Source organism: Stenotrophomonas geniculata ATCC 19374 = JCM 13324 (genome assembly GCF_001431625.1).
GTDB classification, from domain to species: Bacteria; Pseudomonadota; Gammaproteobacteria; order Xanthomonadales; family Xanthomonadaceae; genus Stenotrophomonas; species Stenotrophomonas geniculata.
Map to the genome: position 1 here is coordinate 1 of NZ_LLXT01000085.1, position 57,671 is coordinate 57,671.

44 protein-coding genes and 2 pseudogenes (1 of these 46 running past the window's edge) are annotated in these 57,671 nt (G+C 67.6%); 36 read left to right on the plus strand and 10 right to left on the minus strand.

The window, feature by feature from the left end:
- The first annotated feature begins 465 nt into the window (after positions 1-465).
- The 15 genes from ARC63_RS05540 (at position 466) to ARC63_RS05610 (ending at position 27,772) form a co-directional block, all read left to right on the plus strand.
- Positions 466-1,146 carry an STN domain-containing protein gene (locus tag ARC63_RS05540; RefSeq protein WP_043396252.1) on the plus strand — a complete coding sequence of 227 codons (681 nt, stop codon included), beginning with the start codon at positions 466-468 and terminating at the stop codon, positions 1,144-1,146.
- A 16-nt stretch (positions 1,147-1,162) separates the two neighbouring features.
- Complete coding sequence (locus tag ARC63_RS05545; RefSeq protein WP_019337777.1) at positions 1,163-1,693, plus strand: RNA polymerase sigma factor; 531 nt, start codon at positions 1,163-1,165, stop codon at positions 1,691-1,693.
- A 69-nt stretch (positions 1,694-1,762) separates the two neighbouring features.
- Positions 1,763-2,743, plus strand: a complete 981-nt coding sequence (locus ARC63_RS05550) for a FecR family protein (RefSeq protein WP_057502753.1) — start codon at positions 1,763-1,765, stop codon at positions 2,741-2,743.
- Positions 2,744-2,801: 58 nt separating this feature from the next.
- On the plus strand, positions 2,802-3,353 hold the full coding sequence (locus ARC63_RS05555) for a hypothetical protein (RefSeq protein WP_049409471.1): 552 nt from the start codon (positions 2,802-2,804) through the stop codon (positions 3,351-3,353).
- 120 nt (positions 3,354-3,473) lie between these two features.
- A complete protein-coding gene (locus ARC63_RS05560) occupies positions 3,474-4,058 on the plus strand; it encodes a hypothetical protein (protein WP_057502754.1) in 585 nt (194 codons plus the stop codon).
- 57 nt (positions 4,059-4,115) lie between these two features.
- Entirely contained in the window at positions 4,116-4,553 is a 438-nt protein-coding gene (gene gspG, locus ARC63_RS05565) for a type II secretion system major pseudopilin GspG (protein ID WP_057502755.1), read from the plus strand.
- A 9-nt stretch (positions 4,554-4,562) separates the two neighbouring features.
- The gene (gene gspK, locus ARC63_RS05570; RefSeq protein ID WP_057502806.1) at positions 4,563-5,468 is read left to right on the plus strand and encodes a type II secretion system minor pseudopilin GspK; all 906 of its coding nucleotides are present in this window, start codon (positions 4,563-4,565) and stop codon (positions 5,466-5,468) included.
- Positions 5,465-6,628, plus strand: a complete 1,164-nt coding sequence (gene gspL, locus ARC63_RS05575; protein WP_057502756.1) for a type II secretion system protein GspL — start codon at positions 5,465-5,467, stop codon at positions 6,626-6,628. Before gspK ends, gspL begins: the two co-directional genes overlap by 4 nt.
- Positions 6,625-7,152 carry a type II secretion system protein GspM gene (gene gspM / locus ARC63_RS05580; protein ID WP_057502757.1) on the plus strand — a complete coding sequence of 176 codons (528 nt, stop codon included), beginning with the start codon at positions 6,625-6,627 and terminating at the stop codon, positions 7,150-7,152. The genes gspL and gspM overlap by 4 nt, the downstream gene beginning before the upstream one ends.
- Positions 7,149-9,530, plus strand: a complete 2,382-nt coding sequence (gene gspD, locus ARC63_RS05585; RefSeq protein WP_057502758.1) for a type II secretion system secretin GspD — start codon at positions 7,149-7,151, stop codon at positions 9,528-9,530. Before gspM ends, gspD begins: the two co-directional genes overlap by 4 nt.
- A complete protein-coding gene (gspE, locus tag ARC63_RS05590; protein WP_057502759.1) occupies positions 9,527-10,960 on the plus strand; it encodes a type II secretion system ATPase GspE in 1,434 nt (477 codons plus the stop codon). Before gspD ends, gspE begins: the two co-directional genes overlap by 4 nt.
- 7 nt (positions 10,961-10,967) lie before the next feature.
- Positions 10,968-12,167: a type II secretion system inner membrane protein GspF gene (gene gspF, locus ARC63_RS05595; protein ID WP_057502760.1), complete on the plus strand. Its 1,200-nt coding sequence runs from the start codon at positions 10,968-10,970 to the stop codon at positions 12,165-12,167.
- A gap of 271 nt (positions 12,168-12,438) precedes the next feature.
- A complete protein-coding gene (locus tag ARC63_RS05600; RefSeq protein ID WP_057502761.1) occupies positions 12,439-13,614 on the plus strand; it encodes a substrate-binding domain-containing protein in 1,176 nt (391 codons plus the stop codon).
- A 400-nt stretch (positions 13,615-14,014) separates the two neighbouring features.
- Entirely contained in the window at positions 14,015-15,190 is a 1,176-nt protein-coding gene (locus ARC63_RS05605; protein WP_057502762.1) for a substrate-binding domain-containing protein, read from the plus strand.
- Positions 15,191-15,388: 198 nt separating this feature from the next.
- Positions 15,389-27,772, plus strand: a complete 12,384-nt coding sequence (locus tag ARC63_RS05610; protein ID WP_057502763.1) for a filamentous haemagglutinin family protein — start codon at positions 15,389-15,391, stop codon at positions 27,770-27,772.
- A 344-nt stretch (positions 27,773-28,116) separates the two neighbouring features.
- Here the strand turns inward: ARC63_RS05610 and ARC63_RS05615 are convergent, their stop codons facing one another.
- From ARC63_RS05615 to gspH, 3 genes are read right to left on the minus strand one after another with little or no spacing between them, the layout of a single operon-like run.
- Positions 28,117-28,731 carry a prepilin-type N-terminal cleavage/methylation domain-containing protein gene (locus tag ARC63_RS05615; RefSeq protein WP_057502807.1) on the minus strand — a complete coding sequence of 205 codons (615 nt, stop codon included), beginning with the start codon at positions 28,729-28,731 and terminating at the stop codon, positions 28,117-28,119.
- Positions 28,728-29,090 carry a type II secretion system minor pseudopilin GspI gene (gspI, locus tag ARC63_RS05620; protein WP_057502764.1) on the minus strand — a complete coding sequence of 121 codons (363 nt, stop codon included), beginning with the start codon at positions 29,088-29,090 and terminating at the stop codon, positions 28,728-28,730. The genes ARC63_RS05615 and gspI overlap by 4 nt, the downstream gene beginning before the upstream one ends.
- Positions 29,087-29,533, minus strand: a complete 447-nt coding sequence (gspH, locus tag ARC63_RS05625; RefSeq protein ID WP_049409494.1) for a type II secretion system minor pseudopilin GspH — start codon at positions 29,531-29,533, stop codon at positions 29,087-29,089. Before gspH ends, gspI begins: the two co-directional genes overlap by 4 nt.
- A gap of 115 nt (positions 29,534-29,648) precedes the next feature.
- On the opposite strand from gspH, the gene ARC63_RS05630 reads away from it, so the two are divergent.
- Positions 29,649-30,098, plus strand: coding sequence for a hypothetical protein (locus ARC63_RS05630; RefSeq protein WP_057502765.1), 450 nt, complete (start codon positions 29,649-29,651; stop codon positions 30,096-30,098).
- 100 nt (positions 30,099-30,198) lie between these two features.
- Here ARC63_RS05630 and ARC63_RS05635 read toward each other — a convergent pair whose 3' ends face one another.
- Complete coding sequence (locus tag ARC63_RS05635; RefSeq protein WP_057502766.1) at positions 30,199-30,534, minus strand: hypothetical protein; 336 nt, start codon at positions 30,532-30,534, stop codon at positions 30,199-30,201.
- A gap of 201 nt (positions 30,535-30,735) precedes the next feature.
- Here ARC63_RS05635 and ARC63_RS05640 point away from each other — a divergent pair, with 201 nt between their 5' ends.
- From ARC63_RS05640 to ARC63_RS05665, 6 genes and pseudogenes are all read left to right on the plus strand, one after another.
- The gene (locus tag ARC63_RS05640; RefSeq protein WP_057502767.1) at positions 30,736-32,352 is read left to right on the plus strand and encodes a ShlB/FhaC/HecB family hemolysin secretion/activation protein; all 1,617 of its coding nucleotides are present in this window, start codon (positions 30,736-30,738) and stop codon (positions 32,350-32,352) included.
- A gap of 38 nt (positions 32,353-32,390) precedes the next feature.
- Positions 32,391-34,175, plus strand: coding sequence for a DUF2341 domain-containing protein (locus ARC63_RS05645; RefSeq protein ID WP_057502768.1), 1,785 nt, complete (start codon positions 32,391-32,393; stop codon positions 34,173-34,175).
- 10 nt (positions 34,176-34,185) lie between these two features.
- The gene (locus ARC63_RS05650) at positions 34,186-34,599 is read left to right on the plus strand and encodes an ExbD/TolR family protein (RefSeq protein ID WP_005409874.1); all 414 of its coding nucleotides are present in this window, start codon (positions 34,186-34,188) and stop codon (positions 34,597-34,599) included.
- A gap of 39 nt (positions 34,600-34,638) precedes the next feature.
- Positions 34,639-35,303, plus strand: a pseudogene (gene tolA / locus ARC63_RS05655) (cell envelope integrity protein TolA).
- Positions 35,304-35,345: 42 nt separating this feature from the next.
- On the plus strand, positions 35,346-37,091 hold the full coding sequence (locus ARC63_RS05660; RefSeq protein ID WP_057502769.1) for a putative porin: 1,746 nt from the start codon (positions 35,346-35,348) through the stop codon (positions 37,089-37,091).
- Positions 37,092-37,189: 98 nt separating this feature from the next.
- Positions 37,190-37,519 carry a hypothetical protein gene (locus ARC63_RS05665; RefSeq protein ID WP_057502770.1) on the plus strand — a complete coding sequence of 110 codons (330 nt, stop codon included), beginning with the start codon at positions 37,190-37,192 and terminating at the stop codon, positions 37,517-37,519.
- A 110-nt stretch (positions 37,520-37,629) separates the two neighbouring features.
- On the opposite strand, the gene ARC63_RS05670 is transcribed toward ARC63_RS05665, so the two are convergent.
- The 4 genes from ARC63_RS05670 to ARC63_RS05685 form a co-directional block, all read right to left on the minus strand.
- Positions 37,630-38,028: an OsmC family protein gene (locus ARC63_RS05670; protein ID WP_057502771.1), complete on the minus strand. Its 399-nt coding sequence runs from the start codon at positions 38,026-38,028 to the stop codon at positions 37,630-37,632.
- 84 nt (positions 38,029-38,112) lie between these two features.
- Positions 38,113-38,754, minus strand: a complete 642-nt coding sequence (locus ARC63_RS05675; protein WP_005409869.1) for a hydrolase — start codon at positions 38,752-38,754, stop codon at positions 38,113-38,115.
- A 56-nt stretch (positions 38,755-38,810) separates the two neighbouring features.
- Positions 38,811-39,491: a hydrolase gene (locus tag ARC63_RS05680; protein WP_049448034.1), complete on the minus strand. Its 681-nt coding sequence runs from the start codon at positions 39,489-39,491 to the stop codon at positions 38,811-38,813.
- 72 nt (positions 39,492-39,563) lie between these two features.
- Entirely contained in the window at positions 39,564-40,430 is an 867-nt protein-coding gene (locus ARC63_RS05685) for a pirin family protein (protein ID WP_057502772.1), read from the minus strand.
- Positions 40,431-40,580: 150 nt separating this feature from the next.
- Here ARC63_RS05685 and ARC63_RS05690 point away from each other — a divergent pair, with 150 nt between their 5' ends.
- The 11 genes from ARC63_RS05690 (at position 40,581) to ARC63_RS05740 (ending at position 52,850) form a co-directional block, all read left to right on the plus strand.
- Positions 40,581-41,507 carry a LysR family transcriptional regulator gene (locus tag ARC63_RS05690; protein ID WP_057502773.1) on the plus strand — a complete coding sequence of 309 codons (927 nt, stop codon included), beginning with the start codon at positions 40,581-40,583 and terminating at the stop codon, positions 41,505-41,507.
- A 153-nt stretch (positions 41,508-41,660) separates the two neighbouring features.
- Positions 41,661-42,164, plus strand: coding sequence for an RNA polymerase sigma factor (locus ARC63_RS05695; protein ID WP_057502774.1), 504 nt, complete (start codon positions 41,661-41,663; stop codon positions 42,162-42,164).
- Positions 42,165-42,246: 82 nt separating this feature from the next.
- On the plus strand, positions 42,247-43,203 hold the full coding sequence (locus tag ARC63_RS05700; protein ID WP_057502775.1) for a FecR family protein: 957 nt from the start codon (positions 42,247-42,249) through the stop codon (positions 43,201-43,203).
- Positions 43,204-43,387: 184 nt separating this feature from the next.
- Complete coding sequence (locus tag ARC63_RS05705; protein WP_057502776.1) at positions 43,388-46,507, plus strand: TonB-dependent receptor; 3,120 nt, start codon at positions 43,388-43,390, stop codon at positions 46,505-46,507.
- A 27-nt stretch (positions 46,508-46,534) separates the two neighbouring features.
- Complete coding sequence (locus tag ARC63_RS05710) at positions 46,535-47,290, plus strand: Slam-dependent surface lipoprotein (protein WP_057502777.1); 756 nt, start codon at positions 46,535-46,537, stop codon at positions 47,288-47,290.
- 59 nt (positions 47,291-47,349) lie between these two features.
- The gene (locus ARC63_RS05715) at positions 47,350-48,114 is read left to right on the plus strand and encodes a Slam-dependent surface lipoprotein (RefSeq protein WP_057502778.1); all 765 of its coding nucleotides are present in this window, start codon (positions 47,350-47,352) and stop codon (positions 48,112-48,114) included.
- Positions 48,115-48,204: 90 nt separating this feature from the next.
- Positions 48,205-49,659, plus strand: a complete 1,455-nt coding sequence (locus tag ARC63_RS05720; protein WP_057502779.1) for a surface lipoprotein assembly modifier — start codon at positions 48,205-48,207, stop codon at positions 49,657-49,659.
- A gap of 136 nt (positions 49,660-49,795) precedes the next feature.
- Positions 49,796-50,200, plus strand: coding sequence for a response regulator (locus tag ARC63_RS05725; RefSeq protein ID WP_019337750.1), 405 nt, complete (start codon positions 49,796-49,798; stop codon positions 50,198-50,200).
- 9 nt (positions 50,201-50,209) lie between these two features.
- Positions 50,210-51,805 (plus strand): PAS domain-containing sensor histidine kinase, encoded by a 1,596-nt coding sequence (locus ARC63_RS05730; RefSeq protein ID WP_053443137.1) that lies wholly within the window; start codon positions 50,210-50,212, stop codon positions 51,803-51,805.
- Between the two features lie 70 nt (positions 51,806-51,875).
- Entirely contained in the window at positions 51,876-52,217 is a 342-nt protein-coding gene (locus tag ARC63_RS05735) for a type II toxin-antitoxin system prevent-host-death family antitoxin (RefSeq protein WP_010485378.1), read from the plus strand.
- A 3-nt stretch (positions 52,218-52,220) separates the two neighbouring features.
- Positions 52,221-52,850, plus strand: a complete 630-nt coding sequence (locus ARC63_RS05740; protein ID WP_057502780.1) for an ATPase — start codon at positions 52,221-52,223, stop codon at positions 52,848-52,850.
- Between the two features lie 99 nt (positions 52,851-52,949).
- On the opposite strand, the pseudogene ARC63_RS05745 reads toward ARC63_RS05740, so the two are convergent.
- Positions 52,950-54,221 (minus strand): annotated as a pseudogene (locus tag ARC63_RS05745) (MFS transporter); the annotation flags it as partial.
- Between the two features lie 86 nt (positions 54,222-54,307).
- On the opposite strand from ARC63_RS05745, the gene ARC63_RS05750 reads away from it, so the two are divergent.
- The 3 genes from ARC63_RS05750 (at position 54,308) to ARC63_RS05760 (ending at position 57,501) form a co-directional block, all read left to right on the plus strand.
- The gene (locus ARC63_RS05750) at positions 54,308-54,724 is read left to right on the plus strand and encodes a baeRF12 domain-containing protein (protein ID WP_019337746.1); all 417 of its coding nucleotides are present in this window, start codon (positions 54,308-54,310) and stop codon (positions 54,722-54,724) included.
- A gap of 5 nt (positions 54,725-54,729) precedes the next feature.
- On the plus strand, positions 54,730-55,053 hold the full coding sequence (locus ARC63_RS05755) for a thioredoxin family protein (RefSeq protein ID WP_019337745.1): 324 nt from the start codon (positions 54,730-54,732) through the stop codon (positions 55,051-55,053).
- 96 nt (positions 55,054-55,149) lie between these two features.
- On the plus strand, positions 55,150-57,501 hold the full coding sequence (locus ARC63_RS05760; protein WP_057502781.1) for a GH92 family glycosyl hydrolase: 2,352 nt from the start codon (positions 55,150-55,152) through the stop codon (positions 57,499-57,501).
- A 127-nt stretch (positions 57,502-57,628) separates the two neighbouring features.
- On the opposite strand, the gene ARC63_RS05765 is transcribed toward ARC63_RS05760, so the two are convergent.
- Positions 57,629-57,671, minus strand: partial view of a sensor histidine kinase gene (locus ARC63_RS05765; protein ID WP_057502782.1) — the 3' end only. It continues 1,337 nt past the right edge of the window; the window shows 43 of its 1,380 coding nt (coding positions 1,338-1,380); its start codon lies beyond the right edge, outside the window — the gene reads right to left on this strand; its stop codon occupies positions 57,629-57,631.

Here is a 57,671-nt window from a genome sequence, read left to right on the forward strand (position 1 = left end):
CGGCCGGGGTGCCCCCCGCCCCCGCGGGTAGTCCCGCCCGCGGCCCGGCAACCTCAGGCGCAACAGAAACAGAAACAGCAACAGAAACAGCAACAGCAACAGCGATTCCCCGGGGGGGGGGGGGGCGGCATGGCCAGGCAGGACACGCCGTAAACCCTTCCTTGGGGGCTCGATGGCGCCATCCATGGCGCCAACGGTCCTGCCTGGCCATACCGCCCCGCCGCCTGACAGCTTCCGCGATCTGTCGGGGTCGGATCCCGTGCGCAGATGAACCTGTCTGCTCGGTTCATTGATTCCTGATGCATGACTGGCTCCACGGAGTCTGCCTCGGCGTCAGCCGTGGCGGCGGTCATCGCAATGACATCTGGCACCGGTACGTTTTGAGCCCGCTTGCGGGTCGCGCGCGGGCCGGGGTTCCGGTCGTGGTGCGCGTCCACTGCAGCTGCTGTCGCTGCCGAGGGTCATGTGTTCTACGTCAGGGGGCTGAATGGACACCATGCGGTCAGAACTTGGAAGGTGGCCATCGCCGCATGGCTGCTGCTGTCCTTTGCCGCCGCCGCGCAGGACGGTGTTCATGCCTACGACATCCCTGCGCAGCCGCTGGAACAGGCGGTCGAGCGCTTCAGCGTCATCAGCGGGTGGTCGGTGATGTACCCGGGCGATCTTGCCGCGGGTCGCAGCAGCCATGCGCTGCGCGCCAGCCTGCCGCCGCTGCCCGCCCTGCAGGCGCTGCTGCAGGACTCCGGCGTCGAGGCCGAGGTGATCGGCGAGCAGCGCGTGGTGCTGCGTCGGGGCATGCCCTCGGCCGCCGAACCCGGTGTTGGTGCCGAACTTCCCGAGGCCGAACGTCGGCGTCGTTATGGCGGCCTGCAACAGAGGCTGCGCGCGGCGTTCTGCGACGACCCCGAGATCGCACCCGGCCGCTATGCCGCGACGCTGCGCTTCCGCATCGACGGCGCGGGCAAGGTGAGCGAGCCCGAGCTGCTGTCCGGCAGTGGCAGCGATCGCCGCGATGCTCACCTGCTGCAGGCAATGCAGGGCCTGGTGCTGGCGACCGAGACCGCCGCGCTGCCACAGCCGGTGACGCTGCAGATCCGTCCTTCCGGCACCGACCACGACTGCGGCGGGCGCGCGCCCCTTCCATGACTTCAAGGATTCGAACATGAGCAACGGTACGGCTGGGGCAGTTGACCTGATGGACCACCTTCTGGGTGCCTACGACGAGCTGAAACGGCGGTTGGTGCGCAAGCTGGGATCGGAGGAGCTGGCCGGCGACGCGCTGCAGGACACCTGGATGCGCCTGAGTGCGCGGCGTGACCGCCTGGATGCCGTGCAGAACCCCGCGGCCTACCTGCTGCGCATGGCGATGAACACCGTGATCGACCGCCAACGTGCTGACCACCGCCTGCTGAGCCTGGAGGAGGTGGATACGCTGATGGACATGGCCGACCCTGCACCTGGTCCAGCGCAGGCGGCCGAGCTGGACTTCGCGCTGGAAGACATGGTCGGCCTGCTGCAGCGCATGCCCGAGCGCCGTCGCCGCATCCTGCTGGCAATCCGCGTCGATGGCCTGCAGCAGCGCGACGTGGCCGATCACCTCGGTGTGTCGCTGCGGCTGGTGCAGCGTGAGCTGAAGGCGGCCCAGGACTACCTGGCCGAGCGCAGCGGGCAGGGGCGCCAGGTGCGGTTCTGAGCGACGGCATCCGTCTACACTTTGACGCCGAGCAGAACCCCGCAGCGTGCGGGTCCGGCATGAGCCCCCATGGATCCTGACGATCGCCCGCAACGCCCGTTGGATGCCGTTGAGCGTCAGGCCCACGCGTGGGTGGTGCGGCTGACCTCGGGCGAGGCGACCGCCGCCGACGGGCGCCGGTTCCGCGCGTGGTGCGAGTCCGACCCGCGTCATCGTGAAGCGTTCGGACGTGCGCGCCGGCAGTGGGAGCAGGTGCGGCTGGCCGGCGAGCAGCTGCCCGCCGCCGCGCGCCAACCGGTCGCGCCGTCGCCGGCCCAGCGCTGGAGCCGGCGTGCCTTCCTGGGCGCGGCGATTGCCGCGCCGGCCAGTCTGGTGGTGGTGGCGGCGATCCGTCCGCCGCTGGGATTATGGCCCTCGGTGACGGCGATGGCGGCCGATTTCCACACCGGCACCGGTGAACGGCTGCAGATTGCACCCTTGCCGCAGCTGAAGATCGAACTGGATACGCAGAGCAGCCTGCGCCGCCGCGCGGACGCGCAGGGCGAAGGCTTCGAGCTGGTGCAGGGCCAGGCCGCGATCGAGACCCAGGCCGGCCTGCGCCTGGCGTTGTTCGCGGGCCCGGGCTGCGTGATTGCCGATGAAGGCGCAGTGCGCCTGGATGTGCGCAACACTCACGGCCAGGTACGGGTGACCTGCCTGCAGGGCAGCGCCCGCATCGAGCATCCGCAGGGGCGGCTGCGGCTGCAGCCGGGCCAGCAGACCCAGTACGACGAGCGCCTCAGTGGTGTGGTGGCCGAGGCTGTGGCCTCGGAAGTGAGTGCGTGGACCGATGGCATGCTGGTCTTCCGTCGCGCACCGCTGCGCGAGGTGGTGGACGAGATCAACCGTTATCGTCGTGGCAAGGTGCTGTTGGGTGAATCGGCATTGGCGCGCGCGCCGGTCAGCGGTCGCTTCCGCATCGATGACCCGGATGCGGCGCTGGAGCAACTGCGACTGACGATGTCGCTGGATCTGCGTCGCTTTCCGGGTGGCATCGCCGTCCTTGGATAGATGAAGACGCTGGCCGTGCGCACCGCGCAGGGCTGTTGCAAGCAAGGAGAAGCCAAGGATGCGCAACGAGACCATCGGTGTGCTGGATCTGCGTCGCAATCTGTCGGCGTTGCTGGAAACAACCCAGCGGCGGCCGTTGATGGTGCACCGCTACGGATCGCCATGGGTGTGCGTGGTGTCCGACGCGCAGTGGCAGGAAAAGGCTGTGCTGCTGGACTTCGATCCGCAGTCGCACCCGCTGGCGATGCTGTTGCGCCTGCAGCAGCGGGTGTTGCCACTGGCTGAAACCGGTGCGTTGCCGCCTGCGGCGCTTGCTCGTGCGCTGTTGCTGATGGACATGCATGGCATCGGGGATCTGGCGCAGCTGCATGAGCAGGTGCTGCACCATCGGCTGTGGCACTGGTTCGTGGCCGGTACCCACGGTGTGATGGACAGCTGGCAATTGCCGGCGCTGCGCGTTGCGATGGGGTCATGGTGCGATGACGCGGAGATGACCGATGCGCTGGCCGCGTTCGCCGCGCGCAGCGATGTGGCGATACTGGCGCGCCGTTGCGGGGGCGACGCACCGCGACTGGAGCGCGAAGCCTGCAGGCAGATGACGCTGCGATGACGTTGGCGATGAAGCGCCACGCAGCGCACAGAGCTGCATGTGCGCTGTCGCTTCACCTGCCTTGCTGACGTCTTCTCCAGAGTACGGCGCACCACGCGTCGCGGAGCACGGGCGGCGCCGATGGCAGACAGTCGCAGGATCAGCATGCTGGAGCTGGATCGTCACCTGAGCCAGTCACTGGAGCAGGCGCGGCATACGCCATTGAACGTGCAGCGCTATGGGCACTCCTGGGTCTGGGTGCTGTCCAGTGATGCCTGGGCAGATGCGGCGCGCTGGGCGGCACTGGATGGTAGTGCGCACCCACTGGTGGCGCTGCGAAAAGCCATCGATCTGCAGCTGCGGCCCTGGCCCGAAGCGGCCATGAGCCCGCTGCCGCTTGATGCAGGCGATGCGCGGCTGCTGCAACGCGCGGCCCTGCTGGTGGTCATGCGCGATCTGAATAGTGCCCAGCGCGTGTACGACGACCTGCGCTATCACCAGGCCTATCGGATGTTCATCGGCCTCGATCATGGAACAGCGTGGTCGCCGATGCAGTGCGTGCGGCTGCTGCAGGCCTGCGCGCATCCGATGCTGCGCGGCTGCATCGACGATGCGCTGGCCAGCGTACCGCGGCATCTGTTCGAGTCTGCATGTGCACCGGCTGCGCGTGGTGCGCCCGTACAGGCACACGCGCAGCGAATTGCCGGCGGATGTTTATCGTACTGACACATGCACCGCTGACCATGGCGCAGCGGTCTCTTCCAGGATGACGAGGGCGGAACAATGGCAAGGCAGGTTCGTGGTCGCAAAGCTCGGCAGAAGGGTTTCAGCCTGATCGAGATCATGGTGGTGGTGGTGATCATCGGCATCCTCGCCGCGCTGATCGTGCCGCGGTTGATGGACCGTCCCGACCAGGCACGCGTGGTGGCGGCGCGCCAGGACATCGCCGCATTGATGCAGGCCTTGAAGCTGTTCAAGCTGGACAACGGTCGCTATCCCAGTGCCGAGCAGGGCCTGCAGGCACTGGTGAAGCCCCCGCAGGGCGGTGGCACGATGCCGTTCACGCCCTATCTGGATCGCCTGCCCAATGACCCGTGGGGCCATCCGTACCAGTACCAGATTCCCGGAACCCATGGCGACATCGATGTGTTTTCGCTGGGGGCGGACAGCCAGCCCGGTGGCGACGCCGGAAACGCGGACATCGGCTCCTGGCAGCTGTGAGGCGTGCTGATGACAGCCCGGACGCGTTCGGTCTCGTGCACCCGCCAGCGTGGCGTGGCGGTGATCGTCGCCCTGCTTGTGGTGGCACTGGTGGCGGTGATTGCCACGGCACTGCTGACCCGGCAGTCGGCGCAGCTGCGTGCGCTGCGTGGTGACCAGCTACGCGCGCAGGTGCGCATGGCGGTGGACGCCACGCTGGAGCGTGCGGCGCAGCAGCTGCGTGAGGATGTAAAGGAACAGCTGACCACGGTGCGCAGCGGGCGCTGGGCGCGCCCGTTGGAACTGCAGGCGCCGTTGCCGGTGCAGCTGCAACTGGTCGATGCGCAGTCGATGTTCAACCTGCGCAACCTGCTGGCACATGGCAGGCCTGACCCCGAGGCGCGGCGCGCGTTCATCGCGTTGTGTGCCGGGCAGGGGCTGGGCCAGGGCGCCTGCGCATCCGCGGCGGACCACATCCAGGCGCGCCTGCGCGATGGCGACATGCAGGCGCAGGCGCCGCTGCCGCGTGAATCACTGATCGAACAGGCGCTGGCCGGCGCTGACCCGGTAGCGCTGCAGGCGCTGGCGCGGCGCACCGTGGTGCTGCCGGCGCAGACCCTGGTCAACGCCAATACCAGCGACCTGAGCGTTCTGCAGGCGCTGACGCCTGCGGTCGAACCGGCACGGCTGCAGGCGCTGCTCGGTGAGCGCGACGCTGGTCATTGGCTGCTCAATCGCGGCGACATCGCCAATCGACTTCAACTGAGCAACGAACAGATGGCCGTGCTTCCCCTGGGTATCCATAGCGAGTGGTTCCTGGCCGTCGGCCAGGTGCAGGCTGACGGCAGCGCGGTTGATTTTCGCGCGTTGCTCTGGCGCGAGTACCGCGACGATGGCGTGCGTGTGCAACGCGTGTGGACGAGGATCGGCGCATGACCGTGCAGCTTCGGGTGCGCTTGCCGGCGCTTGAGTGTCTGCGCGCCGACAGCGCGGTGGACTGGGCGCAGCTGCACAAGGGCGAGGTGCTGGCTCACGGCCGCGACACGCTGGCGGCGCTGGGCCTGCGCCATCCGCAGGCTGCGGTGCATGCCTGCCTCGATCCGAACGACCTGATCCTGCTGGAACTGCAGTTGCCACCGTTGTCCGGGCGCCGTCTGCAGTCGGCGCTGCAGGGTGAGGTGGAGGCGATGCTGCTGGATGACCTGCAGGAGGTCGCGTTGGCCCACGGTGTGCAGGCGACGGACGGCACGGTTCCTGTGGCCTGGCTGGGCCAGCAGGCGCTCCTGCAGGCGCAGCAGCTGCTGGCTTCGTGTGCACTGCGGTTGCAGGCGCTGTATCCGACGCCGCTGCTGCTGCCCTGGCAGGACGGTCATGCCACGCTGCAGGTCAGGGGCGAGCACCTGCTGGTACGCAGCGGGCGCGACCGGGGTTTCGTTCAATGGTATGGCGGACGTGATGCCTGTGCGGTGATGCAGGCGTTGGCAGTGCGCCTGCAACAGGCCGGGGTGCGGGCCGTGCAATGGATCGACAGCGTACCGCCGGCGTGGCCGGACAGCCTGCCGGCCAGCGCCGTTGCGCATGAACAGCAGGCCTGTGGTCCGTTGCCGGGTTGGTCATTGCCGCTGCCCGGCGCAGGCCGTCAAGCGCCGCGACTGGCGATCGGCCTGGCACTGGCGGCGGTGCTGCTGGCTGCACTTGGCCTGCAGTGGCAGGTCTCGCGTTGGCGGATCGAGGGTGAGGCGCTGCAGCAGGGCATGGCACGGCAGTTCAGCGCACGCTTTCCGGAGGTCACCGATGTGGTGGACCCGGTGTTGCAGGCAAGGCGAGCGCTTGCGGTTCCACCGCCGACGCCGCCGTTGCCGGCGCTGCAACGTCAGATCGCCAGCACGCTGCACGCGGTTCCGGAGCTGGCGGGGCAGGTGCACAGCCTGCACTACCAAGCCGGGCAGGTGTACCTGGAGCTGGATGCCGATGCCCAGGCATTGGCCGATGATCCGCAGCGGCTTGAGCATTGGCAGCAAGCGGTCCAGGCGCAGGGCCTGCAGTTGACGCGCGAAGCCGGTGGACGCCTGCGGGTGAACGGGGCTGGACAGTGACCACCCGAACCTTGCGACTGGGCGAGGGACTGGCAGGCCTGCAGCAACGCTGGCAACGCCTGCCACCGCGCGAGCGGCTGATGCTGTGGGTGATGGTGCTGGCGCTGCTGGTGGCGGGTCTGTGGTCGTTGTGGCTGGAGCCGCTGCTGAAGCAGCGCACGCACTGGCAGGCCGAGCTACCGCGGCTGCAGGCACAGGCGCGTGTACTGGCACCACTGCTGCAGGCACGCGAGCGCCAGCAGCAGACGCAGGGGCAGCGCCCGACGATGGCCGGGTTGCGTGATGGAATCAAGTCAGCCGGCCTCGCCGACGGACTGCATATCGAAGCGCGCGACGGGCGTTGGCACCTGCAGGTGCACGCGGTGCCCGCTGACGCGCTGTGGAACTGGCTGCTGCCCGTGCTGGCCGATCCGGCCATCGAACTGCAGCAGCTGCAACTGACACGCACAGGGGATGCGAACATGCCGGCGGCACGGATTTCCGGAAACATCGTGATGGCGCTCAACGTGGGTGCCCATCCATGAGGGCGATGCGCAGCCTTGCCTGCAGTACCGCACTGGCCTTGATCGTGTGCATGGCCCACGCACCGGCGTCGGTGCTGGCGCAGGACGCCCGCGATGAGCCGGTGCAGTTGAACATGGTCGACACCGATATCGGTGGCGTGTTGCGCATGGCCGCACGCTTCACCGGCCGCCAGTTCCTGGTCGACCCACGGGTGACCGGCAAGATGACAGTGGTTTCCGATGGCCCGGTCAGCCGTACCCAGGCCTACCAGTTGCTGCTGGGCGCACTGCGCATGCGTGGCTTCGCCGTGGTCGAGAACGGCGGCGTCAGCCGGGTGGTGCCGCAGGCCGATGCCAAGCTGTTGGGAGGACGCGTCGGCACTGGTGGTGCCGGCGGTGAGGTGACCACCCGCACCTTCGCGCTGCGCTACGAGAGCGCAGCGGCGCTGGTGGCGGTGCTGCGTCCGATGATCAGTCCGGACAATCCGATCACCGCCAATCCAGGCAACAACACCCTGGTGATCACCGACTACGCCGACAACCTGGAGCGCATCGCACGGGTGATCGCCAGCGTCGATACGCCGGCCGGCATGGACACCGATGTGGTGAAGCTGCAGCAGGGGATTGCCGTTGACGTCGCGGCGATGGTCGCGCCGCTGCTGGATGCGCAGGGCGCCGAGCCCACCCAGAAAGTGGTGGTGATGGCCGACCCGCGCAGCAACAGCGTGCTGCTGCGTTCCAGCAGCCCCGGGCGCACCCGCCTGGCGCGGCAGCTGGTGGAGAAGCTGGACCGCGCGCAGGACGAGTCCGGCAACCTGCATGTGGTCTACCTGCGCAATGCCCAGGCCAACCAGCTGGCCGGTGTGCTGCGTGGCGTGGTGGCCGGGCAGAGCGATGCAGCAGCGATGGGTAGCAATGAAGGCATCACGCCACTGCCGGGTGACGCCAATCGTTCCCCGCCAACGCAGCCGTCGCAGCCGCAGCAGGCCAAGACCGGAGGCAATGCGCTGGAATCGCAGCGCCTGGACCCGAGCCGCCGTGACCCGATCGATGCGGGAAGCACCGGCTTCAGCCAGAACGGCATCTCGGTGCAGGCGGACGTGGCCACCAACACCCTGCTGATCTCGGCACCGGAGCCGGTGTACCGCAACCTGCGGCGTGTGATCGACCAGCTCGACCAGCGCCGTGCACAGGTGCTGGTGGAAAGCCTGATCGTGGAGGTCAACCAGACCGACGCGGCTGAGCTGGGCGTGCAGTGGATGCTGGGCAATGGACGCACCTTTGGTGGCACCCACTTCGGTGGTGCCACCGGCGGCAGCGGGCTCAATACCGGCGCGCGTACCACGCTGGACGTGCTGCCCAAGGATGGCCTGAAGATCGGCGTGATCGACGGCACCATCAACCTGCCTGGTGTCGGCCAGATCCTCAACATGAAAGCGCTGGCCAACGCGCTGCAGAGCAAGGGCGGCGCCAACATCCTGTCCACGCCGAACCTGATGACGCTGGACAACGAGGCAGCCAGCATCATGGTCGGCCAGACCGTGCCGTTCGTCAGCGGCCGCTACGTCACCGACGGCGGTGGTGGCAGCAACAACCCGTTCCAGACCATCGTGCGCGAGGACGTGGGCCTGAAGCTGCGGGTGCGCCCGCAGATTTCCGAGGGCGGCACGGTGAAGCTGGACATCTACCAGGAAGTCAGCAGCATCGACGCGCAGAGTGCCAACAGTGCCGCCGGCATCATCACCAACAAGCGAGCGCTCGATACCAGCGTGCTGCTGGACGATGGCCAGATCATGGTCCTGGGTGGCCTGCTGGAGGACAACGTCAGCCATGGCCGTGATGCGGTGCCGGGCCTGGGTAGGATCCCGGTGCTGGGGGCGCTGTTCCGCAGTGATACGCGCAAGCGCTCCAAGACCAACCTGATGGTGTTCCTGCGCCCGCACGTGGTGCGTGACCCCGCCGCCGGCCAGCGCCTGACCCGCGACCGCTACGACTACATGCGCAACGCGCAGGCCAGCGCGCAGCCGGTACAGAGCTGGGCATTGCCGGCGCTGTCGGCACCACAGCTGCCGCCGCAGGACCTGTCTGTACTCGGCCAGGGCAATGCGCGCGACGGGCAGGGCCAGCCGCTGCAGAACACCAGCCTGGCAGCGTTGTATCCGGCCGATGACGGCAATGCGCAGCTGGTGCAGTTCGCGCAGGGGCTGGACCCGGCACGTGCCAGCCAGGGCGTGGCGCAGGTGCGGGCACTGGGCCTGCAGGCCTATGCCGAAGCGACGCCGGGCGAGAGCGGGCAGCGCCTGCGCGTGCGACTGCCGCGCGATCCGGCGACGCTGGACCCGGCATTGCAGCAGCTGCGCGGGCTGGGCTACACGCCGGAACTGGTGATCGGGCCGTGAGCGCCGCCGCGCCGCTGCCGTACGCCTGGGTGCGCAGCCATGGCGTGATGCTGTCCGAGGCCGGTGGCGAACCGGTTCTGCTTGGCACCGCCGACACCGCGGCGTGGGCCGTGGCCGAGCTGCGCCGCCGGCATGGCCCGCTGCCGTTTCATGCGCTGGATGCGGCGACCTGGCAGCGGCGGCTGGGTGAGCAGTACCGTGACGGCGGTGATGCCGCTGCCGTGGTCGGTGCCGCCGAAAGCGAAGTCGACCTGGACCGGCTGATGCAGGACATGCCGGAGGTCACCGATCTGCTGGATGCGCAGGACGATGCGCCGGTGATCCGCATGATCAATGCGCTGCTGGCACAGGCTGCACGCGATGGCGCCAGCGATCTGCACATCGAGCCGTTCGAGACCCATTCGGTGGTGCGCTACCGGGTGGACGGCACGCTGCGCGACATGGTGCAGCCCCGGCGCGCACTGCATGCGGCGCTGGTGTCGCGCATCAAGATCATGGCCCACCTGGACATCGCCGAGAAGCGCCTGCCGCAGGACGGGCGCATCGCGATCCGTGTGGGCGGCCGGCCACTGGATATCCGTGTCTCCACGGTGCCGACGGGGCATGGTGAGCGTGCTGTGCTGCGCCTGCTGGAGAAGGATGCCGGCCGGCTGCAGCTGCAGCGACTCGGCATGGCCGATGACACCCTGGCCACGTTTACCGGGTTGATCCGGCAGCCGCACGGCATCGTGCTGATCACCGGGCCGACCGGCAGCGGCAAGACCACGTCGCTGTACGCCGCACTGGGCCAGCTCGACAGCAGCACCAGCAACATCCTCACCGTGGAAGACCCGGTGGAGTACGACTTCGCCGGCATCGGCCAGATCCAGGTCAACGCGCGCATCGGCATGAGCTTTGGCACCGCGCTGCGCGCGATTCTGCGTCAGGATCCGGACACCATCATGATCGGTGAGATCCGCGACCTGGAGACCGCACAGATTGCGGTGCAGTCATCGCTGACCGGCCATGGCGTGCTGGCGTCCCTGCACACCAACGATGCGATCTCGGCGGTGACCCGCCTGGCCGACATGGGCGTGGAGCCGTTCCTGCTGGCTTCGTCGCTGCGCGGCGTGCTGGCGCAGCGGCTGGTGCGGCGGCTGTGCACGCAATGCCGGCGTGCCGAGGTGGATGGCGACGGCCGTACCGTGTGGCGCGCGGTGGGCTGCGCGGCCTGCGCCAACAGTGGCTATCGGGGGCGAACCGGCATCCACGAGCTGTTCGTGGTGGACGATCGCGTGCGTGCGCTGATCCATGAAGGGCAGGGCGAGCCCGCCCTGCGCGAGGCGGCGGGGCGTGCCGGCATGCGGACCTTGCGCCAGGACGGCCAGCGTTGGGTCGACAGCGGGGTGACCACGCTGGAAGAGATCCTGCGCGTCACCGGTGACGACTGAGGCGACGATGGCACTGTTCGATTACCAGGCCGCCAACGCGCAGGGCCGCATCGAGAAGGGCCAGCTGGACGCCGACAGCCCGCGCGGAGCGCGCCAGCTGCTGCGCGGGCGCGGGCTGACCCCCGTGCAAGTGAGTGCGGCGCGCAGTGCCGGCAGTGGTTGGGGGGCTCGCCGGCTGTCCGCCAGCGAGCTGGCCTGGGCTACGCGCCAGCTGGCCAGTCTGCTGGCCGCCAGCCTGCCGTTGGAAGGCGCATTGAGTGCGGTGATCGAGCAGGCCGAGCGCCCGCACGTGGCCCAGGCACTCACCGCGGTACGCGCCGACGTGCGTGCCGGCCAGCGCCTGACCATGGCATTGGCCGCGCGGCCGCGCGATTTCCCACCGATCTATCGGGCACTGGTGGGGGCAGGTGAAGACTCCGGCGACCTGGCGCGAGTGATGGAGCGCCTGGCCGACTACATCGAAGAACGCAACGCGCTGCAGGCCAAGGTGCTGACCGCCTTCATCTACCCGGCGGCGATCAGCCTGGTATCGGTGGCGATCGTGATTTTCCTGCTCAGCTACGTGGTGCCGCAGGTGGTGACCGCGTTCGTGCAGGCGCGGCAGACGCTGCCGATGCTGACCCAGGTGATGCTGGCGGCCAGCGCCTTCGTGCGCAGCTGGGGCGTGTGGGTGGGGCTGGGCATCGCTGCGCTGGTGGTGGCCTGGCGGCTGGCCCTGCGCCGGCCCGAGCTGCGCCTGCGCTGGGATGCGCTGTTGCTGAGGGTGCCGATGATCGGGCGCTTCGTGTTGGGCGTGAACAGTGCGCGTTTTGCCTCGACGCTGGCGATCCTGCTCGATGCCGGCGTGCCGCTGCTGCGTGCACTGGAGGCGGCGCGGCAGACCCTGGGCAACGTGCTGCTGGCGCGTTGCGCCGACGACGTGTCCGCGCGCGTACGCGAAGGCGCCGCATTGGGCTCTGCATTGAAAGTACAGAAGGTGTATCCGCCGATCCTGGTGCACCTGGTGGCCAGTGGCGAAAAGACCGGTTCGCTGGCGCCGTTGCTGGATCGCGCTGCGCAGACGATTTCGCGGGAGATCGAGCGTCGCGCGATGGCGCTGACCGCGCTGCTGGAACCCACCATGATCCTGGTGATGGGCGGCGTGGTGCTGACGATCGTGCTGGCGGTGCTGATGCCGATCATGGAAATGAACCAACTGGTGCAGTAGATCCACGCCATGCGTGGATGGATCACCAGACGCGCGGCATGGGCGGCACATCCACGCATGGCGTGGATCTACTGACAGCTGGATTCCTCCACACAATCCTCCACACCTTTTTCTGATCTTCCACAGGTTTCTTAAGCGGCCTGTCATCGGCGCGGACCAGCATGGACACGTCGCCGCAGAGTGGGCTGGGAGGCCCTCGGCGGCAGCAGGCGTGTAGTGACCGTTCCTCCCTTGGTGTTTCCCTTCGCAGTAAACCCTTCAGGAGAAGATCATGAACAAGTACAAGACCCTGGCCGCGCTGGTTGCCACCGCGCTGCTCGCTACCGTGGGCGCCGCCTCGGCGCAGACCGTTACCGGCGGCGGTGCCTCGCTGCCGGCCGACCTCTACAAGGGTTCGGCCGACAGCATCCTGCCGGCGAACTTCACCTACGCCGTGACCGGTTCGGGCACCGGCAAGAAGGCGTTCCTGGAAAACAACTCGGCGCTGTTCTCGACCACCGGCACCGTGCATTTCGCCGGCAGCGATTCGGTGCTGAGCAGCACCGAGCTGAGCACCTACACCACCAACTTCAACCAGCCGACCAATGCCAACCGCTACGGCGCCCTGATCCAGGTGCCGTCGGTGGCCACCTCGGTCACCATCCCGTTCAACAAGCCGGGTTCGGCCGTCAACCTGAGCGTGGCACAGATCTGCGGCGTGTTCTCGGGTGCGATCAGCGACTGGTCGACCATCGACGCCAACCGCAGCGGTCCGATCCGTGTGGTCTACCGCACCGAGAGCAGTGGCACCAGCGAAATGTTCACCCGCTTCCTGGCTGCCGCCTGCGCGGCCGAGCCGGCTGCGACCTCGAACTTGGTCGGCGGCACGTTCGCCGTGAAGTCGACCTTCGCCGACCTGTACAAGCGCGATGCCAACAACAATCTGCCGGCCTTCCTGGTTGCCGCGCCGGCCACGGGCGGCACCTCGCTGTACAACGCTGTCTATGCGGCGGATGGCCGCATCGGCTACGTCGGCCCGGACGTGATCCCGAGCCTGACCGATGCGACCAAGGTTGCCAAGGTCAAGGGCTTCTCGCCTGACCAGGTGAGCGTGCAGGCCACCCTGGATACCGTCGCTCCGCCGACCGGCACCGCCGCCGAGAACCCCGCCAACTGGGTGCCGGTGTTCGGCAACCCGTCGGCCGGCTATCCGATTGCCGGCTACACCAACCTGGTGATCGGCCAGTGCTACAAGGATTCGGCGGTTGCCACCAGCCTGCGCGGCTTCCTGGCCCGTCACTATCCGGCGACCTACCCGACGGCCTACGAGGCGTCGATCACCGGCCATGGTTTCATCCCGCTAACCAAGGCCTGGCGTGATGCGATCCGCAACCGCTTCGTGCTGGCCAGCAGCGCGGCCGGCCTGAACAATCCGAGCACCTGCTCGGGCATCGGCCGTCCGCTGTAATCCGCAGCACCGCGTGAACCCTGCTTGACCCGGCGCCGGCCCCTATGGCCGGCGTCGCCATTTCCGCCGTGCGGCGTGCAACGTCATGGTCCGCTGCACGCTGTCGGCTTCATGTCACGCGAACCGTCTATCAGTAGCAGGGCATGCGTTGCGCGTGTCTCCGATCACCGCCGCCAGTGCGGTCCAGTGCGCGGTCACTCGCATCAGGCGAATGCACGACGTCGGACGCCTCCAGCTGCGGTTGGCGGTCCGGCAACACGGGGCTGCGCTGCAGAGCTCGCGTAGGCACGAATGAGGATGGACGTGTCCTCATGCAGCGGGCTGGGAGATGACAGTAGGCGTGCAGTAACGGTACCTCCCTTGGCGTTTCCCTTCGCAGTAAACCCTTCAGGAGAAGATCATGAGCAAGTACAAGACCCTGGCCGCGCTGGTTGCTACCGTGCTGCTCGCTACCGTGGGCGCCGCCTCGGCGCAGACCGTTACCGGCGGCGGTGCCTCGCTGCCGGCCGACCTCTACAAGGGTTCGGCCGACAGCATCCTGCCGGCGAACTTCAGCTACGCCGTGACCGGATCGGGTACCGGCAAGAAGGCGTTTCTGGAAAACAACTCGGCGCTGTTCTCGACCACCGGCACCGTCCATTTCGCTGGCAGCGATTCGGTGCTGAGCAGCGCCGAGCTGAGTACCTACACCACCAACTTCAACCAGCCGACCAACGCCAACCGCTACGGCGCGCTGATCCAGGTGCCGTCGGTGGCCACCTCGGTCACCATCCCGTTCAACAAGGCCGGTTCGGCGGTGGACCTGAGCGTGGCGCAGATCTGCGGCGTGTTCTCGGGTGCGATCAGCGACTGGTCGACCATCGACACCAACCGCAGCGGCCCGATCCAGGTCGTGTACCGTCCGGAAAGCAGCGGAACCAGCGAGATTCTCACCCGATTCCTTGCCACTAACTGCGCCCGTGAGCGGGCTGAGACCTCGAACCTGGCGGGCGGCAAGTTCGCCATCAAGTCGACCTTCGCCGACCTCTACAAGCGCGATGCCAACGGCAGCCTGCCGGGGTTCCTGGTGGCCGCTCCGGCCACCGGGGACACCTCGCTGTACAACGCTGTCTACGCGTTTGAAGGCCGTATCGGCTACGCCGGGCCGGACGTGATCCCGAGCCTGACCGATGCGACCAAGGTCGCAAAGGTCAGAGGCTTCTCGCCGGATCGGGCGCAATGGGAATTCATCCTGACTGTTTTCGATCCTCCGTCCGGCATCGCTGCTCAGGATCCTGCCAACTGGGCTCCCTACATGGGCAATCCTTCAGTCATCTACCCCATCATCGGCTACACCTACCTGTTGATTGGTCAGTGCTACAAGGATCAGACGGTTGCCAACAAGCTGAGAGGTTTCCTGGCTCGCCACTATTCGGCGACCTACCCGGCCGCCTACGAGGCATCGATCACCGGCCATGGCTTTGCCCCGTTGCCCAAGAAGTGGCGCGATGCGATCCGCAACCGTTTCGTGTTGGCCAGCAGCACTGCCGGCCTGAACAATCCCAGCACCTGCGCCGGCATCGGTCGTCCGCTGTAATCCGCAGCACTGCTTGAATCCTGCTTGACCCGACGCCGGCCCTGGGCCGGCGTCGCCATTTCCGCGACGGTGCCGCCGCCGCAGTGTTTCGCTGTCGGCTTCGTGTCACGTGAACCGTCTATCAGTGGCAGGGCATGCGTTGCGCGTGCCTCCCCGATCGTCGCCGCAGCCGCGGCCCACCAGGTTGATGAGGTTCCGATGTCGCACCCGCTCCCGTCCGCTGTTCATCCGGCCGCGCCGATGCGCCGCAATCATCCGATGGCGTGGGCCATCGCGGTCGCCCTGGGCAGCGTGGTGGCCCCGGCCAGCCAGGCGCAGCAGGCGTTCAGCCCGGGCTGGTTCGCCGAGCGGGGCGCGGCCCAGGGCAGCGCGGCACAGAGTGGCCGGATGCCCAACGGTGTGCCGATCCAGTTCCAGTTGCCGGCCCAGCAGCAGGATGCAGCACGGCAGAAGCTGCAGCAGTCGATCGACAACCTCGGTACAGCGGCGCAGGCGATTGCCCTGCAGCAGCGCTTGCAGGAACAGGCGCGGCAGGCGCGCCGCGAGGCTGGCTTCATCGTTGCCGATGGCCTCGGCAAGGATGGCCTGAGCGTCGACCAGAACCCGCTGACCCGCGGCTGGCTCAATGCGCGCGACGCAATCCAGTCGCAGGGCAGCGACGGGCGGGTGCAGGTCACGGTCGAGCAGACCGCGGACAAGGCGATCCTGAACTGGGAGACCTTCAACATCGGCGGCAACACCACGCTGAACTTCCTGCAGAATCCTGACTGGGCAGTACTGAACCGCGTCAACGATCCGCAGGCGCGGCCCAGCCAGATCCTGGGCCAGCTGAAGGCCAATGGCACGGTGTTCGTGGCCAACCGCAACGGGGTGGTGTTCGGCAACAACAGTCAGGTCAATGTACGCAATCTGCTGGCGGCTGCAGCACGGATCAGCGATGCGCAGTTCCGCGACAATGGCCTGTACAGCCCCGACGCCAGCAGCAGCGCGCTCAGCGATGCATTTGGCAAGGTGATGGTGGAGCAGGGCGCCCGCATCGCGACCCATGAGCCGACCAGTGCGACGCGCGGCGGTGGCTACGTGCTGCTGGCTGGGCACAGCGTGGAGAATGCTGGTCATATCGAGGCGCGCAAGGGCCAGGCGCAGCTTGCTGCCGGTGACAGTTTCGTGATCCGGCGTGGCGTGGGTACGGCGACCAACACCAGCTCCACCACCCGGGGCAATGAAATCGCGCCGCGCTTCATCGCTGGCAGCACGGCTGGCAGCGTGCGCAACACCGGCCTGATACGCGCGCTCGAGGGTGACGTGACTCTGGCCGGGCGCAGTGTGGAGCAGGCCGGTGTGGCCGTGGCCAGCACCACGCTGGCACAGCGCGGCACCGTGCATCTTCTGGCCTCGGCCAGTGATACCGGCAGCAGCGTCACGCTTGCCGATGGAGCCACCACGGCGGTGCTGATCGAGGACGATGGCAAGGCCACGGTCCTGGATACGCAGCGTGACAGCCTCATCAAGGAGTCGGCAGAGCAGGACGCGATCCGCGCTGGCACTCGCTCGGCAACCTTCGACAATCTGTCCCAGCACAATGATCGCCGCGACCAGTCGCGGGTGGAGATCGTCTCGGGTGGCAACATCCGTTTCAGCGCGGATTCGCTGACGGTTGCCACGGGCGGCCAGATCATCGCCGATGCGGCGGCTCGCAGCTACGTAGACGACGCCGCGCGCGTGGACGTGTCCGGCGCAGTGGGCGTACAGGTGTCGATGGAGAGCAACAATGTCCAGGTCAAGGTGCAGGGCAACGAACTGCGCGATGCCCTGGACAACCGCGACAGCGGCAAGCTGACCAGCAGCGAAGTCTGGGTCGACCGCCGCAGGCTCGTCCACGTTCCGGCCGGTACCGGGGGCTACGAGGGTGAGCGTTGGTACGCTGCAGGCGGCCTGCTGGAAGTGGGTGGCTATCTCGACAACCAGGGGCACTCGATCGGCGAATGGGCCGCGCAGGGAGGCACCGTCCTGCTGGGCGGCAGGGAAGTGATCACGCACGGCGGTTCACGCATCAACCTTGCCGGTGGCAGCTTGGATGTGCAGAGCGGCGCGATCCGGCAGAGTTGGGTGCGCGGCGTCGATGGCCAGGTCTACCGCCTTGACGACGCGCCGGGCGAGATGCTGTTCGATGGCCTGTACAGCGGCCATGAAGTAAAGCAGGAGCGCTGGGGCATCACCGAGACCTTCCGTGATCCGATTGTATTCGCGGCGCAGCGTGTCGATAACGGATACACGGTCGGCCGCGATGCAGGACGCCTGATCATCTCCGCACCGACCGCGGTGCTGGATGGGCAGGTTGAGACTGCCACCTTCCAGGGCGCGCAGCAGAACCGCAGGCCGGATACCGCGTTGGACGGTTATGCGCAGGCGCAGACGGCGGTCGCGCGCAATGCGCAGCTGTACCTGGGGCGCTACGACGGCCAGGGCCGCAGTGGTGTGTTCGGCTCGGATGTGCGCCTGGATGACAAGGCGCCGACGAAGGCGGCATGGTCACTGCTGGCGCCGGTCAACGAGGAGCGGCGTGACACGGTGTGGCTGGATATCGCAGCGCTGAGTGCCCAGCAGTGGGGACGGATCGACCTGGCGACCGCCGATCGCATCCGCATCGACGGCAACCTCCGGCTTCAGGCAGGTGGACAGCTCAACCTGACCGGCAGCGAGGTGGAACTGGCAGGCGACATCGGCATTGCCGGCGGCCAGCTGTCGGCGGGCAACCTGCTGGATGTCCAGGGCCGGCCGACGGCGCTGCTGCACGATGGCCGCGCCCGCACCGCCATTGCCGACGGCACGCGGATCGATCTCTCCGGTGAATGGAGCAATGCAGCGCTGGGGGTGCCACTGGATGCGGGTGGTGCCTGGACGGATGGCGGCCGTCTGAGCCTGAGCAACAGCCATGACGTGAGGGTGGGTGCCGGGGCGACGGTCGACGTCGAGGCCGGCGCCGCGCTGGACCTGCGCGGCAAAGGTCGTATCGGCGCAGGGGGCAGCATCAGCCTGCAGGCGAACAGCAGCACGGTTGCAACGGACGGCAGCGGCCGGGTGCAGCTGGGCGAGGGCAGCCGGTTCAGCGGCCGTGGCCAGGGCAGCGGCACGTTCTCGCTGGGCACCGGTGGCCGGGTGCGGGTGGGCGATGCGGATCCGGCGGACCCAGCAGCGCTGCAGGTGGATGCCGGCCTGTTCGGCAGTGGCTTTGCCCAGTACGACATCAATGGCCATCAAGGGCTGGAGGTTGCCGATGGCACGCAGCTGGCAGCGCGCATGCCGGGCCTTCGGATGACCGCAGACGCGCGTGTCGCGACGGACCGGAAGGAGGCACTGGAGAGCTGGCTGGCACCGCTCTACAGTGCCGATCCGATGAGCGGGCTGGTCCGCCAGCGCAGCGGTGCCAGCGTGAGCCTGCGCTCGGATCGCAACAGCGTCGGCGGCGACCTGCGGGTGGGCAAGGCCGCACTGATCGAGGTCGACCCGGGGCAGGCGATCTCCCTGCTCGGCGCCGGCAACATCGATGTGGAAGGCACGCTGCGTGCGCAGGGAGGACGCATCAGCATCGACGATGTGCGCCTGCCGACCACGCTCTATGCCGGGCAGCGGAGCGAGCGGACCTGGCGGTTCGCCGACGGTGCGCTGCTGGATGCCAGTGCGGATGCGGTGTCACTGGCCGACGCCGGTGGCCGCCTGCAGGGACAGGTGCGGGCGGGGGGGCGCATCGAGATCGGCGGCGCGCTCGACTGGGAGAGCTCCGCGTCGGTGGACAACCGTCCGCCTGAAGCCTTCGTCGTGCTCGAGCGTGGCGCGCAGCTGCGGGCAGCGGGCGCCTCGGCGCCGTTGGATGTCGACGGGAAGGGGCGCACCCGGGTGGACAGCGACGGCGGGCAGATCGTGCTGCGTTCGGCCAACGCTCTGTATCTGGACGGCTCAATGGATGCCTCTGCCGGCGGCAGTGGCGCGCACGGCGGCACCTTGGGCGTGGCCTTTGGTGGCAGCGTTCATGCGCGCGGCGCGAGCGAGGAGGTGCTGCGCGCGCGCGGCATTACGCTCAGCCAGCGCAGCCCGGCCGACGCGGTGCTGCCGGACCGGCTGGAGTATGGGCACGCGGCGCTGTCGGTGGAGCAGATCCAGGCCGGTGGCTTCGACACCCTGTCCGTATTCGGTGACGTCCGCGCGGAGGGCGATGTCGACCTGCGCATGGGCCAGAGCCTGCGCATGTACGGACAGGGGCAGTCAAGCCTCGGCATGGCCTTGGCAGCACCGCAGTCCAGCGGCATTTCGCTGAGTGCTCCGCACCTGCTGCTGGCACAGTCGCACTGGCAGTCGCTGCCGGGTGAGAACCTGGTGGTCACCGATACCGTGGCGTCGGCTGCGGAAGGCGACCACGTGCTGTCGGCGAGGGCTGATCTGATCGACATCCGTGATGTCACCTGGCTGCCCGGCTTCAACCAGGTCGTGCTCGACAGCCGCAGCGACGTGCGGCTGCTCAACGCGGTGTCCAACGGCGGATCGATCAGTGCGTTGATGGCGAGCGGGTCGATGGACGTGAGTGCCGCCCGGCTGTACCCCACCTCCGGTGCGACGGGCTATCTGGTCGCGGGTGCGTCTGCGGCGACCGTGGCGACGCCCGGATACTGGTCAGATCCGGATGCGGTGCTGCGCATCCGGGGTACGGGTACGGCGGCGACCACTCCGCCCGAGTCAGCGCTGGGCGCGTTGCAGCTGGTGGCAGCCACCGTGCAGCAGGGCGGCAACGTGCAGGCGCCGATGGGGGCGCTGCAGCTGGGCGGCCTGGTCCTGGGCGGCACACGTGCCAGCCGGGTGGAGCTGCTGCCGGGCAGCATCACCTCCACCAGTGGCGCAGGTCTGGCGCTGCCCTACGGCGGTACCGTGGACGGTGTGTCGTGGAGAAGGGGCAGCAGCAGCCTGGAGTCACTGACGCCGGCCGGCATTGCGTCCAATGGCGTGACCCTTACCGCCAACGACGTGGATGTGCATGCCGGTGCGCTGCTGGACGTGTCAGGTGGCGGCGAACTGACCGGCGCGGCATTCGTCTCAGGCCGCGGTGGCTCCGTCGACGTGCTGCGCACCGCGTTGGCCGATGCCAACCCGCGCTATGCGTTCAGTGCCTCCGGCAACCCGGTGTACGCGATCGTGCCGGGACGTGCCGGCAGCTTCGCACCCAGCAGTGATGATGGCTTCGCTGCTCCAGCGGTGGGCCAGCAGATCACCGTACCCGCCGGCGTTCCCGGCCTGCCTGCGGGCACCTACACATTGCTGCCGGCGAGCTTCGCGCTGCAGCCGGGTGCATTCCGCGTCGAGCTGGGCGCGACGGGGACCTCCGGCGTGCCACAGCCGATCCAGACCGGCACCGGTACCTGGCGCGTGTCCGGCCGGCAGGGATCGGCACTGGGCGGGGTGGCGTCGCCGCTGCTCACCGACATCCTGCTGACGCCGGCGGCGGTGGTACGCCGGCATTCCGGCTACAACGAAACCAGCTACAACAGCTTCGTGCAGGCCACCGCCGACCGTCGTGGCGAGGCGCGCGGCTGGCAGACCATCGATGCGCTGGGCCTGACCCTGGCACTGGGTGAAGGCGCTGGTCGCGAGGGAATCGCGGCCATCGACTTCGCCGGCACGGCGCGTTTCTCCGCGGCCAATGAAAAAGGGCGCGGCGGTACCCTGGTCGCCACGCTCGCCAGCCCGGCCGTGGGTTCGCTGGAGGTCGCTGCTGCCGGCAGTCCGTCGCAGGCGCACGATCGCGGCGCGACCTTCACCGACGACGCACTCAATGCGCTGCGGCCGGAACGCATGGTGATCGGCGGACAGTTCAACGAGTCGGCTTCGCTGGTGGCGGTGTCCGGCTCGGTGCGCGATGTGGCGATCCGCTCCGGTGCGACCCTGCAGGCGCCGGAGATACTGGTGGCTGCGGCGTCCGGTGGCAGCGGCATCCTGGTCGAAGCCGGGGCGACACTCGACACCTTGTCTTTCGCACGCGACAGCGCGTCCGCGCCGACCGTGCCCTATCAGGTCAATGGCGGCCTGCTGGCCGTCTCGAACCAGCGCCTGAACCTGATCACCGGTACGACCGGTGTGGCGGCCGGGCCGGTCGCGATCGACATCGGCGGCTGCCAGACCGACTGCGAAGGCGAGGCACGGCTGGTGTCCGATGGCAGCATCGGGGTGGCCACCGATGGTGTGCTGCAGATGCGCGATTCCGCCCGTTATGGCACGCGCCAGCTTGGCGTGAGCATGGCGGCGCTCAACCTCGGCAGCGCCGAGGCGATCGCGCAGGCGGCGGCCGCAGGGGCGTTGCCAAATGGCATGACCATGAACCAGTCCGTGCTGCAGCAGCTGCTGCGCGGCAATGATGCCACCGGCGCACCGGCGCTGGATACGCTGAGCCTGGTCGCACGGGATTCGGTCAACGTCTTCGGCAGCGTTGACCTGGATGCGCGCGACAGTGCCACCGGCCGCGGTGGCCTGCAGACGCTGGTACTGGGCGCGCAGGCCATCCATGGCTATGGTGCGGCGAGCGACCGTGCGCGCATCCTGGTGGACACACTGGTCTGGGACGGTTCGCTGGCGGCGACGCAGGCGCCGGGCAGCGATGCGTCGGTGCCGCCGGCCGATCCGATGGTGGACCGGCTCGGCGCGGGGCAGCTGGACATCGTCACCCGCAACCTGCAGCTGGCGCGCGCCCCGTTCAGCCGTCCCAGCTCCGAGGTGCCTGCCAACCGTCAGGTACTCGGCTTCAGCGCCCTCAACCTCAGCGCGTCCGGGCAGCTGCTGTTTTCCGCGCTGGGCACGCTGGACGTGTACCAGCAGCGCGGCGACTATCTCGCGGACAAGGGCTGGCAGTACAGCGGTGGCAGCATCGGCATCGACACGCCGCTGCTGACGGCCGATCCCGGTGCGCAGCTGCGGGTGCGGACCGGCGGCGACTTCCGTCTGCAGGGCGGCCGCGGCACGACCGGCGGCGACGCGCTGGGCAGCGAACTGAGCATCGATGCGCAGCGGATCGCGCTGGACAGCTCGATCGCACTGGCCTCTGGCCGGCTGTCAGCGAGCGCGCGCGAAGGCATCGCGCTCGGCAGCCAGGCGGCGCTGGACCTGGCGGGGCGCAGGGTCACGCTGTACGACGTGGACAGGTACAGCTGGGGCGGCGACGTGCTCCTTTCCAGCGATACGGGGGACGTCAGCACTGATGCCGCCTCGCGCATCGATCTCTCGGCGCGCAACAACCGCGGCGGACGGCTGACGGTGAACGCGCTGGCCGGGCGGGTCGATCTGGCCGGCGGCATCGAGGGGGCTGCCAGTGGACGTTACGACGCAGGTGGCACCGTGGTGCCTTACGGCGGCGCAGACCTCGTGGTTCGCGCCGGCACGTTGCAGGACTTCGCAGGCTTGAACCAGCGCCTGAACGCAGGAGGTGTCACCGGCGGGCGCACGTTCCGGATCGGCGAGGGTGATCTGCTGATCGGTGACGAGGTGAAGGCGCGTAGGGTCGACATCAGCCTCGACGCAGGCAGCCTGCGCGTAGCGGGGCGCATCGATGCCAGCGGCGAACAGGTCGGTGCGATCCGCCTGTACGCACGTGACGGTCTGCAGGTGGAGGGCACGCTGGATACGCATGGCACCGGCCTGCGCGTGGACAGCCAGGGCAAGATCATCGACAGCCCGAACCGGGCTACGATCGAACTGGGCAGCGCCGCCGGCGGGATCGACATCGGCGCCGGCGCCCACATGGACCTGCGCGCGGGCACGGCTGTGGCGGCGGGCGGCGGCCGCGGGCAGAACGACGGCGTGGCCCGCGGCACCCTGAAGATCGATGCGCCACGCATCGGCAGCAACGATGCGGCGATAACGGTCGCCAGCGGACTGCGCGTCGAAGGTGCGGCCGATATCCAGGTCAATGCGGTGCGACGCTATGAGGACGCCCCCTTGGCGGACAGTGTCGACATCAACGGCAACCGCGCGCAGCGCGTCACTCAGCAATGGCTGGACCAGATCGTCGATCCGGACAACCGCACGTGGATGGACGGCGCGCTGGCCAATGCGGACCTCCGACAACGCACGGCTGCGCTGGGCGCGCACCGCCTGCGCCCGGGCGTGCAGATCCTCGCCCGCCGCAGCGAGGCCAATCCCGGAGGTGACCTGACCGTATCCGGTGACATCGACCTGTCCGGCTACCGCTATGGGCCCGATGCCGATCGCAGTGATCCGGCGCGGCGCGGCTTCGGCGAGTCGGCGTCGCTGGTGCTGCGCGCGGAGGGCAACATCAACGTGCACGGCAGCATCAATGATGGTTTCGCACCGCCGCCGTCCACGCCGGACGAGGGCGGTTGGCAGTTGTATGAGGCTCGCAATGGCAGCGCCGGGCACACCCCCTTCGGTGGCGACCTGGTGGTGCCGGTGGACGGGGTGAAGCTGCAGCCGGGCACCGAGTTCCAGGCCGGCACCCGCCTGAACTATGACGTGCCGGTCGAATCGGTAACGCTTCCGGTCGGTACCGTGCTGCCCGCGCCGATGGTGATCTCGCAGACCCTGCGCCTGCCTGCGGGCACGGTGCTGGGTGCGGCGGTGACCACCCAGTCCGGGCAGACGCTGGCGGCGGGCACCGTGCTGCAGGAGCCGCTGGTGCTGGCGGCCGGCGCGCGGCTGGGCGCCGGCTTCCGCCTGCGCAGCGCGGTCCAGATGGCGGCACAGGAGTGGCCCGCCGGCGCGGTGCTGCCGGTTGCGCTGCGCCTGGCGCGGGAAGTCGAGCTCAAGGTGGGCGCGTACATCCCATCGTTGACCAAGGTGGAGCTGCCCGGCGACACGCCGGTGAATCTGCGGCCGGCCGATGCCAACGGCAACCAGGGGCGCAACTGGGCGCTGGCGCCGATGCTGGCCGAGGGCACCACCTCCTGGGACCTGACCGTGGTTGCCGGTGCCGATTCCGGCGCAGCCGATCCACGCAGCCGGCGCTGGGGCAGCGAAGGCAGCGTGGTGCTGGCCGACACCCACCAGGGCTCGATCGGTACGGTCAAGACCGAAATCATCTGGGTGGGTGATCGTGCGTTGACCGAGCGGGCATCGCTGGACTGGATCGGCGACACCTCCTATGCGGGCCGTCCGATCGCGGAGCTGGCCGACATGTACGGCTTCACCGAAGATGAGTTCTGCGCGATGTCGGCCGACTACTGCGGCCCGGCCCCCCGCCAGGTGGCCGCGCAGGGCTCGCTGGATTACTGGGGTGACGAGTCCTACGTGGGCACCCCTGCGAAGGACTTCGCGGCGATGTTCGGCATGACCGAAGACCAGTTCTGCAGCACCGCACCCAGCTACTGCGCCGGCGGTGGCACGCAGACCGAAGTGACAACTTACGGCAAGCGCGCGGGCACGCCGGCCTGGAGCGTGCTGCGCACCGGCAAGGGGGACCTGGAACTGCTCGCTGCCGGTGATGTCGTGATGAAGTCCGGCTTCGGTGTGTACACGGCGGGCACTCCCACCACGCTGGGCGAGGGCCGCGACGCTGCCTTCAATTCGCCCCGTGCAGCAGCCCCCAGGAACACGGCACTGCTGGGTCCGAACCTGGTGCCGGGCAGCTATGATGCCGCGTTGGCCGGCTACCAGGCCTGGTATCCCGATCATGGCGGCAACCTGCGCGTCGAAGCCGGGCGAGATATCGTCGGTGACGTCTGGACCGGGCGCGCAGAGTCGGGCACCAGCGAGCGCGACTGGGCGCTGTACTCCAGTGCCGCGGTCGGCAATTGGCTGTGGCGGCAGGGAACCGGCAGCACCACCGGTGTGGAGCCGGTGCCGACCAGCTGGTGGGTGAACTTTGGCGCCTACACCAACGTGTCCGCTGCTGCTGGCGCCTCTCCGCGGATGGTCGGCTTCACCGGCTTCGGTACCTTGGGCGGCGGCAACTTGACGCTGGAGGCCGGGCGTGACGCCGGCGTGCGCGATGCGATAGGTGACGCGCTGGACTCGACGATCGCACCGCGCTCGGGTGCGATCATCGCGGCGGTGGGATCGACCGGCCGGGTCAGCGATGGCCAGCTGCACCTGACCGGCGGCGGCGACCTGCAACTGCGTATCGGTGGCGCACTGAATCCGAATCTGCGGGCGACGTTCTCCAGCCTCAATGCCTCCAGGGCGGGACAGAATCTCGACCTCAACGGTACCTTCAGCAATCTGCGTGGCAGCCTGCAGCTGGATGCGGGACGCATCGGTGCAATGGGCGTCACCCTGGAAAGCTACGCGACGCTGGGCCAGCTGCGTGCGGCCGATCTGTTCGCCGCCGACGCCGCTCGCCCGATGGGCGGGCCGGTGCTGGTGCTGGGCGATGCGGTCGCGCAGCTGCAGGCGCGGGGTGACGTCGTGCTCGGCGGCGTCGCCGATGCCGGTCGGGTTCCACTGGCCAACTACAGCGCGGTGGTGCAGGACAACGGCAGCCGCGCTGCGGGCAGCACCTGGTTCTCCCTGTGGACCGACACGACCGCCGTGGACCTGTTCAGTGCCGGTGGCGACCTGGCGCCGGGCCTGGCCGGGCCGGAGAACGTGACCGGCAGCAATCTGTGGCCCGAGCAGGTTGCGCTGGCACCGGGCAGCCGGGAGGAGCTGCTGAACTACTGGCTCTATCCTTCGCGCTTCAGCGCCGTTGCTGCGCGGGGCGACGTCAAGCTGGACCGGATCAGCACCACGCCGGGGACGCAGGATGTGATCCTGCTGGCACCCTCGGCGACAGGACGGCTGGACGTCCTGGCCGGTGGCGGCATCTTCGCCCAGCGTGGCGCGACCCAGATCGCGCGCTCCGCCAGCGACGCGCGCCTGCCGGGAGCCTTCGACCCTGCATTCATGGCCGAGCAGGGGGATTCCAGCGGCAATGTGACCCGCTCGCGTCACAACCTGTCGGTGGACGGCAACATTGCATCGCCGCAGGCATCGCTTCCGCTGTTCGCCTTCGGCCCCAGTACACCGCTGTCCACGGTCTCTGCGGCACTGGCACCGAGCCGCTTCTACGCGGTGCAGGGCGACATCATCGGTCTGGCCACCGGCGCCCAACGCACGCTGACTCCCAACGGGGGGCAGCGCACGCAGCTGAACTGGTTCGAGGCCGCCGGCGCCGTGCAACTGCGGGCAGGCCGGGACATCCTCGGGGTGTCGATGACCGCGTTGAACACCGCGCCCACCGACATCACGGTGGTGGCGGCGGGCCGCGACATCGTGCATCTGAACGCGACCATCGCCGGCCCCGGCAACACCGAGATCAGTGCCGGCCGCCAGCTGCGCCAGGAGGATGCGGGCAGCATCGTCAGCCTCGGTGGCATCGTGCAGGGCGATACCCGTCCCGGCGCCAGCATCGCGCTGACGGCCGGCAACCAGCAGATCGATTTCGCGGCCCTGCGTGCCCGCTATCTGGATCCTGCGAATCTGGCCGATCCCGCGCAATCGCTGGCATCGCAGTCGGGCAGGGCAGTCAAGGTCTACGACCAGGAACTGAAGCAGTGGCTGCAGCAACGCTTCGGCATGGCCGCCGATGGCGACGCGGCGCTGGCTGCGTTCGATGCGTTGCCGCAGGAACAGCAGCGCATCTTCCTGCGCCAGGTCTACTACGCCGAACTGCGTGAAGGTGGCCGCGAGTACACCGATGCCGAAGGTCCGCGTTTCGGTTCGTACCTCCGTGGCCGCGAGGCCATCGCCACGCTGATGCCGGACAAGGATGCGACGGGGGCGACGATCCAGCGCACCGGCGACATCCTGATGTACGGAGGCTCCGGCGTGCGTACCGAAGCCGGCGGCAACATCGAGCTGATGGCGCCGGGCGGACAGGTCGTGGTGGGTGTGCAGGGTGTGGTGCCGCCGGCCAGTGCCGGGCTGGTGACGCAGGGGCAGGGTGACATCCGTCTGTTCAGCCAGGACAGCGTTCTGCTGGGGCTGTCTCGGGTGATGACAACGTTCGGCGGAGACATTCTGGCCTGGTCGGAGCAGGGTGACATCAATGCCGGTCGTGGTTCGCAGACCACGTTGTTGTACACGCCACCGCGTCGCGTCTATGACGGCTGGGGCAACGTGATCCTGTCGCCGCAGGCCCCGGCCAGTGGTGCAGGTATCGCAACGTTGAACCCCATTGCCGAAGTACGACCGGGCGACGTCGATCTGATCGCGCCGCTGGGCACCATCGATGCGGGCGAAGCGGGCATCCGCGTCTCGGGCAACATCAACCTGGCCGCGCTGCAGGTGCTCAACGCCGCCAACATCCAGGTACAGGGTGAAAGCAAGGGCCTGCCCGTGCTGGCCACGGTGAACGTCAACGCGCTGGCCTCGGCCAGTGCAGCAGCCAACAGCGCCAGCCAAGCGGCACAGGATGTGATGCGCAAGAGCCAGGATGATGCGCGGCGCAACCAGCCATCGGTGATCAGTGTGCAGATCCTCGGTTTCGGCAGCGGCACCAGCAGCATCAACCCGCCGGCGCGTGGCAATACTGCCAACGCTGGCTATGACGCCAACAGTGCCTTCCAGTTCCCGCAGGCAAGTCGCGACGAGGGCACGCAGCGCCGGTAGGCCTCTTGCAAGCGTGCCGACCAACGGTCGGCACCAAGGTAGATCCACGCCTTGCGTGGATGCGATCGGGCCGGAAGAACGGACAGCATCGGGCCAGCCGCCACGGAGCGGTGGCGTCCCCAGCCAGGACGGCACGGAGGGCAGGGAGCGGCCATCAGCGGTGAGGACCACCGACACAACGCCGCCGGGTGCAGGAGAGTGCCCGGCGGCAGGCGGGGGGATCCATGCAATGCGCGGATTCCGGAGCCAACAACAATGCCGACCAACGGTCGGCACCCACCAAGGCACGGTCGGCACCCACCGTAGATCCACGCCGTGCGTGGACGCTTTGCCTGGGAAGAATCCTAAAGCTCTAGCACCCGCCGGTAACTCAACGGCCCACGCCCATCGCGCAGGCCCAGCCGCAGTTCCAGCCCGGTGGCCGGCAGCACTTCGCCTTCGCTCGGCAACGGCGCCCAGCCGGCACCGGGCTGCCATGCCCGCACCTCGAACCGCTGTACCTCGCGCGCCACGGCAATGCCCTTCGACAGATCCGGCGCCGGCAGGGGATACCGATCCGTCGCTGCGCCGCTGGCCCGCCAAAGCGTACTTCCCTGCCGCCACCAGCGCACCCGCTGCCAGCGCAGCCCATCGCTGCCGACACTGCGGGTGATCTCCAGCGCGAAGCTCCCATCCGGATGCCGCTCGCTCACCAGCGAAGGCGGCAGCAGCCGCTGCGGTTGATCGGCCGGCCGCACTGCACCATTCATCAACGCATCGTCTGCGCGCATTTCGATATCACGCTGGAGCTGCTGCAGCACGCGCAGCGCCGTCGTGGTCTCGGCATCCGCCTGGCGCAGGCGCTGGTCGCTGTTGGCCACGCTGTCGAGCGCCCGCCAGCAGATCAGTGCCAGTACGCCCATGATGGTGATCGCAATCATCACCTCGATCAGGGTGAAACCGCGCACGGCGCGCGTCATTGCGCCGCCGTCCATGGCAACTGCATCCGCGCCAGCGACTGCCGGGGAGCATCTTCGGCAACCACACTCAGTTCCAGCTGCGGCTGGCCGTCGCTGCCCGTGCCCAGATGCTGAAGCACCAGGAAGCTGCTGCGCCCCTGCACGCAGCGCTGCCGGTCATACTGCGGTGCCTGTCCGCTCAGGCGCAGTTCCTGCCAGCGATCCTGCGCACACAACAGTGCCAGGCGACGGTCACGCAGCCGTGACTGATCGTCGGTCGCCACTGCCACCGAGCGCATCACCGCCGCCAATGCAATCGATACGATCGCCAATGCGATCAGCACTTCGATCAGGGTGAATCCGCGTGCCGCCTGCTTCATTGCACGACCTGCAACTGTCCGCTGCCATCATCACGAAGACGCAGTTTGCGACCATCCAGCGACAATCCAAGCTCCCAGGCGATACCGATCCACTCCGGGCTCAGCTCAATGGGGTTGGCGGGCTGCACCGCGATACCCGTTGCCTGCCACTTCTGCGGTCGCAGCAGATCATCGTGTTCAACGGTCACCCAACCGCTGCCTTCGCGGCGGCTGAAACGATAGCCGTTGGCGTCGGCCTGCCAACGCAGGGGGCGGCCATCGATGCGCGCCTCATCGCGCGCCACCTGCAGGCGCTGCGCCAACCGCTCGGCTTCCTGTCGCAGCTGCCGGCCCGGGTCGAGCAGGCTGCCCAGGCCCAGCCCGATTCCGGCCGTGCAGATGCCGATGATCACCAGCACCACCATCAGTTCCAGCAGGGTGAAACCGCGCGGCACGCGCTGCATCGACGTTGCCTCCTGTCCGGGTCGATACCTGCCAGCGTAGGCCGACATGATGAAACAAAAGCGTCAGCCACAGCTGCTAGCGTAGGCGGACACGAACGTGGTGGCGGTGTGGAACATGGATGGCAGGCGCTGGGATCGCAATCGCATACTGACCCTGCTGGCGGCGACGCTGCTGCTGGCCGTGGTGGCCTATTGGAGTGTCACCCTGTCTGCCGTGGCGCCAGCGGCCGCGGCCAGCGAGGCGAAGGCCGTGGCGCCGGTACGGCCGATGTTCGATGCAGTGGCCAGCCTGCCGCTGGTGCGGCTGCTGTCCCCCGGTGCAGTGCAGACTGAGGTGGTGGTGCTGGGCGTGATGGCCGGTGACCATGCGCCATTGGCCCTGCTCTCGGTGGATGGACGCCCGGCGGAAGCGTATGCGCCCGGCCAACGACTCGGACCCTGCACGGTGCTGGCAAGCATCAGTGCCAGCGCGGTGGAACTGAACCAGGCAGGGCAATCGCGCAGCTTGCCGGTGCCTGAGCTGCCGCCGGTGCCGATCGATGGCATCGTGCCGGTTGCACTGTAGAGCCGAGCCTACGCTCGGCTGCTCCTGGAAGAACAGTCGAGCATGGCTCGACGCTACAGAATCCTGCCGGGCTGGGGCTCTGCACCGCGACTGTGCAGGCTCAGCGCGCCGGGCGCTGCGGTACCACCGAACGACCAAAGGCATCGCCCATGCGCTGTCGTGTGCCTTCCAGGTTGTACTGCATCAGTTGGTTGCCGGGCTGCCGCATCAGGCGTTCGGCCTCCGGCAGCGCCGGTGATTTCGCCGTTTTCGATGCCGGCGCAAGTTTGCGCTGCAGGCAGTCCCAGGCCGGAATGCGCTCGCCATTGACCTGTACTTCGACGCAGGGCGCGGCGCCTTCCTGCTTCTTCGCCTCTCCGGCGAGAACCGGGGCCAACGCCAGCAGCAACGCAAGGGTGAGGGCAGCGCGCAGTTCCACCATCAATGATTCACGCATCTCGAATCTCCCGCAGCAATCGACGTTCTGCAATGAAGACGTGTGGCGAAGGCAGGGCCCGCCTGCGTGCGTTGCGGCGCTGTCAAAAGATGACAGTGCTGTCATAAAACTGTTGGCGGTTTTGACGCGACGTGCACGTCCTGTTGGTAGACCCACGCGCCGCTCCATGGCCATTACCTTCGATACGTCGCGATGCCTTCGATGACTCCTGTTCCGTGCCGAACCGTCCGCCTTCCCTTGCGCCTGCATCCCCTGGTGCTGGCCCTGGCCGCGATGCCGCTGCCGTTGTTCGCGCAGGAGGCAGCGCCTGCGCCCAGCGTGAACATCAATGAATACATCGTACGTGGCAATACCGTGCTCGATCCGCGCCAGATCGAGCGCGCGGTCGAGCCCTTCCTCGGCCCGGGAAAGACCCTGGCCGATGTCGAGAAGGCACGCGATGCAGTCAATGCGCTGTACCAGCAGGCGGGCTACCAGTCGGTCTACGTGGAGCTTCCCGAGCAGCAGGTCAGTGGTGGCGTAGTGCTGCTGAAGGTACAGCAGACACCGATCGGCCAGCTGCGGGTCGTGGGAACGAAGCACGAATCGCCCGAGCGCATCCGCGAACGCGTACCAGCGCTGGCGGAAGGCAAGGTGCCGGACTTCGACCAGGCCCAGAAAGAACTGACCGCGCTGAATGAGGGCGGGCGTCGCCAGGTGATGCCGCTGGTGCGCGAAGGCCAGGTGCCGGGCACGATGGATGTGGACCTGCAGGTCGAAGAAAAGTCGCCGTGGCGTGCCAGCGCGTCACTCAACAACGACCACAGCGCCGACACCGAGAAGCTGCGCCTGAGTGCATCGCTGGCCTACGACAACCTGTGGAAGCGCGGGCACAGCGCCAACATCGGCGTGTATCTGGCACCGGAAGACACCAAACAGGCCAAGGTGTTCTCGGCCTCGTACACGATGCCGTTCGAAGGCACGCCGTGGAGCCTGGAAGCGTCCGGCTACAAATCCGACAGCCGCGTGCTGAACGCGGGTGGGCAGGTGGGTACCGGCACCGGTACCAACGTGATCGGCAACGGTCACTTGATCGGCCTCAAGCTCAACTATCGACTGGCCGGCAGCAGCCAGTGGTGGCGCCAGCTCAGCCTTGGTGTGGATTTCAAGGACACCGAGGAAGATACCCAGATGGGCAAGGACAGCCTGAAGACGCCGCTGAAGTACGCGCCTATCACGCTGGCCTTCGTGGGCGTTCGCCAGGGCGAGCAGGATCAGCTGAGCATCAATACCCAGCTGGTTGCCGGCACCCGCCGCCTGTTCGGCTATGGCAGTGACGCCACCGCCTTCGGCCAGAAGCGCTACTGGGCCGATCCGAGTTTCGTCGCCTTCAAGGCCGACGTGGCCAACACCCACACCTTCGGCAATGACTGGCAATGGTATGCGCGCGGCTCGCTGCAGGTGACCGATGCGCCGCTGGTGTCGGCCGAGCAGTTCGCCGCCGGTGGCATGTACACCGTGCGTGGCTACCTGTCGGCCGAGGCGATCGGCGACTACGGCGGCCTGGCCAGCCTGGAATGGCGCACACCGGCGTGGTCACTGTGGAGCGGCACCGACCTGCGTGTCTACAGCTTTGCCGACGCGGCCTACCTGCGCCTGCGCCAGCCGCTGCCCGAGCAGCGTGACAAGTACAACCTGGCCTCGGTCGGCCTGGGCGCGCAGATGCGCCTCGGCGAGCACCTGCAACTGCGCCTGGACTACGCCTGGCCTTATGCCGATGGCCCGGTCACGCGCAAGGACGACCCGCGCCTGCATTTCAACATCAGCACCAGTTACTGACCCTTCCCTTGAACATGCGTTCTCCGGAGACCCTTCGCATGGACCGTTTGCTTTCCCGAGTGTTGTTGCTGCTGGCCGCGCTGGTTGCGCTGCCGGTCGCTGCGGCCGATGCCAATTGGTGGCAGGCCGAATGGAAATACCGCAAGCCGATCACCGTCGACGCCGGCCCGCAGGGCGCGGGCCTGGCCGGTGACCCGGGTCGCACGCCGCTGCTGCTGCGCCTGCATACCGGCAACTTCGGTTTCGACGGCACCCAGGACGCGGGCAACGACCTGCGCTTCGTCTCGGGTGATGGCCGCACCGTGCTGGCCCACCAGATCGAACAGTTCGATCCCAAGCTGGGCCTGGCCCTGGTCTGGGTGGACGTACCGGCGGTCAGCGCCGCAGCACCGCAGACGATCTGGATGTACTACGGCAACGAGAAGGCCCCGGCCAGCGGCAATGGCCAGCAGGTGTTCGACCCGGACTACACGCTGGTCTACCACTTTGCCGAGGCCAATGCGCCGGCACGCGACACCACCGCCTATGGAAACAACGCCGGGGCCGTGGCACCGCCGTCGGAAGGCTCGGTGATCGGCCGCGGCGTTCAGTTGGGCGCAGCCCCGCTGCCGCTGCCGGCCAGCGCATCGCTTGCGCAGGAGGCGGGCGCGCCGCTCACCGTCTCGGCCTGGATCAAGCCGGGCAGCAACAACGCCGCACAGGCGATCTACGCCCGTCGTGACGGTGCTTCCGAACTGGTGCTGGGCATCGAGAACCGGGTGCCGTTCGTGCAGCTCAATGGCCAGCGCAGCACGCCGGCACAGCCGATTCCGGAAGGGCAGTGGGCGCATGTGGCGCTGACTGCGGAGAAGGGGGCTCTGCAGCTGTACCTCAATGGCCGCGTGGTCGCACAGCTGAGCGGCGAATTGCCGGCGCTGGGCACCGCCCCGGTAGTGGGCGCCGATGCTCCTGGCGCGATGCAGCCGCTGGCCAATTTCGAGGGCGCACTGGATGAGCTGCGTATCTCGCGCGTGGCACGACCGGCGGCACTGCTGCTGGCCGATGCCACCGCACAGGGCGCCGACTCGCGCCTGATCAGCTACGGTGCCGACGAGCAGTCCGCCGGTCAGAGCCACTTCGCCTTCATCCTCAAGGCAATGCCGTTCGACGCCTGGGTGGTGGTGGCGATCCTCGGCCTGATGATGCTGCTGTCGTGGGCGATCATGATCGCCAAGGGGCGCCACTTCGGCCGCACCAGCAAGGCCAACGCGGTGTTCACCGAGAGCTTCGGAAAGTTGTCCGGCGTGCCGCTGCGCACCCTGTCCGACATGGACCGCCAGGGCAAGGCGCCGACCGCGATGCACGACGGTTCGCTGTGGCGGATCTACCAGGTGGCCATCGATGAAATGCAGCAGCGCCACCAGCGCGATGGCAACAGCGGTTACCTCAGTGGCGCCACCATCGCCGCGATCCGCGCCTCGATGGATGCGGTGATGGTGCGCGAGCAGGAAGCGATGGCACGGCGCATGAACTGGCTGTCGACCACCATCGAAGGCGCGCCGTACGTGGGCCTGTTCGGTACCGTGATCGGCATCATGCTGGTGTTCGTGGTGGCGGCGATGGCCGGCGCGGTGGACATCAATTCGGTGGCACCGGGCATGGCCGCGGCGCTGCTGTGTACCGCAGCCGGCCTCGGCGTCGCGATTCCGGCGCTGTTCGGCTACAACTACCTGGGTGCACGTGCCGAGGCGATCGGCGCCGACATGGCGGTGTTCATCGACGAGTTCGCCGCGCGCCTGGCCGAAGAGCAGGACGGGCGCGGCCCGGCCGCGGTCCAGGGCTGAGGGGCGCGCCATGGGCCAGAAGGCGAAGTTCGGCATCAAGAAGCGCGAGAAGGGCATCAACGTAACGCCCTTCGTCGACGTGCTGCTGGTGGTGCTGGTGATCTTCATCCTGACCAGCAACGCCTCCATCCCCGGCATCGAGGTCAACCTGCCGAAGGCCAGCAACAGCGTGGCACTGGAGAAGCCGAAGACCAAGGCGATCACCATCGACCCCAGTGGTCAGGTGTTCCTGGATGCCTATCCGGTGACGATGGCCGAGCTGGAAGACCGCCTGCGCACCGAGCGCGCGACCACGCCGGATTTCCCGGTGATCGTGCGCGGTGACGCGCAGGTGCAGTACGCCCGCGTGGTCGAGGTGCTGGACCTGCTGCGGCGGCTGGAGCTGGCCCAGGTCGGCCTGGTCACCGGCAAGGCGCAGGGCTGAGGCATGACGGCCCATCAACCCCCTCGGCCGGAACCCGGCATGCGCGGTCGCCAGCTGCTGGTGACCGTTGCACTGGTACTGGCAGCCTTGCTGGTGCTTGGCATCGCCGTGTGGTGGATGCTGTTCAAGGACACCGCCAGCACCCGCAGGCCGGTGGTGCAGCCGCCGATGCTGGCATTGCCGCCCCCCCTCCGCCGCCGCCACCGCCGCCGGAAAAGCCACCGGAGCCGGAGACGCCGCCGGAAGAAACGATGCCCGAACCGGAGCCGCTGGATCAGCCGACGCCCGCTGAAGAGCCCACGCCGACGCCGGACAATGCAGACCCGGTGACGATGAATGCCGATGCGCAGGCCGGTGGTGACAACTTCGGCATCCAGTCCGGCAGTGGCGGCGGTTCGTCCGGCGTCGGCCGTGGCGGCGCCGGCAATGCCACCTATGGGCGCTATCTCGGCTATCTGATGCAGCAGGCGATCTCGCGCGACGACAAGGTCAAGCGCCTGGCGTTCCAGCTGCAGGTGAATGTGTGGCTGTCCAACGATGGCCGCCTGGAAAAGGTCGAGCTGGTGCGTGGCAGTGGCAACGAGGAGGCCGACGCGGCCGTGCTCGATGCGCTGCGACGCATCGGCAAGGTCGACCAGGCACCGCCGCCGTCGCTCGATTTCCCCGCCCGCGTGCTGATCCAGGGCCGCCGGCCCGGGGCCTGATTCCCGACCTCCGTGATTTCCCTTCTTTCGATGAGAACCGTGATGAACGACCACGTCCGCGCACGAACCGACTCCCGCCGCCCGCGGCCGGCCCGACGGGCGCTGCTGTGCTGCGCCGTGCTGCTCAGCCTGGCCGCCCCGGCCGGTGCGATGGCCGCAGAAACCACCATGGTCAAGCTGATCAAGGGCCTGATCGCCAGCGGCGCGCTGAAGCCAGAAGACGGCCAGGCATTGCTGGTGCAGGCCGAGGCTGAAGCAGCGGCCGCATCGCGCACTACGACCACCGCACCTTCGGCCGCCAGCGGTGGCGTGGCCCTGGAGGCCGGCGACGTGCGCGTGCCCTACGTGCCGCAGAGCGTGCGCGACGGCATCCGTGACGAAGTGCGCCAGGATGTGATGGCGCAGGCCAGGTCCGAGGGCTGGGCGGCACCGAACGAAGTGGCTGAGTGGACCAAGCGCATCAAGGTCACCGGTGACATGCGCGTGCGCAGCGAGTCGCGCTTCTTCTCCGAACGCAACAGCGACATCGTGAGCAACTGGTCGTCGATCAATTCCGGCAACGGCTTCGACACCAACACCAACACCAACCTGCAGCTGCCGCCGCTGCTGAACACCCGCCAGGACCGCCGCAACCTGTGGCGCATCCGCGCCCGCCTGGGCATCGAGGCGACCATCGGCCAGCACACCACGGCCGGTGTGCGCCTGGCCAGCGGCAGCAGCAATGGCCCGGTGTCGACCACCGAGCAGCTGGGTGGTGGCCTGAGCAAGAAGGACGTGTGGCTGGACCAGGCCTGGCTGGCCTACAGACCGGCCGACTGGGTGACGGTGCGCGGCGGCCGCTTCGGCAATCCGTTCTGGACCAGCGATACGCTGTTCTCCAACGACCTGAACTTCGACGGCCTGGCCGCCAACCTGCAGTATGACTTTGACGGTGGTGACCTCGGCCTGTTCGCCAACCTGGCCGTGGTACCGCTGGAGTACACCTCCGACAGCGCGCCGAGCCAGAGCCGGGTCAAGACCCCGAACGAGAACAAGTGGCTGTCCGGTGCACAGGTCGGCATGAACTGGCGCTTCAACGACGACAATGCGCTGCGTGCCGCACTGGGCTACTACGATTTCAAGAACATCAGCGGCCGCCTGTCCTCGCCGTGCGCGCTATATGCGGGCGCGGTGGGCTGCGATACCGACTGGTCGCGCCCAGCGTTCATGCAGAAGGGCAATACCCTGATGCTGATCCGCGACATCGCGCGCAATCCGCTGGACCCGGCCAACACGCCGACCCCGCAGTATGTCGGCCTGGCCTCGGCATTCCGCCTGGCCACGCTCAACCTGCGCTGGGATACGCAGCTGGCCCAGGGCATCGGCCTGCGCCTGGATGGCGACTACATCCGCAACCTGGCCTACGACAAGCAGGCCATGTTCAGCCGCGCCAACAACGGCATCGTCAACAACTACGGTGCCGGTGGCGCCGCCAGCATCGATACCTTCCGCAGTGGCGACACCGCCTGGATGGTGCAGGCCACCTTCGGGGCCACCGAGCTGAAGGAAAAGGGCCAGTGGCAGGCGCTGCTGGGCTACAAGCACATCGAGGCCGATGCGCTGCCCGACGCCTACAACGATCCGAACTTCCACCTCGGCGGCACCAACGCCCGTGGCTACTACGTGGGCGGTGCCTACGCGCTGGATGCACGCAGCTGGATCAGCGGCAAGTGGATGGCGGCCAAGGAAGTGTCCGGTGCGCCGCTGTCGATCGACGTGTTCCAGCTGGAGTTCAATACCGGCTTCTGAGTGGCTGGCGTGATGCGGATCACGTCGTGCCTGGCGGGGGCGCAGCGATGCGCCCGTCTAAGGAAAGGAGACCACGCGTTGCACATAAGGAGGAGTGGATGAGCCGTCGCAAGCTGTTCGAGAGTCCCGAACCGTCCAGCCAGTCGCTGGGCATCGGGCCGGCCTACGTCTCGGTGGAGGGGTTGCGCCAGCACCTGGCGGAGTTCCTGCTGTATGCGGGACGACCGGTGGTGATCATGCGTGGGCGCAGCGAAGTGGGCTATTTCCTGCCGGCGCGCTGCTGGCGCCAGCGTGACGATGATCCGCTGGCGGCGGCCGCCGCCGACCAGCTGCTGGATGCGGCCGGTTTCCAGGCCGAAGACATCCAGCAGGTGGAGCAGGAATTCAGTGCCATGCGCCAGCGCACCGTGCTGCATTCACGGCGCTGAGCGGCCGCCGGGCATGGCCCGGCGCTACCCGATGGCCCCGCGCCGCTCCGGTAGCGCCGGGCCATGCCCGGCGAGCGTCGTCTGTAGATCCACGCCATGCGTGGATGGGATTACGCTGCAGCCCCACGCTCACTGGTGATGCGTGCACCTTCGCGCATCACCAACGTAACCGGGGTCTTCTCCACCACCTCCAGCAACCGCTGCCACTGCGCATCGCTCAGCTCGGCGCTGGCATGCAGCACGCGGTGCACGTGGAAGCGTCCATCCGCGTCACGTTCCGAGCGCAGCTCGGCATGGAACTCGCCCAGTTCCCAGCCCTTGCGCTGCGCATACATGCGCAGGGTGATGGCGGTGCAGGCCGCCAGCGAGGCCAGGTACAGGTCGAACGGTGCGAAGCCCTTGCCCTGGCCGCCCAGCGAGGCAGGCTCGTCCGCATCCACATCGAATGTGCCGTTGCTGATGTGGTGCAGGTAGTTGTCGGCGGTCGAAACAATGCGTGCGTAGGCCATCACGTTCTCCATCTGTCTATAGCGTCGAGCCATGCTCGACCGTTCCCAAGGGCGGCGCCAGCCAGGGTCGGCGCCGCCACGCAGTTACTCGGTACGATCGTACGAGAACTGGATGCCCGCCGTACCCCCGGTTTCAATGAAGAGGTTCATGAAGGCCGGCACCGTTTCCGAGCGGGCCCAGTCGCGCTGCAGCTCGCAGAACAGCTGCGGCACGCTGATCAGCTGGCCACCGGCCTGTTCGATGCGGCGCAACGCGGCATCATGCGCCGCCAGCGAGGTACCGCCGACGGCATCGACCACCACGTACACCTCATAGCCCTCCTTCAACGCATCCAGAGCCGGGAAAGTCAGGCAGGCCTCGGTCCACAGCGCAGTCATGATCAGCTTGCGGCGGCCGGTGGCTTCCACCGCCTTGCGGAACTCGACGTCCTCCCAGGAATTGATGGTGGTGCGATCGTAGGTAGGGTAGTCGCCCAGCACCTTGCGCAGCTGCGGAATCGGCGGCTTGTTCAGGCCGGTCTTGACGTTGACCGTCGAATGCACGATCGGCAGGCCGTAGGCCACTGCGGCCTTGGCGGTGCCGACGATGTTGTTGACCAGCAGCTGGCGGTCCATCGAGGCAATGGAGTTCACCTGCACCGGCTGGTAGTCGATGATGATGAAAGCGGAATTCTGCGGGGTCAGCAGGTGGTCGCTGGCCGGGTCGCGGATCGGTTCACTGGACATGATGGGTCTCCGGTTGGGAGGGGTGCCGGCGGCGGGCAGGCACCCCGGGGGGCAGCTCAGCTGCGCTGCGAATCCAGCTGTTCATGGTTCTTCTGCACGTCCTGGGCCTTCAGGTAGCTTTCGATCAGCAGCTGGTAGTTCGGGAAGATCTTCGTGTAGACCTCGGCCCACTGCTGGGCATCGTCGCGGTTCCAGGTGCGCTGGATCTCCGAGGCCACCGCGGCGGTGTCCATCGGTACCACGCCGGCCTGCACCACGCGGGCCAGGGTGATCTCCTCGGCCATCTTCGAGTAGGTGCCGGACGCGTCGATGACCGCGAACACCTGGTAACCATCGGCGACGGCGGCGATCGACGGGAAGGCCATGCACACGCTGGTGATGGTGCCGGCAATGATCAGCTGCCTGCGGCCGGTGGCCTTCACCGCAGCAACGAATTCCGGGTTGTCCCAGGCGTTGATCTCACCCTTGCGCGCCACGTACTGCGCATGCGGGGCCGCGTCGTGGATCTCCGGGATCAGCGGGCCGTTCGGGCCCTGCGGAACCGAGGCGGTGGTGATCACCGGCATCTTTGCCAGCGTGGCCATCTTCGCCAGCGCGGTGGCGTGGGCACGCACGCTGGTGAACGGCATGTCACCGATGGTCTGGAACAGTCCACTCTGGTGGTCGATCAGCAGCATCGCGGCATTGTCCGGATCGATCACCGGGCGGGCACCGTTGAAGTTGGCGGGGGTACTCATGGTCAGTCTCCTGGAAAAAGTGGGCGATGGCCCGGAGGGTGCGGCGGGCCAGTGCCCGCCGCTTTGAAACGATCAGTGCGCGATCTGCCCGAAGCGGCCGCTGTTGAAGTCGTTGACCGCCTGCGCGATCTCGGCCTGGCTGTTCATCACGAACGGGCCGTAGCCCACCACTGGCTCGTCGATCGGCTCACCGCTGAGCAGCAGCACGGTGGCGTCGCTGTCCGCATCGACGAACACGTCTTCGCCGCTGCGGTCGAAGGTGACCAGCTGTGCCTCGCCGACTGGCTGGCCGCTGTTGAACCGCACCGTGCCCTTCAGCACCACCAACGCCAGCGTGCGGCCATCGGCCACCGGCAGCTCGGCGTGATGGCCCTGCCGCAGGCGGATGTCCCAGACATCCATCGGCGTGTGGGTACGCGCCGGACCGGCGTGGTTGTCGAATCGACCGGCGATGACACGCACGCGGCCGGCGCCATCGGGCAGTTCAACCGAGGGGATCTGTGCGTCAAGCAGGGTCTGGTAGCCCGGCGCACCCATCTTGTCCTGCGCGGGCAGGTTCACCCACAGCTGGACCATGTCCAGCGTGCCGCCGCGCCTGCTGAACTCCGGGGTATGGAACTCCTCGTGGAGGATGCCGGAGGCAGCGGTCATCCACTGCACGTCACCCGGGCCGATGGTGCCGCCGGCCCCGGTCGAATCACGGTGGGCGACCTCGCCCTCATAGACGATGGTGACGGTCTCGAAACCGCGATGCGGATGCTGGCCGACCCCGCGCGGGGTATCGCTTGGGGCGAAGCTGTAGGGGCCGGCATGGTCCAGCAGCAGGAACGGGCTAAGGTGCTGGCCGTGGGTGTTGTAGGAAAACATCGAGCGGGCGGGGAATCCGTCGCCCACCCAGTGTGGGCGGGGGGCGCTGTAGGTACCGGTGACACGCTTCATGGCGATCTCCTGGCCGGGGTTGTCGGCCGCTGTTGTTCGTTGCGGAGACGATATCGCCGCGACAATTGGGCCGATAGACGCCAATATTTGCCGTCATAGTCCTATCTGGTGAACAATGGTCGCAGGCCATGAGCCGCAGGAGATCGTCCCGTGTTCATCGCAGATATCCGCCGTTGTGACCTCAACGATCTGTTCTACTTCGCCATGGTGGTCGAGCACGGCGGCTTCTCGCAGGCCGGTCGGGCGTTGGCCATGCCGAAGTCGAAGCTGAGCCGGCGCATCGCGCTGCTGGAGGAACGGTTGGGCGTGCGCCTGATCCAGCGCTCGACGCGACGCTTCTCGGTCACCGAGGTCGGCCAGGACTACTACCGCCATTGCAAGGCAATGCTGGTCGAGGCCGAAGCGGCCGAAGAAGCGATTGCGATGTCACGCGCCGAGCCGCGCGGCACGATCCGCCTGGCGTGCCCGATCGCGATCCTGCATGCGCGCATCGGCACGATGCTGGCCGATTTCCTCGCCCTGCACCCGCAGGTGACGGTACAGCTGGATGCCACCAACCGGCGCGTCGACGTGGTGGGCGAGGGTGTGGACGTGGCGATCCGGGTGCGGCCGCCGCCGCTGGAGGACAGTGACCTGGTGGTACGCGTGCTGGCGCGCCGGGTGTGGTGCACCAGTGCCAGTCCGGCGCTGCTGCAGCGGCTGGGCACGCCGCAGGTGCCGGCCGACCTGGCGATGATGCCGACTGTTGATCTGGCCTCGCCCAGTCAGCAGCATGTGTGGGAATACAGTGGGCCCGGCGAGGTCCAGGCCAGCGTGCATCACCGCCCGCGGCTGGTCAGCGATGACATGATCGCGTTGCGCGCAGCCGCGGTGGCCGGGGTCGGGCTGTTGATGCTGCCGCGGATGATGATCACCGATGAGTTGGCCAGTGGCGCGCTGGTGCCGGTGCTGCAGGAGTGGGTGCCGAGGCACGGCATCGTGCATGCGGTGTTCCCGTCGCGGCGGGGGCTGCTGCCAGCGGTGCGTGCGCTGATCGACTACCTCGCCGAGCGTTTCGATGCGTTGGACGAGCCTTAGGTCTTCCATCCACGCATGGCGTGGATCTACTGAACCTGCCATGCGTGGATGATGGTTTGGGGTGCGGCTTGCCGCCTGCGGCTGCGCAGCCCACAATCCACGTCCGGACCGTCGCCATCACGCCCATCATTCCCCGGTCCGGCCTTGGCACCTATGTCTCCCAATGCCCTGGCGCTGGTCGAGTTGCTGATCCGCGAGCGCCGTGCGTTGTCTCGCTTCATCGCGCGCTATCTCGACCCGGCCAGTACCGAGGACACGCTGCAGAACCTGTACCTGAAGGCCAGCAGCGTACCCGGCGATCCCCCCATCCTCGAGCCGCGCGGTTATCTGTACCGGATGGCCTACCATCACGCGCTCAACCGCAGCCAGGCGGATGCCCGCGAGCGGCGCGCGATGGCCGAGTACGCCGTCGACATGGCCGATGCAGGCCATGATGGCGAGGCCCAGGTGCTGGACCAGGCGCAGCTGCGCGAGATCACCCGGACCATCCTTGCCTTGCCGGCGCAGGTACGCGAGTGCTTCGTGCTCAACCGTTACCTGGGCCTGAGCGAGCGCGAGATCGCCGCGCGCCTCGGCATTTCCAAGAGCGTGGTCGGCAAATACGTAATGCGCGCGGCACGGTTGATCCAGCAGCACCAGCAGGCAACACGCCGATGAGCCGTGATTGCCGTGGGCAGATCGCGCCCGCCGTTGTCACAACAGGAAGGCGCACCCGTTCGTGGTGCGGCAGGCCACAACCATGAACACGTCCGAACCCTCGCCGCGTCAGGCCAGGCAGGCGTTGCGCTGGGTGATCCGGTGCAGTGCAGGCCCGCTGCCGGAACGCCAGCAACGAACCCTGCAGCGCTGGCTGCAGGCCGATCCCCGCCATGCGCTGGCATGGCGCCAGCAGCAGGCCTTCTGGCAGGGCCTGGATGCCGCCGGGCCCGAGGTGCTGGCCGCGCTGCCCGGGTTGATGGCTGATCGCCAAGGGTTGCGCCCGATCGCGTCGCGCCGCCGCCTGCCGTGGCTGCTGGCCAGTGCTGCCGCAGTGGTGCTGATGGTTGCCGCTGCGCCACACGCGCTGCTGCTGGCACGCAGTGACCTGCACAGCAGCGATGCACCGCGCATGGTGCAGTTGGAGGACGGCAGCACCGCGGTACTCGACGCCGGCACCGCACTGGCGATTGAATTCGATGGCCAGCAGCGCCACCTTCGTCTGCTGCGCGGCCAGGCCTGGTTCCAGGTAGCGCACGAGGCGCGCCCGTTCCAGGTGGAGGCGGCGGGCGGCCAGATCCGTGACATCGGCACGGCCTTCAGCGTGTCGATGCAGGACACCACGGTCCTGACCCAGGTCAGCGAGGGCGGGGTCGATGTGCGCCCGGGTGATGGCAGTGTGCAGCGCCTGCATGCCGGGCAGGCACGTGTGTTCCGTGACGGTCGCTGGCTGCAGCCAGTGCAGCTGGAAGATACCGCGACCATGGCGCCGTGGCGGCGTGGCGAGGTAGTGATCGACGATCAGCCGGCCGCGCAGGCCATCGCCGATCTGGCGCGCTACCGTCGTGCTCCGGTCTGGGTACTGGGCGGGCAGGGCGCGAGCGTGCGGGTCAGTGGCCTGTTCCACCTGCAGCAATCGGAGACCGCCATCAATGCGGTGGCCGCGCAGGCAGGACTGCGTGTGCAGCGCTTGCCCGGCGGAGCGCTGGTGGTGTGGTGAGGTGCCTGCGGCACAGCGCACAGCGCCCCACATGGAAAAAGAACATGAAAAAACCGTGGGCACTCGCTGTGCCCTGCTGTCTATAGAGGTATAGCCAGAGCGAAACACCGTTTCTCCTCAAGCCAGACATGCCACCGGCACTGGATGTGCCCGTGGTTCCGCCACGCTTGAGGAGTTCCTGTCCATGCCGTCCACGGCATCCGCCTGTCATCGTCGCGCCACCGTCCTGGCTCTTGCCATCTCCACCGCATTGCTGCCGCTGGCCTGGGTGCCGGGCGTGCAGGCGCAACCGGTGGTCGTCGCACCGTTGCGCCAGTACACCATTCCGGAACAGCCCCTGGCCGACGCCGTGCGTGCCTTTGGCCGCCAGGCCGATGTGCAGGTGGTGTTCCGCAGTGACCTGGTGGAGGGCCGCCGCTCCAGTGCAGTGAGTGGTGAGTACAGCCAGATGCAGGCACTGCAGCAGCTGTTGCGCGGCAGCGGCGTGCGTGCACAGCGCGGCATGGACGGTACCTGGAGCCTGCGGGCCGCAGCGGAGGCGGGTGAGGGGGAAGGGGTGCGGGTGACCAAAACACTGGACGTGGCCGGTCGCCTGCAGTCGGAAGGGGGCGAGGCGCGTGATCGGCGCGGCTACGATGATGTGTTCGCGCTGGACCTGACCACGGCGTATTCGGGGCGCGACCGGGTGGAGCGCTATCGCGGCTCCAACCCGGCCGACGTGGTCAAGGATCTGGTCGGTGTGTTCAGTGGCGATGCGCGCAACAGCGGTGCGCTGGACATCAACATCCGCGGCATCCAGGGGCCGGGGCGGGTGCCGGTCAGCATCGACGGTGGCGAACAGGCGCTCACGGTCTGGCGCGGCTACAACGGCGTCAGCAACCGCAACTACATCGATCCCAACCTGATGGGTGGCATCCAGGTCATCAAGGGGCCAGGGCTGGTGCGCGATGTGCACAGCGGGATCGGTGGCGCGCTGGTGATCAAGACCATCGACGTCGATGACATCGTGGAAACGGGTGAGCGCTTCGGCGGGGAGCTGAAGATCGAAGGCAGCAGCAATGCGGTGGCGCCACGCCTGCCGCGGCTGCACACCGGCGAGGATTACCGCACCGTGCCGGGGTTCCCGCAGGGCTCGCCGAACTCGCCCTACGACGACCGCACCCTGGTGGTGCCGGTGAAGTCGCGCAGTGGCAACAACCCCTTCGATGGCGAGGACCAGGCCTGGCGCCTGGCGCTGGGCGTGCGTGGCGACAACGTCGACCTGATGGCCGCCTACGCCTGGCGCAAGCGCGGCAACTACTTCTCCGGGACCCAGGGCAGCGCCTACTACGACCAGGACCGGCGCGAGCAGTTCGAGTACCAGGGCATCGACTACATCACCACGCTGGCGCGCTACTTCAAGCCCGGCGATGAAGTGCCCAATACTTCCAGCGAACAGGAGTCCTGGCTGGTCAAGGGCAGCTGGCAGATCAACGATGACCAGCAGTTGAAGGCGACCTGGCGGCGAACGCTGTCGCACTACGGCGAGATCATGCCGTCGCGCATCCTGTCGGCACCGGACTATGGGCGCATCCAGTGGCCGCTCAGCCGGGTTGCGTCCGATGCCTGGAACCTGGAGTACCGCTTCCAGCCGGCCGCCAGCCGCTGGCTGGACCTCTACGCCAACCTGTGGCGCACAGAGACGGACAGCGATACCTACACCGCAGGCGGCTTTCCGAACTTCGCCCCGGGCAATCCGGACTGGAATGCCGGCGCCAGCCCGATTCTGCGCAACACCGCGCTGGCAAATGCGAGCAACGACCGGACCGGCCTGACCCTGAGCAACCGCTTCGCCCTGCATTCGACCCTGGACCTGACCGTGGGCGGCAACTGGCAATACGAGAAGCTCGGTTCGCGTGACCCGTATTTCGGCCCGTCCGACGGCTGGCGCATGTACCCGCGTGCCGGCCGTCGCCAGGAGGGCGAGGGCTACCTCACGCTGGAATGGCGTCCGGTCGACTTCCTGACCCTCAATGCCGGCGTGCGTTACAGCCGTTACTGGGCGTTCGACGACTTCCTGCAGGCCCACCCGGAACTGCAGACGACCTCGATCGTGCCGCGCGAAGCGCAGTACCGGGTGAATGAACTGCCACCGCGGCCGGACAGCCTGCAGGGCGAGATCGACGCACTCGAGAGCGAGCGGGAATTCTGGGACAGCATCGGCATGGGCTGGATCGTCGATCAGTCGCTGGCCGACCTGCTGCGCAAGTACGAGACACCCAGGGAGGTCCAGCACGGCGTTCCCTGGTTGCCCGATGCAAACGGCAACTACAGCCGAGCCACCAATCCCTGCCTCAACGGCCAGGTCGCCGCCATCCCCGGGCTGCTGCCGATGGTCCTCGGCACCGACATCCGCTGCAGGATCGGGGGCGGGGCGATGCAGTCGGTGGCCGGGCGCAACGAACGGCACCGCGATCACGCCTGGTTGCCGACGTTCTCGGCGACGGTGCGTTTCTCGCCGGCCGCTCGTGCCTATCTGCGCTACAGCGAGGCGGTGCGCTTCCCCAGCATGTTCGAAAGCACCATTGCGTTCTCCAGCAGCCTCAATCCGCTGTATCCACTCAAGCCGGAGCATGCCTACAACTACGAGCTGGGGTACGTGCACAACCTTTCCGGGCTGTTCGGCAACACCGCCGATGCCGACGTCAAGCTGGCCTACTACGTGCACAAGACCCGCAATGTCATCGAACGTGATGCGTATTTCATGTTCGACAACATCGACAAGCAGACCATCCGCGGCATCGAGCTGCAGGCGCGCTTCGACAACCGGCGCTTCTTCACCGATCTGGGCATCAGCCGCATCCTTGAAAACGAAGTCTGCGATGAAAGCTCGGCGGTACGGCTGGATGCGGACCAGGGGCGGGTGCCCAACTGCGTCCAGGATGGCTTCGTCGGCGGCTATCTGCTGACCCAGGCCACGCCGAAGCTGTCGGTGAACTGGTCACTCGGCACCCGCCTGTTCGATGAGCGCCTGGAGCTGGGCAGCCGCATCGTGCACTACCAGCGGCACGACAATCCGGACCTGCAGGCCTACCGCGACCGCCTGATCGCCGGGGGCAGCAGCCTGCTCTGGCAGAACGTGCCCTTCACCTGGGGAAACATCACCACGGTGGATGCCTACGCCCGCTGGCGCTTCAACCAGCACGCCAGCGTCGAGCTGGTCGGCAGCAATCTCGGCAACCGCTATTACGTCGACCCGGCAACACGCTCAACGCTTCCGGCACCGGGCCGCACGATCAAGCTTGGCATCACCGCGCGCTTCTGAGTCCGCATTCGACAGGGAGAATCAACCGTGAAACAGCCCCGCACCCTTGTACTTTCGATCGGCCTGCTGGCTTCCATGCCGGTCATGGCTGCCGACATCGCTGGCGGGCAGAGCCCGGCCCAGGACGGCGTCCATTACATCAACGCAGGCGAATCGACACTCAATGCCGGTCCGCACCGTTCCGGTCGCGCAGGCATTTCGTTGGGGCCGTATGCCAACGCGGCGCGAGTGGACGTGGCCAGCCTTGTGCCCTACGCCACCACGGTGGTGCGTGGCGCAACCACTGTCCGCACGCTGGGCCCGGACGCAGGCCTGCCGTTCGCCACCGCTGGCGTGGGCCACTTCAGCTTCGTGCAGGTGGGCAATGCAGATGTCTGGTTCGGTGAATGGTCATCCAGCGGCGCGCACGCGGACTTCAATCACCGCCAGGTGTTCTTCGTCGGTGACCGTGCCGGTACTTCGCTGCCAGCAGGCATCGTGACCTACACCTTGGCTGGCATCAACCGCTTTGATGGCAGCGGCGTGCTGGAAGGTGCACTGCGGGCGAATTTCGATACCGGCACCGTCACCGCCGGCCTGGTCGGGACCGGATACAGGCTCGCCGCGAGCGGCACGCTGGATCGCGCCACCGGTGCGTTCAGCGGTTCGGCCATCGCCAATGGTTCGATCATCGGTACCAGCAGCGGCCAGTTCTTCGGCGCCGGTGCCAGTGCGGTGACCGGCATCGCAACCTTTGCCGGCAACAGCCAGTTCGATACGTCCTTCGGCGGTCAGCGCAACTGATCCGCCGCCGTTCCTTTTTGTGTTGTACCCGTAGTTCCCTCAACCCAAGGAGCAATACCATGAAAATGATCAACCGTTCCCTGTTGGCCGTCGCCGCTGCACTGGCCCTGGCCGGCACTGCGCAGGCGGCCGACATCGTCGGCGCTGCCAGCCCGGCGACCGATGCGCAGCTGTACGTCAAGGTGGGTGCGTCGGAAGTCAACGGCGGCCCGCACTCGGCCGGCAAGGCCGGTATCGGCGTTGGCACCGTGTCCAATGCCAAGCCGGTCGATTTCCAGGGCCTGGCGGCCTACTCGGCCCCGACCACCGTCAATGGTGTCACCGTACGCACACTTGCCATGCCGATCACCGGTACCCCGGGCAGCCATTCCGGCATGGGCCAGTTCAACTTCGTCAAGGTCGGCAGCGGCGATGTGTGGTTCGGCGAGTGGTCCAAGGATGGCGCCGCTGGTGGCTTCAACAACCGCCAGGTCTATTTCGTCGGTGACCGTGCCGGCACCACGCTGCCAGCCGGCGTGGCCACCTACAGCGTGGCAGGCCTGAACAAGTTCAATGGCAGCAACCTGCTGTCGGGTACCTTCCGCGCCAACTTCGGCAATGGCACCCTGCTCGGTGGCCTGAGCGGTGGCGGCCTGTCGATCAACGTCAACGCCAACATCAACAGCGCCAACGCCTCGTTCGCCGGCACCGCCACCGCCAACGGCAGCGTTGCCGGCACCACCCAGGGCCAGTTCTTCGGCGCCAACGCGGCCACCCTGGCCGGTATCGCCACCTTCAGCGGCAACAGCCAGTACGACACCGCCTTCGGCGGCAGCAAGAACTGATCGCCACGCCCCTGACGGGGCAGGGCAGGGACAAGCCGCGATCCGCCAGTCCCTGCTTCGGCCCGCTGCATGCACCACCACGGATCGACCATGCGCCATTCCATCTTCCTTGTCGTACTGCTGTTGGCTGCCACCGAGGTGCGCGCCCAGCAGGACGATCTTCGTCGTGTGCTTGAACAGGGCACCGAACTGCGCCACCAGCAGCAGGACCAGCAGCGCCTGCAGCAGGCCGAGTCGGAGCGGCCGACCATCACCATCGACGGCCAGACGCTGCGCGTGGAGCGCACCGTCGATGATCTTGGCCAGGCCCTTTACCTCTCTCTGCAGCATCAGCAATGGCAGGCCGCCGCTGCGTTCCTCGATGAGTACATCGAACTGCCGGGGCATGACCTCCTGCTGCGCCACTATGCGCAGGGGGCGCTGGCGCGGGTGGCAGGCGACCATCGTCGCGCGGCGATGGAGTACGAAGCGCTGCTGGCGGCGCAGCCGGATTTCCTGCCGGCCCGCCTCGAGCTGGCACGTGTCTATGCGGAAGACCAGCGCGATCGCGATGCGGCCGCGCTGTTCACAGCCATCGCTGCAGGCATCAATGCCGATGATCCGGCCACGGCCGGCGTCCGCGCGCGCGTGGACGGTTACCTGGGTGCCCTGCAGGCGCGCCAGCGCTGGAAAGGCGCGCTGTCCGCCGGCCCGGCATGGAGTGACAACATCAACCGCAGTTCGGCCAGTCGCACCTGCCTGTTCGGCGTGGGCGACGCCTGCATCATCGAACGGAAACTGCCGGACGCCCAGCGCGCGGCGGGCCTCGACTACGACGCCAGCCTGGAACGGCGCTGGGTGCTCGGCGGGCATCATGGGCTGTACGTGCGCGGTCTCGCCTTCGGCCAGGCATGGCGCGGGCACAGTGCGTACAACGAGCTCAATGCCAACGTGCAGGCGGGTTACAGCTGGCGTAGTGCACGGCAGACCGTGATGCTCGCCCCCAGCTATGACTACCAGGCCCTGGGCAACCATGCGCTGCAGGGCGGCAGCGGCGTGCACGCGGAATGGCAGTACGCCCTGGATGCACGCAGCCTGCTCAAGCTGGAGGCTGACTGGAAGCGCCAGCGCTATCGCCAGCAGGGCCTTGCCAGCAACTACGACGGCGAGCTGACATCGCTGTACGCCACCTGGTTCCGCGCGCTCAATCCACGCTGGACGGTCTTCGCCGGGCTGGATGTCACCGACAGCAGCGCAGCCGACGCGGCCAACGGCTACCGCCAGCGCGGCCTGCGGCTGGGCGCGGCGCGGCAGTGGAGTGGCACCACGGCCACCGTATTCGTGTCGCTGCGCCAGCGCGACTACGACACCTGGAGTCCGTTGCTGGAGGCGCGCAGGCAGGACGACGAACAGAACCTGATCGCCATCGTGCGCAGCGAGCGCCTGGCCGTGGCCGGGCTGGTACCCAGCCTGAGCCTGCGCTACGCGCGCATCGACAGCAACGTCGGCTGGCTGTACAGCCACGACCGCAGCCTGCTCAGCCTGAAGTGGGAACGGGCCTTCTGAACGCGGCGTTGCAATGCCGCGGTGAACGCGCCGTGGCCGCGACCTTCATCCATCATCACGCGCTCTTGTAGCCCGGTTCGCGCATCCTGCGGGCGTTGCGGCAGAGGTGGGCCGCGTGTATCGAGGAGCGCCGGTCGTGCTGGAAGCGGGCAACAAACCAGAGGGCCTGAAAGGGCTGCGTGTACTGGTGGCGGAGGATGAATTCGCCATCGCGATGTTCCTGGTCGACTATCTGGAGCTGAAAGGCGCACAGGTGGTGGGGCCTGCCGGTGACCTGCAGGCGTTGGGGCAGCTGGTCGATACCCATCCCATCGATGTGGCGTTGCTGGACATCAACCTGGGCGGTGAGCAGGTCTATCCGCTGGCCGATCGGCTGGCCGAGGCGGGTACGCCCTTCCTGCTGACCTCCGGTTACGACGACAACCTGCCCAGCCGCTTCGCCAGCGCGCCGCGCTGTACCAAGCCTTATCACATCGAAACCCTGGTGCAGCAGCTGGCCGGGCTGGTGGCGGCGCCGCAGGTCTCTGCGGGCATCGCCTGATTGCGCGGCATGTCGCGCCGTCCTGAAGGCATCCACGCCGCCACGCTGCGTGGCGGGATGCCACCTGCGCCGCGCCTGCATGCGCGCCACGATGGCATGGCCGCGCGTATCGCCCGCCATGACTGGTCATCCACGCCCTTGGGTGCCTGCGCGCAGTGGCCGCCCCACCTGCGCGCTACCGTGGACCTGATGCTGGCCCATGGCTTCCCGATGATCGTGCTGTGGGGCGAGCAGCTGGTGCAGCTCTACAACGATGGCTATGCCGAGATCCTGGCCGACAAGCATCCCGGTGGACTCGGCCAGCCGACCCGCGAGTGCTGGCCCGAGGTCTGGCACATCAACGGGCCGCTCTATACCCGGGTTTGGCAGGGCGAGACGCTCACCTTCGAGGACAAGCTGTATCCGCTGGTCCGCCGGGGGCGTCTGGAGGACATCTGGTTCACCATCACCTACAGCCCGATCCGTGGTGAGGAAGGGCGCATCAACGGCGTGCTGGTGACGATGTTCGAGACCACCGCCGCGCATCTGGCGCGGGCCGCGCGCGAGCGCGAGGAACTACGGCGGCGCGAGAGCGAGCGACGCCTGGAGCTGGCCTTCAGGATGCTGCCGGTCGGCCTGTGCATCGTCGATCTGCAGGGTCGCATGCTGCTGTCCAACGACCAGATGCGTGCCTACCTGCCCAGCGGCAAGGTGCCTTCCACCGATGAGGCCAACCTGCATCGCTGGCGTGGCTGGCATGCCGACGGTAGCGCCATCGGGCCGGAGGATTTCGCCATCGCCCGTGCGATGCGCGGCGAGACCGTGGTGCCGGGGCTGGAGTTCCAGTACCTGCACGACGATGGCCGCGCGCGCTGGACCCGGGTCGCGGCCGCGCCCCTGCGCGATGGCGATGGCGAGGTCAGCGGGGTGTTCGCCATCGCCGTGGACATCGACGATCTCAAGCGTGCCGCCGAGCGCCAGTCGGTGTTGCTGGCGGAGCTGCAGCACCGGGTGCGCAACATCATGTCGACCATCCATGCCATTGCCTGGCGGACCCGCGAGTCTGTCAGCAGTGTGGATGAATACGCCGAACGGTTGTGCGGGCGACTGATGTCGCTGGCACGCACGCAGAGCCTGCTGACCCGTGGCGCCAATGCCGGGGTCTGCCTGCGTGGCATGATCGATGAGGAGATCGCGGCGCAGACGCCAGCAGCGGCCGCCTACCGCCTGCAGGGCGAGGACGTGCTGCTGCCGCCGAAGGCGGCCGAAGTGCTGTCCTTGGCGATCCACGAATTGGCGACCAACGCCCTGCGGCATGGTGCGCTGACCCATGAGGACGGCCGGATCGACGTGTCCTGGCACCTGCAGGTGCAGGACGGGCAGCCGTGGCTGGGGCTGCACTGGTGTGAACGCCATGCCACCGTGGAAGACTGGGAGCTGCCCCGGCAGCGTGGCCTTGGCCGGGCGCTGATCGAGCAGCGCGTACCGTACGAGCTCGCCGGCAGCGGCGAGCTGCGCTTTGGCCCACAAGGCCTGGATGCCTGGATCCGCTTCCCGCTGCGCGAGCGTGACAGCCTGCTGCAGACTGATGCTCCGGACGCAGCGGCGGACGGTTCCGGCAGGTAAAGGTCCATTTATCCCCAATTGGGCCAAATTGGGTATAGTGGCCATTATCCACCCTGCCCGGAGCCGTGCCATGACCCTGCCGCTGGATCTGCCTGGCCTCGAGAAGGCCCCAGCCTCGTCGGTGAAGACCCGGGGCTGGCCGAGCCTGATGCGTACCGTGCGCGAGAAGCAGGCGCTGGTCATCACCAACCACAACCACCCCGAAGCGGTGATCGTGGACATCCGCACCTACCAGGAGCTGCTGGCCAAGGCCGCTGGCAGCGATGCCGGTGAGCGCAGTGAAGAACTGCTGCGCCTGCGCGGCGAATTCGACCAGACTCTGGCTGGCCTGCAGCGCGGTGAGGGGCTGGGCAAGGTGCTGGGCCAGCCGATCCGCCGCGGCCGCAAGGTCACCCTCGGCCGTCCGCTCTGACCGATGGGGCGGATCCTGGTGCTGGCCGGCGTCAACGGCGCCGGCAAGAGTTCGCTGCTGGGAACCTGGCTGGAAGCCGAAGGGCTGGGCTGGTTCAACCCCGATTCGTTCACCCGCCGCCTGGTAGAGGCGGGCTGGCCGCTGCCCGACGCCAATGCCGAGGCCTGGCAGGAAGGCACCCGCCGCCTGCGCCAGGCCATGGCCGATGGCACGGACTTCGCCTTCGAGACCACGCTGGGCGGCAACACCATTCCGCACCTGCTGCGCGAGGCCTGCGAGCACCATCACGTCGCGATCTGGTTCTGTGGCCTGGCCACGGTGGACCTGCACATTGCCCGTGTTGCAGCGCGGGTGGCCGCCGGCGGCCATGACATTCCGGTGGAGAAGATCCACGCCCGCTTCGATTCGGCACGCGAGAACCTGCTGGAACTGCTGCCACACCTGGCCGAGCTGCATGTCTACGACAACAGCGCTCCCGCCGACGCCGACGGCTGCGTCGAGCCGCTGCCGGTGCTGGCGATGGCGCACGGCCAGCTGCAGTACCCGGTCTCGGTGGCCGAGCTGCTGCACACGCCGGACTGGGCCAAACCCATCGTGATGCGTGCGATGGAGTTGAACGCTGCGCGCGATTGAGGGCGCGTACGTTGTAGAGCCGAGCCCACGCTCGGCTGATCCCTCGAAAGGCAGCCGCGCGCGGGCTTGGCCGTACAACAACGCCGGCTTCGCCGAGCCTCAGGCCGGCTTTACCTGCTCAGGCTCCGCAGTCTCCGGCAGTGGCGGCAGGCTCGGGTCCACTGTCACCGGCACATCGCTCTTCAGCAGTGCGGCGGCTTCCTTGTCGCTGCCGACCGCCGGCGGTGAACCGCGCAGCGGCAGGCCGGCGGTTTCCTTCACGAACAGCATCGTGATCAGGCCGATCACCGCCGCGCCCATCAGGTAATAGGCCGGCACCAGCGGGTCGCCGGTACGTTCCACCAGCCATGCGGTCACCAGTGGCGTGGTGCCACCGAACAGCGACACCGACACATTGAAGGCGATCGACAGTGCGCTGTAGCGCACCGGGGTATAGAACAGCGCCGGCAGCGTGGACGGCATCGAGCTGGTGAAGCACACCAGTGCCAGGCCCAGCAGCATCAGGCCGAGGAAGATCAGCCAGTCGTTGCCGCTGCCGATCAGCAGCAGGCAGGGTACGGCCAGCACCAGCAGCGCGATGCAGGCACCGATGATCATCGGGCGGCGGCCAAGCTTGTCACTGAACAATCCGCCGACGATGTTCAGCGGCATCATCACCAGCATCACGATGATGATCAGCAGCAGGCCCTTGCTCTCGGCATAGCCCATGGTGACGTTGAGGTAGCTGGGCATGTAGGTCAGCAGCATGTAGTCGGTCACGTTGAACACCAGCACCAGGCCCATGCAGACCAGCAACTGGCGGCCATGTACCTGGAACAGCGCGGCGAGCCCGGGCCGGTCGTGCTCGCGCTTCTCGGCTTCCTCGGCGAAGGCGCGGAAGGCCGGCGTTTCCTCCAGTTTCATGCGCATGTACAGGCCGAGCAGGCCCAGCGGGCCGGCCACCAGGAATGGAATGCGCCAGCCCCAGTCCAGCATCTGTCCGCTGCTCAACAGCATGTGCAGCGCGGTCACGGCTCCGGCGCCGGCGATGTAGCCGCCCAGCGTGCCGAACTCCAGCCAGCTGCCCATCAGGCCGCGGTTGCGGTCGGTGGAATACTCGGCGATGAAGGTGGCCGCACCGCCGTACTCGCCGCCGGTGGAGAATCCCTGCACCACACGTGCCAGCAGCAACAGCACCGGTGCCCAGATGCCGATGCGCTCGTAGGAGGGAATCAAGCCGATCGAGAACGTGCCCAGCGCCATCAGGATCATGGTGAACGCCAGCACTTTCTGGCGCCCATAACGGTCGCCGAGCGGGCCGAACACCAGGCCGCCGAGTGGACGCACCAGGAATGCCACGGTGAAGGTGGCGAAGGCGGCGATCACCTGTGACGGGATCGCATCCTGTACCCGCTCTGGTGACATCGGCGTGCATAAGGTGGAGCGCACACCCACTTTTCGGATTGATGGAGGATGCAATGGCGCGGACGATTCCCGAAGGAACCCTGATCGTGGTAGCCGACGGTGGTTCGGCGCGGGTGTTCACCAACGTGGGCAGCAACCACCAGTTGACCCTGAAGCAGGAAGGCGAACTGCGCCTGCAGGACATCAGCGAGCAGGGTGTATCCGGGCAGGGGCCTGCGGGTGCCGTGCCGAAGGACATGTCGGTCTCGCAGCTCAATGAGGCCACGTTCGCCAAGCAGGTGGCCGAACAGCTCAACGAAGATGCCTTGAAGAACCGCTATGCGCACCTGGTATTGATCGCCGACCCGACCACGCTGGGTCGCATTCGTCCGCTGCTGCATAAAGAGGTCCAAGCGCGATTGCTCGGGGATATTGCCAAGGATCTGACCAACGCGCCGCTGGAAGACATCCAGAAGGCACTGGCGGCGTAGCGCTCATGCCGTTCATGCGTGATCACCTTGCGAACGGGCCCACCTCTGCGGAGGTGGCGGCGCAGCCTGGCTGGCAGGTGCTGGAGTTCGGTGCGCCCTGGTGTGGTCATTGCCAGGCCGCGCAGCCCGCGTTGCAGGCCTTTGTCGAAGCGAACGATCTGCCGCATTGGAAGATCGAGGATGGCAAGGGAAGGCCATTGGGGCGAGCGTTCAAGGTGAAGCTGTGGCCGACGGTGGTGCTGCTGCGCGATGGAGAGGAGATCGCGCGGGTGGTAAGGCCGTTGGACAGCGCGGATCTCATGTCGTTGCAGAGCGCACTTCCCGGTTGAAGAGTAAACCCGGTGCGGGACACCGGGCAGTCGCACTGCAGCATGCGGCGTGACAGGCCCGGTGCTAGGATCCCGCTATCACCTGAATCGATCCAAATGCCGATGCCCACGCTGGACCGTCGTCTCCTGATCGCTGTCGCCGCCACGGCGATGTTCGCTTCCGGCCTGGCGTCGGCCGCGCCTGCCAGAACCGCCGCCGACAAGGCCTATGCCTCGGTCGACCCGTTCATTGGTACGGGTGGTGAAGGCCACACTTACCCGGGTGCCACGGTGCCGTTCGGCATGGTCCAGCTTAGCCCGGACACACGCATCCAGCCACGCGAAAAGGCCTATGGCTGGGCAGCCGGCTACCGCTACGACGACAGCAGCATCGTCGGCTTCTCGCACACGCATTTTTCCGGCACTGGCCATTCCGATCTGGGCGACATCCTGCTGATGCCGTTCACCGGCAGTCCCGGCCTGGAGCGTGGCGATCCTGAGAAGCCGGGCAGCGGTTACGCCTCGCGGTTCCGCCACGCTGACGAGAAGGCCGAGCCGGGCTACTACGCGGTCACCCTGGACGACTACAAGGTGCGGGCCGAGCTGACCACCAGTACCCGCGTGGGCGTGCATCGCTATGCCTTCCCCAAGGGCGCCGACGCCAAGGTGCTGCTGGACATGCGTACCAGCATGTACGACTACCCGGGCAAGGTGCTGTGGTCGCGGGTGCGGGTGCGCGCCGATGGCACGGTGACCGGCTTCCGCGAGACGCGCGGCTGGGCGCCGGGTCGCCAGCTGTACTTCGCGATGCGTTTCTCGCGGCCGCTGGCCGGACATGAGCTGCACAACACCGAGCAGGACATCGTCTACAAAGGTTTCCCGCCGCCGGGCGAAAAGGACCCGGCGCAGCGCGCACAGGTCGAGGGCCGCCAGCTGGTCGGTACCTTCGCATTCGGCAAGCTGGATGCACCACTGGTGGTCAAGGTCGCGATCTCGCCGGTCAGCGAAGCCGGCGCCATTGCCAACCTCGACGCGGAAGTGGCCGACTTTGATTTCGACCGCGTGCGTGCGCAGGCGAAACAGGAATGGACGCAGGCGCTGTCGGTGCTCGATATCGATGCGCCCGAGCACGCCCGCCGCAGTGCCTATACCGCGCTGTACCACACCCTGCTGGGGCCGACGCTGTTCATGGATGCGGATGGACAGTACCGCGGGCCGGACAATGCCGTGCACAAGGCCGAGGGCTACACGAACTATTCCACGTTCTCGCTGTGGGACACCTACCGTGCGCTGCACCCGTTGCTGACGCTGGTGCAGCCGGAGAAGCGCAACAGCGACTTCGTCAATTCGATGCTGGCCCACCACGAGCACAGCCCCTACGGCATGCTGCCGGTGTGGTCGTTCCATGGCCTGGAAGACTGGTGCATGATCGGGTACCACGCGGTGCCGGTGATTGCCGATGCCTACGTGAAGGGCATTCGTGGCTTCGACGCCGACAAGGCACTGAAGGCGATGATCGAGACTGCCAACTACGGCCCCTATGACGGCATCGCGCAATACCGCGAGCTGGGCTATGTGCCGATCGACGAGGAAGGCGAGGCGGCCAGCAAGACGCTGGAGTACGCCTTCGATGACTGGACCATCGCGCGCATGGCGCAGGCGATGGGCAAGACCGATGTGGCGGCGACCTTCGACAAGCGTGCCGGCAACTGGCGCAATGCCTTCGACAAGGGCACCGGCTTCATGCGTGCGCGTAAGCGCGATGGCAGCTTCCGCACTCCGTTCGACCCCAGCGCCAGCGGCTATGGCACCGACTACACCGAAGGCAACGCCTGGCAGTATTCGTGGTACGTGCCGCAGGATGTTGCCGGACTGGCAGCAGCGCACGGTGGCAGCGACAAGCTGCTCGCGCGCCTGGACGAGGTGTTCAACGCCAAGGTGGATCCATCGATCTTCGAGCACATGGAAGACATCACCGGTCTGATCGGCTGGTACGCGCATGGCAACGAGCCCAGCCACCACGTGGCCTACCTGTATTCGTACGCCGGCCAGCCGTGGCGCACCCAGGCGCGGCTGAAGCAGATCATGGATACCCAGTATGCCGACCGTCCCGATGGCCTGGCCGGCAACGATGACGTCGGCCAGATGTCGGCGTGGTATGTGTTCACTGCGTTGGGGTTCTATCCGGTCGCGCCGGGCTCGGGCGAGTACATTCTTGGCCGTCCGTTCCTGCCGAAGACCGCGATGCGTCTTCCGAACGGCAAGACGTTCACCATCGTGGCTGATGGGCTGGATGACAAGCACACGTATGTTGGCAACGTGAGCCTCAACGGCAAGCCACTGCAGCGCACCTTCCTGCGCCACGACGAGATTCTTGCCGGTGGCGAACTGCGTTTCAGCATGCAGGCCGAGCCAAACAGGGCGTGGCCGGGGCAGGGCGCGCAGGCGCCGTATTCGATGAGCCGATGACGATGGGCGGCGCCGCATTGCCGCCGTCATTGCCCCGCACTTGGTAGGTGCCAACCTCGGTTGGCACGCGGGAGGTCAAGGGCGCCCACCAAGGTGGGCGTCTACCGGAATCGTCCGGTCCAGGACGTCAACGGAAACGGAACCGCACCCCCACCCGCGCGCCACCGAGC

Bases quoted from the DNA above. Each gene is read 5' to 3' on its own strand.
- ARC63_RS05615 (WP_057502807.1), bottom strand. From the start codon at position 28,731: ATGACGCGCGCCGTGCGCGGTTTCACCCTGATCGAGGTGATGATTGCG.
- ARC63_RS05670 (WP_057502771.1), bottom strand. From the start codon at position 38,028: ATGGCCTACGCACGCATTGTTTCGACCGCCGACAACTACCTGCACCAC.
- gspG (WP_057502755.1), top strand. From the start codon at position 4,116: ATGGCAAGGCAGGTTCGTGGTCGCAAAGCTCGGCAGAAGGGTTTCAGC.
- ARC63_RS05650 (WP_005409874.1), top strand. From the start codon at position 34,186: ATGGGCCAGAAGGCGAAGTTCGGCATCAAGAAGCGCGAGAAGGGCATC.
- ARC63_RS05705 (WP_057502776.1), top strand. From the start codon at position 43,388: ATGCCGTCCACGGCATCCGCCTGTCATCGTCGCGCCACCGTCCTGGCT.
- ARC63_RS05605 (WP_057502762.1), top strand. From the start codon at position 14,015: ATGAGCAAGTACAAGACCCTGGCCGCGCTGGTTGCTACCGTGCTGCTC.
- ARC63_RS05730 (WP_053443137.1), top strand. From the start codon at position 50,210: ATGTCGCGCCGTCCTGAAGGCATCCACGCCGCCACGCTGCGTGGCGGG.
- gspF (WP_057502760.1), top strand. From the start codon at position 10,968: ATGGCACTGTTCGATTACCAGGCCGCCAACGCGCAGGGCCGCATCGAG.
- ARC63_RS05640 (WP_057502767.1), top strand. From the start codon at position 30,736: ATGACTCCTGTTCCGTGCCGAACCGTCCGCCTTCCCTTGCGCCTGCAT.
- ARC63_RS05750 (WP_019337746.1), top strand. From the start codon at position 54,308: ATGGCGCGGACGATTCCCGAAGGAACCCTGATCGTGGTAGCCGACGGT.
- ARC63_RS05555 (WP_049409471.1), top strand. From the start codon at position 2,802: ATGCGCAACGAGACCATCGGTGTGCTGGATCTGCGTCGCAATCTGTCG.
- ARC63_RS05715 (WP_057502778.1), top strand. From the start codon at position 47,350: ATGAAAATGATCAACCGTTCCCTGTTGGCCGTCGCCGCTGCACTGGCC.
- ARC63_RS05695 (WP_057502774.1), top strand. From the start codon at position 41,661: ATGTCTCCCAATGCCCTGGCGCTGGTCGAGTTGCTGATCCGCGAGCGC.
- ARC63_RS05685 (WP_057502772.1), bottom strand. From the start codon at position 40,430: ATGAAGCGTGTCACCGGTACCTACAGCGCCCCCCGCCCACACTGGGTG.
- ARC63_RS05630 (WP_057502765.1), top strand. From the start codon at position 29,649: ATGGATGGCAGGCGCTGGGATCGCAATCGCATACTGACCCTGCTGGCG.
- ARC63_RS05600 (WP_057502761.1), top strand. From the start codon at position 12,439: ATGAACAAGTACAAGACCCTGGCCGCGCTGGTTGCCACCGCGCTGCTC.
- ARC63_RS05645 (WP_057502768.1), top strand. From the start codon at position 32,391: ATGGACCGTTTGCTTTCCCGAGTGTTGTTGCTGCTGGCCGCGCTGGTT.
- ARC63_RS05760 (WP_057502781.1), top strand. From the start codon at position 55,150: ATGCCGATGCCCACGCTGGACCGTCGTCTCCTGATCGCTGTCGCCGCC.
- ARC63_RS05740 (WP_057502780.1), top strand. From the start codon at position 52,221: ATGGGGCGGATCCTGGTGCTGGCCGGCGTCAACGGCGCCGGCAAGAGT.
- ARC63_RS05635 (WP_057502766.1), bottom strand. From the start codon at position 30,534: ATGCGTGAATCATTGATGGTGGAACTGCGCGCTGCCCTCACCCTTGCG.
- ARC63_RS05675 (WP_005409869.1), bottom strand. From the start codon at position 38,754: ATGTCCAGTGAACCGATCCGCGACCCGGCCAGCGACCACCTGCTGACC.
- ARC63_RS05545 (WP_019337777.1), top strand. From the start codon at position 1,163: ATGAGCAACGGTACGGCTGGGGCAGTTGACCTGATGGACCACCTTCTG.
- ARC63_RS05665 (WP_057502770.1), top strand. From the start codon at position 37,190: ATGAGCCGTCGCAAGCTGTTCGAGAGTCCCGAACCGTCCAGCCAGTCG.
- gspK (WP_057502806.1), top strand. From the start codon at position 4,563: ATGACAGCCCGGACGCGTTCGGTCTCGTGCACCCGCCAGCGTGGCGTG.
- ARC63_RS05735 (WP_010485378.1), top strand. From the start codon at position 51,876: ATGACCCTGCCGCTGGATCTGCCTGGCCTCGAGAAGGCCCCAGCCTCG.
- ARC63_RS05755 (WP_019337745.1), top strand. From the start codon at position 54,730: ATGCCGTTCATGCGTGATCACCTTGCGAACGGGCCCACCTCTGCGGAG.
- ARC63_RS05550 (WP_057502753.1), top strand. From the start codon at position 1,763: ATGGATCCTGACGATCGCCCGCAACGCCCGTTGGATGCCGTTGAGCGT.
- gspI (WP_057502764.1), bottom strand. From the start codon at position 29,090: ATGAAGCAGGCGGCACGCGGATTCACCCTGATCGAAGTGCTGATCGCA.
- ARC63_RS05720 (WP_057502779.1), top strand. From the start codon at position 48,205: ATGCGCCATTCCATCTTCCTTGTCGTACTGCTGTTGGCTGCCACCGAG.
- ARC63_RS05660 (WP_057502769.1), top strand. From the start codon at position 35,346: ATGAACGACCACGTCCGCGCACGAACCGACTCCCGCCGCCCGCGGCCG.
- ARC63_RS05560 (WP_057502754.1), top strand. From the start codon at position 3,474: ATGGCAGACAGTCGCAGGATCAGCATGCTGGAGCTGGATCGTCACCTG.
- gspD (WP_057502758.1), top strand. From the start codon at position 7,149: ATGAGGGCGATGCGCAGCCTTGCCTGCAGTACCGCACTGGCCTTGATC.
- ARC63_RS05680 (WP_049448034.1), bottom strand. From the start codon at position 39,491: ATGAGTACCCCCGCCAACTTCAACGGTGCCCGCCCGGTGATCGATCCG.
- gspL (WP_057502756.1), top strand. From the start codon at position 5,465: ATGACCGTGCAGCTTCGGGTGCGCTTGCCGGCGCTTGAGTGTCTGCGC.
- ARC63_RS05610 (WP_057502763.1), top strand. From the start codon at position 15,389: ATGTCGCACCCGCTCCCGTCCGCTGTTCATCCGGCCGCGCCGATGCGC.
- ARC63_RS05700 (WP_057502775.1), top strand. From the start codon at position 42,247: ATGAACACGTCCGAACCCTCGCCGCGTCAGGCCAGGCAGGCGTTGCGC.
- gspH (WP_049409494.1), bottom strand. From the start codon at position 29,533: ATGCAGCGCGTGCCGCGCGGTTTCACCCTGCTGGAACTGATGGTGGTG.